The sequence below is a fragment of the Marinobacter sp. S6332 genome (assembly GCF_023016045.1).
Taxonomy (GTDB): domain Bacteria; phylum Pseudomonadota; class Gammaproteobacteria; order Pseudomonadales; family Oleiphilaceae; genus Marinobacter.
Genome location: NZ_JALKAP010000001.1, coordinates 113281 through 170818, shown reverse-complemented (window position 1 = coordinate 170818; position 57538 = coordinate 113281). Strand labels below are relative to the sequence as shown.

At 53.0% G+C, this 57538-nt stretch carries 52 protein-coding genes (3 of these 52 only partly in view); 23 read left to right on the top strand and 29 right to left on the bottom strand.

What is annotated here, in order from left to right; genetic code table 11:
- The 10 genes from paaE to paaG all read right to left on the bottom strand — a co-directional run.
- Positions 1-305, bottom strand: the 5' end (the start) of a protein-coding gene (gene paaE, locus MWU62_RS00815; protein WP_247112973.1) for a 1,2-phenylacetyl-CoA epoxidase subunit PaaE. The gene continues 772 nt to the left of window position 1, outside the view; the window shows 305 of its 1077 coding nt (coding positions 1-305); it begins with the start codon at positions 303-305; its stop codon lies off the left edge, out of view.
- 13 nt (positions 306-318) lie between these two features.
- Positions 319-840 (bottom strand): 1,2-phenylacetyl-CoA epoxidase subunit PaaD, encoded by a 522-nt coding sequence (paaD, locus tag MWU62_RS00810; protein WP_348645620.1) that lies wholly within the window; start codon positions 838-840, stop codon positions 319-321.
- A gap of 63 nt (positions 841-903) precedes the next feature.
- The gene (gene paaC / locus MWU62_RS00805) at positions 904-1668 is read right to left on the bottom strand and encodes a 1,2-phenylacetyl-CoA epoxidase subunit PaaC (protein ID WP_247112972.1); all 765 of its coding nucleotides are present in this window, start codon (positions 1666-1668) and stop codon (positions 904-906) included.
- A gap of 10 nt (positions 1669-1678) precedes the next feature.
- Positions 1679-1960, bottom strand: a complete 282-nt coding sequence (gene paaB / locus MWU62_RS00800; RefSeq protein ID WP_200363108.1) for a 1,2-phenylacetyl-CoA epoxidase subunit PaaB — start codon at positions 1958-1960, stop codon at positions 1679-1681.
- 15 nt (positions 1961-1975) lie between these two features.
- Complete coding sequence (gene paaA / locus MWU62_RS00795) at positions 1976-2971, bottom strand: 1,2-phenylacetyl-CoA epoxidase subunit PaaA (RefSeq protein WP_247112971.1); 996 nt, start codon at positions 2969-2971, stop codon at positions 1976-1978.
- Between the two features lie 274 nt (positions 2972-3245).
- Positions 3246-4553 carry a phenylacetate--CoA ligase PaaK gene (gene paaK / locus MWU62_RS00790; protein WP_247112970.1) on the bottom strand — a complete coding sequence of 436 codons (1308 nt, stop codon included), beginning with the start codon at positions 4551-4553 and terminating at the stop codon, positions 3246-3248.
- Positions 4554-4643: 90 nt separating this feature from the next.
- A complete protein-coding gene (gene pcaF, locus MWU62_RS00785) occupies positions 4644-5891 on the bottom strand; it encodes a 3-oxoadipyl-CoA thiolase (RefSeq protein WP_281494724.1) in 1248 nt (415 codons plus the stop codon).
- Positions 5891-6346: a hydroxyphenylacetyl-CoA thioesterase PaaI gene (paaI, locus tag MWU62_RS00780; protein WP_247112969.1), complete on the bottom strand. Its 456-nt coding sequence runs from the start codon at positions 6344-6346 to the stop codon at positions 5891-5893. The genes pcaF and paaI overlap by 1 nt, the downstream gene beginning before the upstream one ends.
- Positions 6343-7863, bottom strand: coding sequence for a 3-hydroxyacyl-CoA dehydrogenase PaaH (gene paaH / locus MWU62_RS00775; protein WP_247112968.1), 1521 nt, complete (start codon positions 7861-7863; stop codon positions 6343-6345). Before paaH ends, paaI begins: the two co-directional genes overlap by 4 nt.
- 3 nt (positions 7864-7866) lie before the next feature.
- Positions 7867-8658: a 2-(1,2-epoxy-1,2-dihydrophenyl)acetyl-CoA isomerase PaaG gene (gene paaG, locus MWU62_RS00770; protein WP_247112967.1), complete on the bottom strand. Its 792-nt coding sequence runs from the start codon at positions 8656-8658 to the stop codon at positions 7867-7869.
- 464 nt (positions 8659-9122) lie between these two features.
- On the opposite strand from paaG, the gene MWU62_RS00765 reads away from it, so the two are divergent.
- Complete coding sequence (locus tag MWU62_RS00765) at positions 9123-9713, top strand: phenylacetic acid degradation protein PaaY (RefSeq protein WP_247112966.1); 591 nt, start codon at positions 9123-9125, stop codon at positions 9711-9713.
- Positions 9714-9744: 31 nt separating this feature from the next.
- On the opposite strand, the gene MWU62_RS00760 is transcribed toward MWU62_RS00765, so the two are convergent.
- Genes MWU62_RS00760 through MWU62_RS00750 form a run of 3 tightly spaced genes read right to left on the bottom strand, consistent with a single transcriptional unit; the run spans position 9745 to position 16058 of the window.
- On the bottom strand, positions 9745-11955 hold the full coding sequence (locus MWU62_RS00760; protein ID WP_247112965.1) for an EAL domain-containing protein: 2211 nt from the start codon (positions 11953-11955) through the stop codon (positions 9745-9747).
- Complete coding sequence (locus tag MWU62_RS00755) at positions 11906-12817, bottom strand: diguanylate cyclase (RefSeq protein WP_247112964.1); 912 nt, start codon at positions 12815-12817, stop codon at positions 11906-11908. Before MWU62_RS00755 ends, MWU62_RS00760 begins: the two co-directional genes overlap by 50 nt.
- Positions 12818-12821: 4 nt before the next feature.
- The gene (locus tag MWU62_RS00750; RefSeq protein WP_247112963.1) at positions 12822-16058 is read right to left on the bottom strand and encodes a CHASE domain-containing protein; all 3237 of its coding nucleotides are present in this window, start codon (positions 16056-16058) and stop codon (positions 12822-12824) included.
- Between the two features lie 132 nt (positions 16059-16190).
- Here MWU62_RS00750 and MWU62_RS00745 point away from each other — a divergent pair, with 132 nt between their 5' ends.
- Positions 16191-16424, top strand: coding sequence for a hypothetical protein (locus tag MWU62_RS00745; protein WP_247112962.1), 234 nt, complete (start codon positions 16191-16193; stop codon positions 16422-16424).
- Between the two features lie 15 nt (positions 16425-16439).
- On the opposite strand, the gene MWU62_RS00740 is transcribed toward MWU62_RS00745, so the two are convergent.
- Complete coding sequence (locus tag MWU62_RS00740; protein WP_247112961.1) at positions 16440-17624, bottom strand: CynX/NimT family MFS transporter; 1185 nt, start codon at positions 17622-17624, stop codon at positions 16440-16442.
- 233 nt (positions 17625-17857) lie between these two features.
- On the opposite strand from MWU62_RS00740, the gene MWU62_RS00735 reads away from it, so the two are divergent.
- Positions 17858-18247 carry a DUF6858 family protein gene (locus tag MWU62_RS00735; RefSeq protein WP_247112960.1) on the top strand — a complete coding sequence of 130 codons (390 nt, stop codon included), beginning with the start codon at positions 17858-17860 and terminating at the stop codon, positions 18245-18247.
- A 28-nt stretch (positions 18248-18275) separates the two neighbouring features.
- Complete coding sequence (locus tag MWU62_RS00730; protein ID WP_247112959.1) at positions 18276-19241, top strand: bile acid:sodium symporter; 966 nt, start codon at positions 18276-18278, stop codon at positions 19239-19241.
- A gap of 4 nt (positions 19242-19245) precedes the next feature.
- Here the strand turns inward: MWU62_RS00730 and MWU62_RS00725 are convergent, their stop codons facing one another.
- The 3 genes from MWU62_RS00725 to dctP all read right to left on the bottom strand — a co-directional run bounded on the left by MWU62_RS00725 (position 19246) and on the right by dctP (position 22236).
- Entirely contained in the window at positions 19246-20556 is a 1311-nt protein-coding gene (locus tag MWU62_RS00725) for a TRAP transporter large permease subunit (protein WP_247112958.1), read from the bottom strand.
- A complete protein-coding gene (locus MWU62_RS00720; RefSeq protein ID WP_200363081.1) occupies positions 20553-21098 on the bottom strand; it encodes a TRAP transporter small permease subunit in 546 nt (181 codons plus the stop codon). Before MWU62_RS00720 ends, MWU62_RS00725 begins: the two co-directional genes overlap by 4 nt.
- A 91-nt stretch (positions 21099-21189) precedes the next feature.
- Positions 21190-22236, bottom strand: a complete 1047-nt coding sequence (dctP, locus tag MWU62_RS00715; protein WP_247112957.1) for a TRAP transporter substrate-binding protein DctP — start codon at positions 22234-22236, stop codon at positions 21190-21192.
- 163 nt (positions 22237-22399) lie between these two features.
- Here dctP and MWU62_RS00710 point away from each other — a divergent pair, with 163 nt between their 5' ends.
- Positions 22400-23140 (top strand): enoyl-CoA hydratase-related protein, encoded by a 741-nt coding sequence (locus tag MWU62_RS00710; RefSeq protein ID WP_247112956.1) that lies wholly within the window; start codon positions 22400-22402, stop codon positions 23138-23140.
- Positions 23141-23146: 6 nt separating this feature from the next.
- On the opposite strand, the gene MWU62_RS00705 is transcribed toward MWU62_RS00710, so the two are convergent.
- Positions 23147-24748: a class I adenylate-forming enzyme family protein gene (locus tag MWU62_RS00705; protein WP_247112955.1), complete on the bottom strand. Its 1602-nt coding sequence runs from the start codon at positions 24746-24748 to the stop codon at positions 23147-23149.
- A 145-nt stretch (positions 24749-24893) separates the two neighbouring features.
- Here MWU62_RS00705 and MWU62_RS00700 point away from each other — a divergent pair, with 145 nt between their 5' ends.
- From MWU62_RS00700 to MWU62_RS00665, 8 genes are all read left to right on the top strand, one after another.
- Positions 24894-25688: an SDR family NAD(P)-dependent oxidoreductase gene (locus MWU62_RS00700; protein WP_247112954.1), complete on the top strand. Its 795-nt coding sequence runs from the start codon at positions 24894-24896 to the stop codon at positions 25686-25688.
- A complete protein-coding gene (locus MWU62_RS00695) occupies positions 25688-26143 on the top strand; it encodes a PaaI family thioesterase (RefSeq protein WP_247112953.1) in 456 nt (151 codons plus the stop codon). Before MWU62_RS00700 ends, MWU62_RS00695 begins: the two co-directional genes overlap by 1 nt.
- Before the next feature lie 75 nt (positions 26144-26218).
- Positions 26219-27421, top strand: coding sequence for an acyl-CoA dehydrogenase family protein (locus tag MWU62_RS00690; RefSeq protein ID WP_247112952.1), 1203 nt, complete (start codon positions 26219-26221; stop codon positions 27419-27421).
- A gap of 156 nt (positions 27422-27577) precedes the next feature.
- Positions 27578-28345, top strand: a complete 768-nt coding sequence (locus MWU62_RS00685; RefSeq protein WP_247112951.1) for an SDR family oxidoreductase — start codon at positions 27578-27580, stop codon at positions 28343-28345.
- A gap of 66 nt (positions 28346-28411) precedes the next feature.
- Entirely contained in the window at positions 28412-29476 is a 1065-nt protein-coding gene (locus tag MWU62_RS00680; protein WP_247112950.1) for a phosphotransferase, read from the top strand.
- Positions 29473-30252: a 5'/3'-nucleotidase SurE gene (gene surE, locus MWU62_RS00675; protein WP_247112949.1), complete on the top strand. Its 780-nt coding sequence runs from the start codon at positions 29473-29475 to the stop codon at positions 30250-30252. Before MWU62_RS00680 ends, surE begins: the two co-directional genes overlap by 4 nt.
- A 25-nt stretch (positions 30253-30277) precedes the next feature.
- Positions 30278-31948 (top strand): long-chain fatty acid--CoA ligase, encoded by a 1671-nt coding sequence (locus MWU62_RS00670; protein ID WP_247112948.1) that lies wholly within the window; start codon positions 30278-30280, stop codon positions 31946-31948.
- Positions 31945-32880: a 2-dehydropantoate 2-reductase gene (locus MWU62_RS00665; RefSeq protein ID WP_247112947.1), complete on the top strand. Its 936-nt coding sequence runs from the start codon at positions 31945-31947 to the stop codon at positions 32878-32880. The genes MWU62_RS00670 and MWU62_RS00665 overlap by 4 nt, the downstream gene beginning before the upstream one ends.
- 30 nt (positions 32881-32910) lie before the next feature.
- Here the strand turns inward: MWU62_RS00665 and MWU62_RS00660 are convergent, their stop codons facing one another.
- From MWU62_RS00660 to MWU62_RS00640, 5 genes are read right to left on the bottom strand one after another with little or no spacing between them, the layout of a single operon-like run.
- Entirely contained in the window at positions 32911-33363 is a 453-nt protein-coding gene (locus MWU62_RS00660; protein ID WP_247112946.1) for a MaoC family dehydratase, read from the bottom strand.
- Positions 33364-33376: 13 nt separating this feature from the next.
- Entirely contained in the window at positions 33377-34129 is a 753-nt protein-coding gene (locus MWU62_RS00655) for a class II aldolase/adducin family protein (protein WP_247112945.1), read from the bottom strand.
- A gap of 5 nt (positions 34130-34134) precedes the next feature.
- Positions 34135-35277 carry an acyl-CoA dehydrogenase gene (locus MWU62_RS00650; protein WP_247112944.1) on the bottom strand — a complete coding sequence of 381 codons (1143 nt, stop codon included), beginning with the start codon at positions 35275-35277 and terminating at the stop codon, positions 34135-34137.
- A 10-nt stretch (positions 35278-35287) separates the two neighbouring features.
- Complete coding sequence (locus MWU62_RS00645) at positions 35288-36484, bottom strand: acyl-CoA dehydrogenase family protein (RefSeq protein ID WP_247112943.1); 1197 nt, start codon at positions 36482-36484, stop codon at positions 35288-35290.
- Positions 36485-36516: 32 nt separating this feature from the next.
- Positions 36517-37686, bottom strand: coding sequence for an acyl-CoA dehydrogenase (locus MWU62_RS00640; RefSeq protein ID WP_247112942.1), 1170 nt, complete (start codon positions 37684-37686; stop codon positions 36517-36519).
- 330 nt (positions 37687-38016) lie between these two features.
- Here MWU62_RS00640 and MWU62_RS00635 point away from each other — a divergent pair, with 330 nt between their 5' ends.
- The 6 genes from MWU62_RS00635 (at position 38017) to MWU62_RS00610 (ending at position 46105) form a co-directional block, all read left to right on the top strand.
- Complete coding sequence (locus MWU62_RS00635) at positions 38017-39384, top strand: hypothetical protein (protein WP_247112941.1); 1368 nt, start codon at positions 38017-38019, stop codon at positions 39382-39384.
- 127 nt (positions 39385-39511) lie between these two features.
- On the top strand, positions 39512-40306 hold the full coding sequence (locus MWU62_RS00630; RefSeq protein WP_247113284.1) for an IclR family transcriptional regulator: 795 nt from the start codon (positions 39512-39514) through the stop codon (positions 40304-40306).
- Between the two features lie 151 nt (positions 40307-40457).
- On the top strand, positions 40458-42551 hold the full coding sequence (locus tag MWU62_RS00625) for a 3-hydroxyacyl-CoA dehydrogenase NAD-binding domain-containing protein (RefSeq protein ID WP_247112940.1): 2094 nt from the start codon (positions 40458-40460) through the stop codon (positions 42549-42551).
- Between the two features lie 81 nt (positions 42552-42632).
- On the top strand, positions 42633-43817 hold the full coding sequence (locus MWU62_RS00620; protein WP_247112939.1) for an acetyl-CoA C-acyltransferase: 1185 nt from the start codon (positions 42633-42635) through the stop codon (positions 43815-43817).
- 196 nt (positions 43818-44013) lie between these two features.
- Positions 44014-45123: a Zn-dependent alcohol dehydrogenase gene (locus tag MWU62_RS00615; protein ID WP_247112938.1), complete on the top strand. Its 1110-nt coding sequence runs from the start codon at positions 44014-44016 to the stop codon at positions 45121-45123.
- Position 45124: 1 nt separating this feature from the next.
- On the top strand, positions 45125-46105 hold the full coding sequence (locus MWU62_RS00610; RefSeq protein ID WP_247112937.1) for a nitronate monooxygenase family protein: 981 nt from the start codon (positions 45125-45127) through the stop codon (positions 46103-46105).
- Positions 46106-46214: 109 nt separating this feature from the next.
- Here the strand turns inward: MWU62_RS00610 and MWU62_RS00605 are convergent, their stop codons facing one another.
- Together MWU62_RS00605 and MWU62_RS00600 are read right to left on the bottom strand one after the other, a co-directional pair.
- Positions 46215-47300: a DcaP family trimeric outer membrane transporter gene (locus tag MWU62_RS00605; RefSeq protein WP_247112936.1), complete on the bottom strand. Its 1086-nt coding sequence runs from the start codon at positions 47298-47300 to the stop codon at positions 46215-46217.
- Between the two features lie 209 nt (positions 47301-47509).
- Positions 47510-47851 (bottom strand): DUF805 domain-containing protein, encoded by a 342-nt coding sequence (locus MWU62_RS00600; protein ID WP_247112935.1) that lies wholly within the window; start codon positions 47849-47851, stop codon positions 47510-47512.
- A 246-nt stretch (positions 47852-48097) separates the two neighbouring features.
- Between MWU62_RS00600 and MWU62_RS00595 the strand changes: the two genes are divergently transcribed.
- Positions 48098-48709, top strand: a complete 612-nt coding sequence (locus MWU62_RS00595) for a hypothetical protein (protein WP_247112934.1) — start codon at positions 48098-48100, stop codon at positions 48707-48709.
- Between the two features lie 202 nt (positions 48710-48911).
- On the opposite strand, the gene MWU62_RS00590 is transcribed toward MWU62_RS00595, so the two are convergent.
- A complete protein-coding gene (locus tag MWU62_RS00590; protein ID WP_247112933.1) occupies positions 48912-50594 on the bottom strand; it encodes a fibronectin type III domain-containing protein in 1683 nt (560 codons plus the stop codon).
- Positions 50595-50732: 138 nt separating this feature from the next.
- Positions 50733-51362 (bottom strand): HPP family protein, encoded by a 630-nt coding sequence (locus MWU62_RS00585; protein ID WP_247112932.1) that lies wholly within the window; start codon positions 51360-51362, stop codon positions 50733-50735.
- 438 nt (positions 51363-51800) lie between these two features.
- Here MWU62_RS00585 and MWU62_RS00580 point away from each other — a divergent pair, with 438 nt between their 5' ends.
- The 3 genes from MWU62_RS00580 to MWU62_RS00570 all read left to right on the top strand — a co-directional run bounded on the left by MWU62_RS00580 (position 51801) and on the right by MWU62_RS00570 (position 56978).
- Positions 51801-52301: a hypothetical protein gene (locus MWU62_RS00580; protein ID WP_247112931.1), complete on the top strand. Its 501-nt coding sequence runs from the start codon at positions 51801-51803 to the stop codon at positions 52299-52301.
- Positions 52302-52310: 9 nt separating this feature from the next.
- Positions 52311-53330, top strand: coding sequence for a phage regulatory CII family protein (locus MWU62_RS00575; protein WP_247112930.1), 1020 nt, complete (start codon positions 52311-52313; stop codon positions 53328-53330).
- Positions 53331-53393: 63 nt separating this feature from the next.
- Positions 53394-56978 carry an AAA family ATPase gene (locus tag MWU62_RS00570; protein WP_247112929.1) on the top strand — a complete coding sequence of 1195 codons (3585 nt, stop codon included), beginning with the start codon at positions 53394-53396 and terminating at the stop codon, positions 56976-56978.
- Positions 56979-57013: 35 nt separating this feature from the next.
- On the opposite strand, the gene MWU62_RS00565 is transcribed toward MWU62_RS00570, so the two are convergent.
- Positions 57014-57538: the 3' portion of a hypothetical protein gene (locus MWU62_RS00565; protein WP_247112928.1), read on the bottom strand. It continues 3 nt past the right edge of the window; the window shows 525 of its 528 coding nt (coding positions 4-528); its start codon lies off the right edge, out of view; its stop codon occupies positions 57014-57016.
- On the bottom strand, position 57538 holds a 1-nt sliver of the coding sequence (locus MWU62_RS00560; protein ID WP_247112927.1) for a DUF6340 family protein. 923 nt of this gene lie beyond the right edge of the window; a 1-nt sliver of its 924-nt coding sequence is all that appears in the window; its start codon lies beyond the right edge, outside the window — the gene reads right to left on this strand; its stop codon straddles the right edge of the window (only 1 of its three bases is visible, at position 57538). The genes MWU62_RS00565 and MWU62_RS00560 overlap by 4 nt, the downstream gene beginning before the upstream one ends.

The following is a 57538-nucleotide window of genomic DNA, read 5'->3' as shown; positions in this document are numbered from 1 at the left end:
GTACCTTGGGGCGGCATGACTTCCAGAGTAGATCCAGGCTTAAATTGTTCATTGGCCAGACTGGAGAATACGCCACCGGGCACACGCTTGATGGCGATGCGCAGTTCCGCATCGTTCACGCTGGAGCAAATGGAGTAGGTGCGGCGAACTTCTGCGCCATCTACTTTGGTTCGCACCACAAGGTGTTGGCCTTGCTTGTACTTGAATTTTTCTGCCAGATCTTCCGGCAGATCAAAGCACAAGGATACGGCGTTTCTTGTTTCCGGCCTGACCTCTTTGAGGGCCAGTGAGTAGAATTTATTCATGATCGTATCGGCTCTATATGCATTTGAAGTAGTCGAAGGGTTCGCGGCAATCAAGGCAGCGGTAAAGCGCCTTGCAAGCTGTGGAGCCGAATTCGCTGAGGCGTTCAGTGTGTTCGCTGCCACATAGAGGGCAGGCAATCACATCGTCGGCGCCCAGCAGGCTCATTTTGCTGGCACTGCCCTGAGGCGGCGCTATGCCAAATGCCCGGAGTTTCTCCCGGCCTTCTTCTGTTATCCAGTCTGTGGTCCAGGCGGGTGTCAACACGCGGTTGATCTGTGGGTCACGAATGCCAGCTGCACGCATGGCTTCGGCGATCAGCTCTTCGATCAGCTCTGTTGCCGGGCAGCCAGAGTAGGTAGGCGTAACATCTACGGTCAGATGCGTGCCATCCCAGCTCAGGTCACGAACAATGCCCAGCTCTACCACGCTTACCGCGGGCACCTCCGGGTCCAGAACGTTATCCAGCAATGCCCAGATTGCGTCTTCTGTCAGCAGATCCGGGCGGGCGTTAGCCGGCACCCGGTCGCTAGCAATCAGTACGTCTACAGACGACGGTTCATGTTCGTTCACCGGTGATGCTCCCCTTATCAGACAGGCTTACCAGGTGGTTGCGTCTGGGTAGGCGCGAGGCAGGAACTGCATCACGGCCAGAATGTGCCCCAGATGTTCGGTGTGCTCACCAGTCTTTCCGCCCATGTACATCCAGGCATCTTCCTCACCGACAGCCAGAGTGGCTTGTGCTGCAACTTCACGCACCATGCCAAACCAATCTTGCTTCAGCTGCTGAGGGTCTGGGCCTATACCCGCCTCGAACATGGCATGGTCGATGTCATCCGGAGTTATCAGCTCGCCTGTGAAACGCCAAAGAAGGTTGAACGCATCCTGAATACGGCGGTGGCTTTCTTCAGTGCCGTCGCCCATACGCTTTACCCACTCTGAAGAGCGACGCAGGTGGTAGGTTGCTTCTTTAACAGCTTTGGCCGCAATGGTGGCAATGCGCTCGTCTTTTGAGTTCGACAAGGCTTTCAGCGTGAAGTAGTGCCATACGTCGAAGAAAAACTGACGTGCCATGGTGACCGCGTAATCGTCATTTGGCTGCTCAACCATCAGCAGGTTGCGGTAGTCGTGGGCATCCCGCAAAAACACCAGCTTGTCGGCATCGCGGCCGTCGTCAATTAATTCGGCGGCGTACTCGTACCAGTTGCGCGCTTGGCCGATCAAGTCGAGAGCTACGTTTGACGATGCCAACTCTTCTTCCAGAGCCGGCGCCTTGCCGACCAACTCGCTCAGGCGCTGTGCCAAAATCATTCCGGAATCTGCCATTCGCAGCAGGTATTCCTGTAAAGCTTCTTGCTGTGTCATGGGTTGCTCCTCACATGTGTCCGACTTCGTCAGGCAGCTTATAGAACGAAGCGTGCCGATAAACCTTGTCTTCAGAAGGATCGAACAACGCTTCCTTCTCGTCGGAAGCGGAGGCCGTAATGGTGGCTGAGGGCACGACCCAAATGCTGACCCCTTCGCTACGACGGGTGTAAAGCTCGCGGGCATTTTCCATGGCCATTTCATTGTCTGCAGCGTGCACGCTACCCACATGCTTGTGGTTGAGGCCGTGCTTGCTACGTACGAATACTTCGTAAAGGACCCATTCAGACATTGTTATTACTCCTGTTTACGCGGCTTTGGCTGCGCGTTGTTTTTGTTTTGCGGCGTAGGCAACGGCTGCTTCCCGTACCCAGGCACCCTCATCAATAGCTTTGCGGCGTGTGGAAATCCGCTCGTGGTTGCAAGGGCCGTTGCCCTTCAGCACGTCGTAAAACTCTTTCCAGTTGATCTCGCCGAAATCGTAGTGGCCACGCTCTTCGTTCCACTTCAGGTCGGGATCCGGCACGGTGCAACCGAGGAACTCGAGCTGTGGAATGGTTTGGTCAATGAACATCTGGCGCAGTTCGTCGTTACTCTTGCGCTTGATCTTCCAGACCATGGACTGCTGGGAATTCGGAGACTCGTCATCGTGCGGGCCGAACATCATCAGCGCTGGCCACCAAAGGCGGTTAATGGCGTCCTGCACCATATCCTTCTGCTCTTGGGTACCCTCACGCATCATATCCAACAAGATCTGGTAGCCCTGACGCTGGTGGAAGCTCTCTTCCTTACAGATGCGCACCATAGCGCGGGAGTAGGGGCCGTAGGACGTACGCTGCAAAACCACCTGATTTACGATAGCTGCGCCGTCAACCAACCAGCCTACTGCACCCATGTCAGCCCAGTTCAGAGTGGGATAGTTAAAGATGCTGGAATACTTGGCTTTGCCGTCGTGCAACTTCTGAATTTCTTCATCACGATCTGCGCCCAGAGTTTCCATGGCGCTGTACAGGTAAAGGCCGTGGCCTGCTTCGTCTTGAATCTTGGCCATTAGCTGGAGCTTGCGCTTGAGTGTAGGTGCGCGGGTTACCCAGTTGCCTTCTGGCAGCATGCCAACAATTTCTGAGTGGGCGTGCTGGGAGATCTGGCGAACCAGAGTTTTGCGATAAGCGTCTGGCATCCAGTTTTTGGCTTCAATTTTTGTTTCAGCGTCTATCTTTTCCTGAAAGTCCCTTTCTTCGGGAGACATCTCTTCCAGGGTCTTGAGGCGCTTGGTGCCGGTATCAACCATTTGTGCGTACATAGTTCTCTCTCCGAATATCACTTATATGGCCTGCTGGAAATGGCCAGCAGCGCTTGCGACAGAACGCAGGCATTGAATTCATACTATATGATACTGAATAAATATCAAGGCAGATTATTGTGTATCATGTTGGCCGTATTAGACTTTGGTGGATAACATAACCTTCTGAAAATAATGCCTTTTTATTTATCTATTAATGATTGCTTTCGCTTTCTTATTTCGGTAAGTAAAAAACAATAACCGGGATTGATCGCGTCAGCCCCGGCTAAGGTGATCAGTCCTTGCGGCGATCGAACACATGGTTCGCTTTGCCCTCTGAGCGGCTCAGAGTACCTGCGTCAAACACCTCAACAGTGGTGCTTATGCCAATGTAAGATTTGATGTGATGGCCAAGTTCCTTGGCTGCGTTTTCCTTAATATTTTCGCCTTCTGCACCTGCTTTCAGCTCAACCCGCACATCCACGCAGTCCAGATTGCCTTTTTTGTAAACCACAATTTCGTAGTGGGGCGCCAGAGCGCGGCATTTCAGTACCTGCTCTTCAATCTGAGTGGGGAATACGTTAACGCCACGGATGATCAGCATGTCGTCGCTGCGGCCGGTAATCTTGTCGATTCGGCGCATGGGGCGTGCGGTGCCGGGCAGCAGGCGCGTGAGATCGCGGGTGCGGTAACGCAATACCGGCATAGCGACTTTCGTTAGGGAGGTGAACACCAGTTCACCGTATTCACCGTCGGGCAATACTTCGCCGGTATCGGGATTGATGATTTCGGGGTAAAAGTGATCTTCCCAGATGGTTGGGCCATCTTTGGTTTCTAAACACTCCATGCCAACGCCGGGGCCCATCACTTCAGAAAGCCCGTAGATATCCAGTGCCTGAATGCCCAAGCGGTCTTCCAGCTCTGTGCGCATTTCGTTGGTCCACGGCTCGGCGCCGAAAATCCCCAAACGTAGAGGAAGTTTTCTCGGGTCGATACCTTGCCGGTCCAGTTCGTCTGCAATGTTCAGCATGTAGGACGGTGTAACCATGATGATGTCTGGCTCAAAATCCTGGATCAGCTGAACCTGCTTCTCGGTTTGCCCTCCCGACATGGGAATAACGGTACAGCCCAGACGTTCAGCACCGTAATGGGCTCCCAGACCGCCGGTAAACAGGCCGTAGCCGTAGGCCACGTGGATTTTGTCCCCGGCACTGCCACCACCGGCACGAATGGAGCGGGCAACGATGTCGGCCCAGGTTTCTATGTCACTTTGGGTGTAGCCAACAACGGTTGGCTTGCCGGTGGTGCCGCTGGAAGCATGTACCCGCACGACTTTTTTCATGGGCACTGCAAACATATTGAACGGGTAGTTATCCCGGAGGTCGTTTTTACCGGTAAACGGAATCTTGGCAATATCTTCCAGAGTGTTTATATCCATTGGCTTTAGGCCGATGGCGTCAAAAGCGTTCCGGTAGTGGGGCACATTGGTATAGGCGTGCCAAACACTCCAGCGCAGACGCTGAAGTTGCTCGTGGCGGAGTTCGTCCACACTAGCGGTTTCCATCCGGTCCAGCTTTCCGAGTTTTTGCATGGGTAGATTCATTGTTAATACCTGTCTTGTTCTTGTTGCCCCGACTTGGCGCCGGGCCACCTAAAGTTCATTGTTTTAGGCCCGTAGCCGGGGCCAGTGCAGTCACGCAGCGCTGTCTACGCGCTCGATAATCAGTGCAATACCCTGACCCACACCGATGCACATGGTGCAAAGTGCGTAACGGGCACTCTGGCCCTGTTGGTGGCGGCGCTCCAGCTCATTCAGTGCGGTGGTTACAAGGCGTGCGCCACTCATACCCAGTGGGTGGCCCAGAGAAATAGCGCCGCCGTTCGGGTTTACATGTTCGGCGTCGTCGGGCAAACCAAGATCGCGCAGTACGGCCAGCGCCTGTGCGGCAAAGGCTTCGTTAAGCTCGATAACATCCATATCTGCCAGCTCAAGGCCTGCCGTTTTCAGCACTTTGCGGGTAGCCGGTGCTGGGCCCATGCCCATAATGCGTGGTTCAACACCGGCCGTGGCCATGGCAACGACCCGGGCGCGGGGTTTGAGGTTGTGTTGTTTTAGGGCATCACCGCTGGCTAGCAGAAGCGCGCAGGCACCGTCGTTTACACCAGAGGCGTTGCCAGCGGTTACGCTGCCATCTGCACGGAAAGGTGTGCCTAAGCTAGCCAGTTTTTCCAAGGTGGTTTCACGGGGGTGCTCGTCGGTATCCACAACAAGGGGATCTTGCTTGCGGCGGGGTACGCTCACCGGAACGATTTCGTTGTCAAAGTGTCCGGCTTTCTGGGCTGCGGCTGTGCGTTGCTGGCTGCGCAGGGCGAAGGCGTCCTGATCTTCCCGGGAAATATTAAAGTCAGCCGCTACGTTCTCGGCAGTTTCGGGCATGGAGTCAATGCCGTACTGCTTTTTAAGCACTGGATTCACAAAACGCCAGCCGATGGTGGTGTCGAACATCTCGGCTTTGCGGCTGAAGGCAGAGTCTGCCTTGCCCATTACAAATGGCGCTCGGGACATGGACTCCACACCGCCGGCCAGCATCAGGCCAGCTTCGCCGGTGCGCAGAGCGCGAGCGGCACTGCCAACGGCATCCATCCCGGAACCGCATAGGCGGTTGAGAGTGCAGCCGGGAACGTCAATTGGTAGGCCCGCCAAGAGGAGAGACATGCGCGCAACATCGCGGTTGTCTTCACCGGCTTGGTTGGCACAGCCGTAGAGCACATCGTCGATTGCCGACCAGTCCAAGCCGCTGTGGCGCTCCATTAGTGCCTTCATGGGAATCGCGCCCAGATCGTCGGCGCGTACTGCAGCCAAAGCGCCGCCGTAGCGCCCGATGGGGGTGCGAACCGCGTCAACTATATAGGCATCTTGCAAGCGTTTTTCGTTACTCATTAATCATTCTCCGACTGGATAACTTCGCCGCGCACCTGATAGGACTTCCCGCGAAACAGGGCGACTACATGGCCGTTCTGGTTGGTGACAGTAATGTCGTATACACCGGTGCGGTTGCCACGGGACTGCTCGACCGCGTTGGCGGTGAGCATGTCACCCTCACGGGCCCCGAGCATGTACTCAATGGAGCAACCGGATGCCACGGTGGCTTTGTTGTAGCTGTTGCAGGCAAAGGCAAACGCGGAATCCGCCAAGGTGAATAGGTAGCCGCCATGGCAGGAACCGTGGCCCTGAATCATGATGCTGGTAACTGGCATGGTCACCGTGGCTTTGCCCGGAGCTACGTGGGTAATTTTCATGCCGAGGTTGCGGCTAGCCTGGTCTCGCTCGTACATGGATTCGGCGCAGTCCTGAGCTAGTTTTTGTGCATCGGGTGCGTGATGTTCGTTGCTCATGAGTAGAACCCCTTTTCAGCGAACCGGTTTTCCCTCAACAGCAACGCGGGGCGATAGCGGTCTTCGCCATAGCTTTGCTGGAGGTGTGTCAGCACGGTGTGCAGAAGGCTGGAGCCAAGGTTGTCGCTCCAGCGCAGCGGGCCTTCCGGGTAATTGAGGCCGGCTTTCATCGCAAGATCTATATCGCTTACAGACGCCACTCCATGCAGAGCGGCATCGGCGGCTTCGTTGGCCAGAGTTGCAAGGGTGCGCATGATCACCAAAGCCGGGCGGTCGGCGATTTGGCTCACGGCAATACCCGCCTTTTGCAATAGGGCGCAGGCGTCGGCAGTTGCTTCCGGTGTCGCCTGATCTGCAGCAGCGATCGCAAGGCGGCTGGCCTTGGCGTAGTCAAACGCAAGATCCACCAAAATCAGGTTGTTGCAGGCTTCTGCCGCAGCGCGCTCTGTTGCCATGCGGCCGTCGGTCAGCGCCAGAACTGCTTCGCCAAACCGCAAGCGGCCGGGGCCGTCCCGCTCGATGATTGTGAGACCGCTTTCACTCAGGCGTGTTACCAATGCGGCCAGTGGGCCGGAGCTGCCTTCAACAATGAGCGTGTCTGCATCGCTGCTTGCGGCTTCAACGGTTGCTGGCTCCGGCTTTTGAGAGCCTTCCGCATAGCTGTAAAAACCCTGTCCGTTCTTGCGGCCCAAACGACCTGCTTCCACCAGCTCTTTCTGCACCAGTGAAGGTAAAAAGCGGGTGTCCTGATAGTAGGAATTGAACACCGAGGAGGTTACCGCGTAGTTCACATCGTGGCCGATAAGGTCGGTCAGCTCGAAAGCCCCCATACGAAAGCCTCCGGCTTCGCGCACGATGGCGTCCAGAGTTGCGCTGTCCGTCGCCTGCTCTTGTAACAGACGCAGGCTTTCTGCGTAGAAAGGCCGTGCTACCCGGTTAACAATAAAGCCGGGGGTAGAAGTTGCGGTTACCGGTTTTTTGCCCCACTGAGCTGCTGTTGCGTAAACGCACTGTGCAACCTCGTCGCTGGTGGCCAGACCTTTGATAACCTCTACCAGAGCCATCAACGGCGCCGGATTGAAGAAGTGCATGCCCACCAAGCGCTCAGGGTGCTCCATGTTGGCACCCAAGGCGGTTACGGATATGGAGGATGTGTTGGTGGCCAGAATGGCGTTATTGCTACAGACCCCTTCAAGGTCTGCCAGTAGGCTACGCTTGATGTCGAGATCTTCAATAATAGCTTCAATCACCAAACCCGCCTCGGCCAACTCACTGAGCTTTTCGATCGGCTGAATGCGAGCCAGAAGCGCATCCAGCGCCTGCTGATCCATTTTTCCTCTATCGACTCTACGCTGCAGTTGTTTGGCGATACTCTGGCGTCCGGATTCTGCGGCACCAGCGCGCTGGTCGAGTAAAAAAACCTGATGGCCGGCTTGCGCTGCTACCTGAGCAATGCCAGACCCCATAGCGCCAGCGCCGATAACCGCAATGGGCGTGTTGGTAGTAATTGGCTGCATGGTTTATTGTCCCTTGAACTCGGGCGTACGCTTTTCCATGAAGGCGGCAACACCCTCACGGTAGTCGTCTGTGCGCCCTGCCTCGCGTTGAAGATCCCTTTCCAGCAACACCTGCTCTTCAAAACTGTTGTCTGTGCTGGCGTGCAAGGCGCGCTTGATCATCGCCAGGCCTTTGGTGGGCTGGGATGCGAAGTGGCGTGCCAGCTTCATGGCTTCATCTTGGAGTGCGTCGTCTTCCACGCACTGCCAAATCATGCCCCACTGTTCTGCTTTCTCGGCGCTGAGTTTGTCTCCCAGCATGGCCAAACCTTTTGCTCTGGCCATTCCTACTGCGCGTGGGAGTGTCCATGTGCCGCCGGAGTCTGGAATTAGGCCAATCTTGCAAAATGCCTGCACAAAGTTTGCGGAGCGGGCAGCCAGTGTGATGTCGCAGGCGAGGGCAATGTTTGCGCCTGCACCGGCTGCCACGCCGTTCACGGCACAGATAACCGGCATGGGCAGGTCCCGAATGGCTTGCAGCATCGGGTTGTAGTAAGTCTCAATGGAGTACCCCAAGTCCGGCGCCTCGGCACCGGGTTTAACATTACGATCTGACAGATCCTGTCCCGCACAAAAGCCGCGACCATTCCCGGTAAGCAACATGACCCGCACACTGTGGTCGTTACGAATGGTTTTCAGCGCCGCGCGCATTTGCTCATGCATTTCAACGTTGAAGCTGTTTAGGCTTTTAGGGCGGTTCAGGGTTACTTTGGCAATTCCCTGATCGATATCGAGAAGTACACTCTGCTCTGTCATGGAGGAGTCCTTGTTGTAGCAGTGAAACCCGTTTTGATCGCTTCGGGCGGGTGTTTAAACCAGACAACTTACCGCCTTTACCCGGTCTGTCCGGGGGCAGTATCTGTGGTGTAGCGGTTCCGGCATTGCGTTGTTCTAAGGATTTGTCGGTATGGCCTGACAGTTATCAAGGCGGCTGCCGCAGGGCGGTGATCCGCCTTATTGATTTAAGGAAAGAGTATAGGTTCGAATTGATACCGGTCAAGAATCTAAAATCGAATTTTTGTATCACGTTGTGGGTGATATAAGCTTTGGTTGTGTAGGGTTATGATTTCAAAGGTTATTTTATTTGTTAGCCTTTAGTCTTAGAAAGCCTTGAAAAGGTCTATAACCTACACCACCACTGTGTAAGCTACGCATTGTTTATTCTGATACAAAAAATGTAGCTCAGAATTCCAAAAATAAACACGTTATAAGGAGGCTTTATGCCTTGCTACCGGATTGATGGCGTAACGCCAGTGGTTCACCCCACGGCTTACATACACCCTACAGCCGTGCTTATTGGAGATGTGCATGTGGGCCCCGATTGCTATGTAGGCCCTTGTGCGTCTTTGCGCGGAGATTTTGGCCGAATTGTGATGGAGCAAGGGGCGAACCTTCAGGACACCTGTGTAGTGCATGCATTTCCCGGGCGTGATGCCATAATCCGACGCAACGGGCACATTGGGCACGGCGCCGTGTTGCATGGCTGCGTGATCGAAGAAGACGCCATGGTAGGAATGAACGCGGTTGTTATGGATGAAGCCGTCATTGCGGCTAAATCCATCGTGGGCGCTGCAGCATTTGTGAAAAGCGGTTTCACCTGCGAACCGGCCTCCCTGATTGTAGGCTCTCCAGCCAAAGTGCTGCGCCAGTTAAGCGATAAGGAAGTCAGTTGGAAGCAGCGGGGCACTGAGGAGTATCAAAGGCTAACCCGCCGGTGTCTGGAAAACATGCGGGAGTGCGCGCCGCTGGCTGAGGTGGACGCAGATAGGCCGAAGCTTCAGATTGGCGAGCATGATCTGAAGGGTCAGTAGGCACCCGCCTGCAGTTAGCCATCAGGCGCCTCTAGTGAGCGGGGGGATTAATAAACGTGTCGATTGGCTGTGGTGTGCCGAAGAAGTACCCCTGCAGGTACACTTGCGGGTGTCGGGAGGCCAGAAAGTCCGCATGGGCTTGGGTTTCCACGCCCTCAGCCACAACCCGGGCACCCATGGTTTCGCTAATTCGCACAACCATCTCAACGATGTTGGCGTTCATAGGCTCCTCCGGCGCTGATAGCACAAAGCTTCGGTCGATCTTAATCTCGGAAATAGGCAGTCGCTGTAAGCGAGATAGTGACGAGTAGCCCGTGCCAAAGTCATCCAATGAGAAGGTGCAGCCCAAGCTGCGGATGGCGTCCATCTTCTCTACAACTTTGTCCAGATCATCTGCAGATACACTTTCTGTCAGTTCAAGTATGAGTAAATTCGGTGGGAAGCCTGAGCCAGTTACTGCGCATTTTACTGTCTCCACAAAGTCATCCGCTGCGAAATGTTTTGCCGAGATATTCACTGCACATCGTAAACCGGGGTTTGTGCGGTGCAGTTCGCGCATCTTTTCAAGGCTTTTGCGTAAAACCCAACGTTCAATTTTGATGATTTGCCGGGAGTTCTCCGCATGCGGTATAAAAGCGGCCGGGCCGAGAAGACCACGTTCGGGGTGATCCCAACGGATCAGGATTTCAAGGCCGTAAAGAGCCCTGTCAGGCGAGAGTTGGGGTTGCGCGAACAGCACCAATTCGCCTTGCTCGAGAGCGCGGTTCAGTTCTGACTCAACCTGTAACTGATGGCGAATTTGGTCGCTCATCGAATCTTCAAAAATAGCGATTGGCCGGCTGGCTGCTTTGGCATTGCGGTGAGCGGTTTCGGCGTGTTGGAGTGCAGAAGATGGTGAGTTTGAGCTCTCAGTCGGGTATAGGGCAGCACCAACGGTAACCTCAAGGTGGAGGGTAGGGTTGTCGCCATTATGAATTGGCTCGGTCAGGCTGTTCTGTATGCGATCGTACAGGCCCAATACAACCCGATACGCATCATCAATGGACCATTGCTTAGGGGCCAGAACAATACCGAACTCGTCGCCAGATAGTCTGGCTATGGAGTCGTCTGTGAACAAAGCGCTACGTAGGCGTTTGGCGAACTCTCTGATCACCAGATCGCCACATTTAAAACCGAAGGTTTCGTTGATATAGCGAAAGTTATTGATATCTACGACGAGGACCGCGGTAGAAACACTGCCGCGAGTACAGAACTTCAGAACGGTACCGAGTTGATTCAGGAATAAGGCGCGGTTTGACAGGCCCGTAACCGGATCCCGCCACTTCAGTTCTTCCAGTCGCTGCTCTGTCTCCTTTACGCTGGATATGTCATTAAATACGACAGCGTAGTGCGTAACCTCGTTGTTGGTTGAGCGAATTGTGTTGATGGTTCGAAGCTCCGGGTAGAGCTCTCCGGACTTGCGACGGCTATGAAGCTCACCAGACCAGTGGTCGTGCTCCGTCAGATACTTGCGGATTCTATCCAGGCTCAGTTGCGTATCAATATCTTTACTTAGACTCGCGTAGCTTTTATTGAGCACGTCTTCTTCCGAATACCCCGTAATGCGGTTAAACGCAGAGTTCACGGCGATGATGGTGCCGGTAGCGTCCAGAAGGATAATGCCTTCCGAGGTTGCCATGAAAACTCTTTCGAAGAGGTTGTTGTCAGGCTGTCCGGAGTTGTCGAGCTTTTCAAACTGTTCTTTTAGTTCTTTGTTGAGGGCCGTGATGTGATCAAGCATGCCACTGAGGGAAATGTGCGTGCGCACCCGGGCCCTCACGGCAGGTAAGCGGATCGGCTTGTGAATATAGTCAACAGCTCCAGCTTTGTATCCCTTCTCTTCTGATCTCGAGTCGCTCAGGGCTGTGATGAATATAACCGGTATATGCTGCAAATCGCGTCTGGCTTTCAGGTCGCGACACATTTGAAGCCCATCTGTGCCAGGCATCATTATGTCCAGCAGAATCAGGTGGGGTTTATCGCCTTGCTCAAGAATGCCCATGGCTTCCGCAGCGCTGGACGCGACCACCAGATCATAATCCTGGCTGAGGGCATCTGTAAGCACGCGTATGTTGGTTGGCTCATCGTCAACGATCAGGATCTTGGGATTGTCGCTTAGCCTGAACATTTCTGATCCATCTGGCGCGTTTAACTTAAAGTAAGGGTCTGACACAGTTGCGCCCTCCATCTTCCTTGGCCTCATAAAGACTCCTGTCTGCGGCTTCGACCAATTCGGTGGCATTTGAAAAAGATGACGGCTGAATGGCCGAGCAACCTACGGATATGGTGAAAGGGGTGCAGTTTTTAGCACGTTTTGGGCAGTCCTCACATTCTGCCCGAATGGACTCGATCAGGTTGTTTGCCGCTAACACAGTGCTTTGTATATCGGCCCCAGGTATAAGTGCGACAAACTCGTCACCTCCAAGGCGCGCAACTACCTCGCCAGCCCGTGCGAAGCTGGTATTCATGGTGCCTGCAAGCTTTTGCAGGCACAAATCGCCTTGGGCGTGACCATGCTGATCATTGATCTGCTTAAAATGGTCCAGATCAACCAGCACAAGCCCAAGGCTGTTGTTCTGGCGCCAGGCTCGTCGCCACTCCAGATCAAGGTGCTGCTTGAACAAGCGCCTGTTGCCAATCCCGGTTAATGGGTCAATAAGTGCTGCTTCGGCCAACATGTCGGTTTTGCGTTTAAGGTCTATAAACGTCGACACTTTGGCGCTTAGTATTGTTTTGTTGAATGGCTTCAGCACATAGTCTGTTGCGCCATGCCGAAAAGCTTCCTCAATATCCTGAGGGCTGTCAGATGCGGAAATGCAAATAACAGGCACATAGGCATACTGTTCGGAAGCCCTGAGCTCGGTCAAAAAATCCAGCCCGGAACCGTCAGGTAGGTACAAATCGAGGAGTATGATGTCGATTTCATCAGATAAGAGTTCGTGTGCCTCAGTCAGGCTCTGGCTGATGATCAGTTCGCAGCTATCGCCCAGAATGCCAACGAGGCTGGCAATGCCTACGGGTTCATCCTCTACGATCAGCACCGTGGGTACTCTGTTTATACTCATCAGGCTAATCGCCCCGGGAGTCAGATTTGATTTTCAACAGCAAATCGGTGGCCTCGCTAAACTTGTAGGTTTCAAGTGCCCGGCACAGGCGGGACGCTAAGGCCGTTTCGCCATTCTCTCGCAGAAATTCCAGCACCTGATCAATATCACTGTCACTGGCAATACGGTTGCCACTCAGTCGCTGCATCATCCGCTCAATGATCTGGTTCACCGGGTCGCTCATCTTGTTATCGGCCAACGTCGGGGATTCTGCAGTGCTGGTTATTTCATAAAGCTGCTGAACATGCTCCACCAGAGTTGCAAGAAGTACTTCTGGGCCGGGTACTGAGTGGCCTGATTCGGCGGCCTTTTCAACCTTATCAGCAACCCTCGCCAGCTCTGTATCGGCGATATTGGCAGCAGCCCCTTTTACCTTGTGAGCAATGGCCTTGGTTGCTGCCGGATCGTTTTGCTTCACGCAGTGCTCCAGGGCAGTGATCATCTCTGTGGAGCTGGCCAGAAAGCTGCGTAGGCACCGATTGAACAGGCCGGGAGTGGCTTCGAACATGGTTTGGTACGTAGAATGGGATATAAAATCGGGCAACTCAACTTCGGAAGTTTGATTCGGCGGGTTTGTTGCGTCAGCCGGAGGTGACAGTTGGTTGCTGGCTGCATGCCCTTTGAAAAAGGCTTGCAGCAACCTTTGGATGTCGCCGGGAAGAACCGGCTTGGTTAGGTAGTCGTTCATGCCCGAGCTTTGTGCACTGCTGCGATCATGTTCGGATATTGACGCGGAAAGAGCCGCTATGATCGGTTGTTTGATATCTTTGTGGCCTCGAATCTGGCGGGTAATATCCTGCCCGGTTTCTCCGTCCAGATGCAGGTCCATCAGAACAAGATCAAAGGAGCTGCTTACCAGGTGTTGTATGGCATCGGCTCCGTTGTTGACAGATTCAGACTGCACACCAAAAGAGTTCAGGTAGCTTTCGACGATCTCGCAGTTGAGCTGCACATCATCAACAATTAATACCCTGAGGTTTTGGAACAAGGGGCGTGGTGACGACGTAAGGGTATGTTCTTCCAACTGCTTTGGCGCCAGGTGCTCGAAAAGCTTGGAAGGGGTTAAAGGCTCGTAGGCGGCGCGCCCGCCTGCTTCCTGAAACTCGATCATCCAGCTATTTTTGAATCCAGCTGGCGCGACCACCAGAAGCTCCTTCATTTGATATTGCGCCGGTGCTGCCAATAGATCCTGCACAAACTCTTTGGCAGTCTCTGTTTCTACGTCCTCCATATCGACAATCACCATAGCGGGTTTGATGCTTCCTTCGGCAGGACTCTCTGCTAATACAGATTTGATCTCATTAAGAGTTGCGGCTTTCGTCAGCTGTAAAGACCAGTGTTCGCGGTAGGTTTCCAGTAGGGAAAGGTTGTGATTCATGCCGTAGTGATAAACCTGGATCGGGCTTGTCGTGTGGCGTGTGCCAATGTTTTTCACATCCTCGGCCATAACAACAGGGATTTTAAGGGTAAATTTTGACCCCTGATTTTCAGAGCTTTCCAGGGAAAGCGTGGCCCCCATAAGCTTGGCGAGATGGTTGCTGATTGCCAAGCCAAGTCCTGAGCCGCCGAATACGCGGCTGGTGGACTCATCGGCCTGACGAAAGTTCTCGAAAACCCGCTGCTGATCCACTTCTTTGATTCCAATACCGGTATCTTTTACGGTGATTTTGAGAACCCCGTGAGTCTCGTCAATGCTGCTAAATCCGATGCTCACACTCACGCTGCCTTCCTGAGTGAACTTGATGGCGTTCCCGACCAGATTGGTACATATCTGAGAGATTCGCAGGAGATCGCCGGTAACACATTTGGGCGTGGACGGTGCAATGTTCACCCGCAGTTTCAGCCCTTTGTCTTCGGCAGTGATGGCGAACAACTCAACGCTGCGTTGAACCAGGGTTTCTATTTCAAACGGCTGATAATCCAGTTCGATATGGTCTGCTTCAATTCTGGACAGGTCCAGAATGTCATTCAAAAGCTGCAACAATACCTCAGAGGCCAAAAACGCTTTGCTGACCAATCGGCGGGAGTAGTCGTTGAGGCGGGCCTCTTTCAAAAGCACCAACATGCCGATAATAGCGTTCATTGGGGTACGTATTTCGTGGCTCATGTTGGCCAAAAATGCTGTTTTTACCTTCACAGCAGACTCAGCTTCCAGCTTTTGCATATTCAACTCAGCCGTCTTCTCAATAACCTCTTGTTCGGCCCGCCGTTTGGCGTTGGAAAGCAAGAGAAAGGCCGCCAGTATGAGCCCGTTGATGATTAGACCACCCACCAGAATGGCTGCTGGCTGCCTGCTGACGTTATATTTTTCGAAAAGTTGTGTTGTCTGAACCTCAAACTGCCATTCCCGTCCATAGATATCGAGAGAGTAGGAGGTCTGGAACATGGGTGAGGTATCGTAGTTATTCTCCGCTGTTTCATTGAACTCGCTGTAAAGCTGGTGATCGCCATCACTGATCTGAAAGTGCAGCAGCCGGTTTGTATTTGCCAGAGTGCCTTCCATTAGCCGTGAAACAAGAAAAGGCGCGTACACCAGACCAAGGAAGTCAGCCTCCTTGCTATCTTGATGTTGCGCTTCCTGATTACGATAGAAGGGATGGAAAAATAGAAAACCGGGCTTCTTCTCATCGTCCTGAACCAGTGCTATAGGGCCGGTAATTTGGGTTTGGCCTGTGCGCATTGCTTTCTGAGCTGCAGTGAAACGGTTTGATTCGTGTGCCATATCAAGACCAATGGCGGCCTCGTTTCCGGCGAGAGGCTCCAGATAGGTGATGGGCCAAAAATCCGAGCCTGTGTGAGGCGGGTGAATACGAAAGCCCGGGCGCTCTTTTCGTTCTTCAGAAAGAAAGGCTTTAAGGTCACTTTCTGGCACCCTTTTGATCACACCAATGCCGCGAACGCCTGGTAATCGGTCTTGAACGGCAAGAACTTCTGCAAATTTTCGCCATTGGGTGAGCGACAGAACATTGTTGTTTGCGTGGATGGCGCCTACCCCGGATATCAAAGCAAACTCGTATTTTTGCATCCTGTCCATTAACAGTTCATTGAGTTGCTCAACCCTTTGCTCAAACTGGTCCCCGGCTCTGGCGTCGGCAATCCGTGAAGAGATCTGCCAGGCTACCACGGTGAGCAGAAAGGAAAGGCAGATGACTATCCAGTGAAGTTTGGTTATTTGAGCTACGGCGCCCCGGGTCTTTCCCATATACTGATCTATTAAATGGTGAGTTTCAGTACCAAGACTCAGGTTAGCTGAGGGTTCTGGAAAGTACCAGTAAGACAAACAGTTAGGGGAGCTGGGCGTGAGTCTGTATCGGCGTGTAATAAAAGGAAGCTTATGAGCCCTGAAGAGTGGCAGGAGGTTCTGGAAGTCATCCCGGATGTGCGTGATGGTCTCACGCGTACCGAGCGGCTGATTCTGTACCTGATCCATGAGACCCAAAAAGAGCGGAACGGGCGTAATGTGCCCACAGTGATGCTATATGGAAGGGTATTGGAATATGTGGATATGAGCGAAGCTGAACTGCATGTGTACCTCGACCGACTGGGCGTTCGAGGTGATGGCAGGTAATCGCTCCGCTATTTTTTAGTCGAGCACGTAACGCTGTCGACCGGCACCCAGCCCGGCAATGAGTGCACCCAGGGCAATCAGGCCAAGCACGCTACCGGCAACATTCCAGCTGTCGAATTGTTCGTGCAATATCCCCATCAACAAGGGGCCTATCGCAGCCATTGTGTAGCCCAGACTCTGGGCCATTCCTGAAAGCCGCGCGGCAGTTTGGGCATCTCGTGCTCTGATAGCTAGGAGGGTAAGGGCAATGCTGAAGGAGCCGCCCTGGCCCAGCCCCAGCACCGCAACCCATAGCCAAGCGCTCTCAATGGGTGCGTAAATACTGCCGCCAAGGCCAAGTGTCGTCGCAAGCATAACCAGCACAATCATAAAGCGCTGATCACGCATTTTGCTGGCAATCCAGGGCGCGGCAATGGCTGCGGGTACTTGCACCATAATGGAAATCGATAGAGCCAGCCCTGCCTGAACCGGTTCTATGCCCCGATCTTGCAGTATTGTTGGTAGCCAGCCGAATACCGTATAAGCGAGGGAGGACTGCAGACCCATGAAGAGTGCTATTTGCCAGGCCAACTTGTCCTTGAAAAGCGATTTTTGAGCGGCGGGTAACTCGGTGGGCACGTACTTGCCGCCGAGTTGTAACCACCAGACACATACCGCAACGATGGCAGGTATTGCCCAAATGGACAGAGCTGGCTGCCAGTTGCCATCAAACATCATGCGCAGTGGCTCGGTAGAGCCAGCGGCGACAGCGGCACCGGCGCACAGCATGGCGGTGTATATACCGGTCATCAGGCTAGCGGATTCGGGAAAATCCCGCTTCACGATCCCCGGGAGCAGAACACTCATAATACCAATGCAGCCACCGGCCACCGCGGTGCCCAGAAACAAACCGCTCACCCCAAAATAGGGGCGTGCAACTATGGCCAGCCCCAGAATAATGAGAAACAGTAACACCGAGCGCTCCATTCCTAGCTTACGTGCTGCACGGGGCGCAATGGGTGCGGCTAGGCCCAGCAGCAATACAGGGAGGGTTGTGAGCACGCCCTGGCCGACAGACGACAATGGCAACTGATCGCCAATCGTCTTCAAAATCGGCCCAACGCTGGTCAGTGCCGGGCGCAAGTTAAGGGCGACCAGCATCATTCCTGCGAACATCATTATGGTGCTCTGGGTTTGCCGGGTAGGGATGCGGTTACTCACGGGGGTTGGCTCCAGCCGATTTAAGGCTCGTCTGAATTTGGAGATGCCATGGTAGCTGAGGAAGGCCACAATGGCATCCACCGCTGTCAGCTTGGTGACTTTGTCACTGTGCTTTTTGTAAGGCTCATTTAGCCTTGTTGATAGAGCTTGGAGACCTTGGCGGCATATCAGGCCATGGTCCTCTGGCAATGCGTATTGAATTCGCATTCCGCTGGCAGATTTTTGAGGTAGATATGAAACAGCTGAATTTTCAGGAAAAGTATCCCATTACTGTTTTAGATGTTAAGAAGTCTGAAACGCAATACACGTCTGCGGAGCACATCGCGGACTACTTTAAAACCTGCATAGAAGAGACGCCTAAGGTGTCTTATATCACTACCTTTGACCACCTGTCTCATAGCAGGGAAATTGGAGGAGATGTCGCTCCTGATATTCAGGCCGCGATAAATGTGGTGTTCTGCTTCGGGCGCAAGCTTCCGAACCCCTATGTACTTGCGGTTAGGCCCCGTTCAATTGGCATTGCTGATATGGGTGATCGCTTTGTTGTGAGTTTTATGGATGCCCCGCAGGCACCCGCCAACGAAGCCATGCGTGCCTGGGTACTAGCACTCCGTAATAGTTAATAACCTGAGATTGGTGGGAGGAAGGCGTATGTGGCCACTATTGTTCTGGATGCAGAAGCATCTGGTTTGGAGTATTCCGCTTGCCATGATTGCTGGCTTTATTGCAGGGCAAATCACAGATCCGGATCCGTTGCGCATGGCCATACTTCCGCTGACCTTTTTAATGGTTTACCCCATGATGGTCACCATGAACCTACGCCAGTTGTTGCAACCCGGGGGCGGCAAACTGATGTGGGTAACCCAGTTGCTCAACTTTGTTCTGGTTCCTGCCATAGGATATGGCGCAGGCTTGCTCTTCTTCCCGGATGAGCCCTTCGCCAGGCTGGCGCTTCTCTTAACGTCGTTGCTTCCAACCTCCGGCATGACCATATCCTGGACAGGCTTCGCCAAAGGCAACGTACCTGCAGCGGTGAGGATGACTGTGGTGGGTCTGATTGCAGGGTCCTTGCTTGCGCCGCTTTACCTTAAGGGTTTATTAGGAGCGGTCATTGAAATTCCGGTTTCGCAGGTATTTGTGCAGATCGCGTTAATTGTTTTTCTGCCGCTGGTATTGGGTTATGCAACTCAGCGTATGCTTATCTCAAAACACGGCCAGGACAGTTTTCAGAAAAATATCAAACCAAAATTCCCGCCGTTTTCAACGCTTGGAGTTCTCGGAGTAGTGTTTGTGTCCATGGCGCTGAAGTCGCAGGACATTCTGAATAATCCTGAATCGCTGCTGGCGTACCTGGTACCTCTGATACTTATTTACGCGCTGAACTTCGTTATCAGTACTCTCGTTGGAAAGGCGCTGTTCCCACGGGGTGATTCGATTGCGCTGGTGTACGGCACGGTCATGCGGAACCTATCCATAGCTCTTGCTATTGCCATGGGTGTATTTGGCGAGGAGGGTGCGGATGCCGCATTGTTGATTGCACTGGCATACATTGTTCAGGTGCAGGCGGCAGCTTGGTATGTGAAATTCACTGACCGCCTTTTTGGTGCACCTGAGTGATGGCTCAGAAGAATACTCCCGGTAGCCAGGTGGCGATTTCGGGGAACACCATAATGATACCTATGGCGATGATCTCGATGATTACAAACGGAATCACAGAGGTATAGATGTCTTTCATGGTGATGTTCGGTGGTACCACGCCCTTCAAATAGAAGAGGTTGAAGCCGAACGGTGGTGTCTTGTAGCCAATTTCCATGTTGATCACGAAAAGAATGCCGAACCAGATTGGGTCGAAGCCAAGGGATTTCACGATTGGCATGAATACCGGCAAAGTGATCAGCATGATGCCAACCGGGTCAAGCACCATGGCCAGGAAGAATATGATCACCATCATCGCAATAATGATGCCCCAGGGGCCTCCGGGGATATACTGCATCATGCCTTCGATGAGTTCCTGCGCACCCATGCTCTGATACGCCGCGCTGAAAGCGTGGGCGGCAAACAGAATCCACATGATCATACCCGTGAGCTTGAACGTGCGGATAGCCGCTTCGTGCAAAATGCTCCACTTGAGCTGGCGATACACGGCAGCTGAAATTAGCGAGCCAAGAACACCCATGGCAGCAGCTTCAGTCGGCGTAGTTATGCCGCCAATGATGGAGCCCAGCACCATGAACACAACGCCAATGGGCAGTAGAACGGCTCTCAATGCCCGCAATTTTTCAGGCCAGGTACCACGTTCCTCCGGCGGCAGTGCAGGCGCCAGATGCGGCTGAAGGGTAGAGCGTACAAGGATGTAAATAACGGTCATAACCATCAGCAGAACGCCAGGCATGATACCGGCAGCAAACATTTGGCCTACGGACACACCGGTAATCAGGGCGTAGAGAATCATCAATATGCTGGGTGGTATCAGAATGCCCCAGCCGCCGCCTGTGTTGATGACCCCCAACGCCATCTTGCGGTCATAGCCGCGCTCCAGCATGGAGGGCAGTGCGATGGTGCCCATGGCGACCACTGCTGCGCCGCTGATGCCGACCATTGCCGCAAATACTGCACAAATAACCAAAGTTCCTATGGCCAGACCGCCACGAAGGCCGCCGAACCACAAATGCATCATCCGGTACAGGTCTCGCGCAACACCGGTTCGTTCCAGCACCATGGCCATGAAGACAAATAGCGGTATGGCAACCAGTGTAAAACTGCCCATGGTGCCCCAGATCTGCGAGGCCACCATATAGAAGGAATCAAATCCCCAAGTGAAATATAGAAAGATCACCGAAACACCGCCGAGAACAAACGCCAGCGGTAAGCCCAGTATCAGGAAGAACAGCAACGAGCCGAAAAACAGCAGGGTCAGGATTTCAATACTCACGACTGCTCTCCTTCGGTAGTGTTCTGATCGGGGCGGTAATAGTCCAGATTGAAGGCAATGGCGATGTCTTCAAGTAGTTTGGCCAAGCCCTGAAGTACCAAAAGCCCTGTACCGACAGGAATGGCTAGCTTTACTGGCCAGATTGGGGGATTCCAGGCGGAGTAAGAGGATTCCCAACTTGATATGGACTCGTTCGCCATATCGATGCCGAACCACAGCAAGGCTAGGGTGAAAATAAAAAATATCAGCGAAGTGAAGATGTCCATGGCTGCCCGTTTGCGGGGGGGCAGTTGTGAGTGCAGAAGATCGACATTGACATGCCCCCGGTGAGCCATGATGTAGCCTCCGGACATGACTGCATAAACGCCAAACAGCATCTGGGTAAGTTCGTTGGTCCAGACCGTGGGCGCGTTCAGCAGGTAACGGAATCCTACCTCCAGTAGCAGGAACGCGAACATGGCGAAAACGAGCAAGGCGATCCAGCGTCCGACAAAATCATTAAGACGGGTAACCCCGCTTATGAATGCGGTCAGCACACTCATGGCATTCTCCGGAAGGATGTTGGGTTGCTTCGGGGATGAAAAGGCCGGGCGCCAAAGGCGCCAGCCTTTATCAATTAGCTAATCTCTCAGCTTAGAGGTAGCCGAGTTCCTTCAGGTAATCTTTAAGCATAGTCAGCGCCTTCTTGGCATTTGCGCTGCGCTCGCCTTCCTCGTTCCACATTGCCTGTGCTGCCTTAACCAGCTTGTCCTGAACCTCATCGGGCATAACGTTTACCTGCACGCCCTGTTCAGCGATGACCTTAGCCAAAGTTATGCGCTCTTTGTAAAGGTATTCGTTGGTACGAACCCAAAATTGCTCATCAAGAGCATCTTTGACGATTTGCTGCATGTCTTCCGGCAACTTTTTTAGTGCCTTCATGCTGACAATGATGACGTCTGTGCCTGCAATGTTCAGGGCGGGTTGCACGTGGTACTTGGCCACTTCATACAGAGCCATGCTGGCAGCGCCCTGAGCAGCACCCCAATGGGCGCCGTCAACAATGCCAGAGTCCAGAGCCGAGTATAGCTCGCTACCCGGAATGTAAGATGCGGCAGCACCCGCTTCGGTCAAGAATTTTTGCAGAGCGCCAGAGGAGCGGATTTTCAGGCGGGTAAAATCTTCCCAACTATTGATTGGCTTTTTAATCACCATCTCGGTGGGGTACACCTTGTCGGTCGCCCAGTAAACACCGTGTTCCGCAGCTTCGTCACGAAGCATCTGCTCAAAGCCCATGCCCTGATGAAAATAAGTGGCTTCCCAGACATTACGGAACGCAAAAGGTAAGCCGGAAGCAATGCCAGCGAGTGAAATCTTATCCTGAGCGTAGCCCGGAGAGATTGTACCCATTTCGAGAATGCCGCGACTTACGGCATTGAATGTTTCCTGAGCCTTGAAAAGCGCGCCCGCTTCATAAAGCTTGAGTTTAAGACGTCCGTCGGTGCGCTCGTCCAGAACACGTTGCAGTCTTACCAGACTGTCTGTGTAGGAGCTGCTGGCACCCGGCCAGTGGGACTGTACTTTCCATGTGTAGGTTTCCTGTGCGGCTGCAGGTGCAGCGGCCAGAGCGGCGGAAACCCCTAGGGTAAGGGCTGACGCGTAAACGGTCAGAGTTTTGCGTGCATTGGCGAAGAGATTCATGACGTGCCTCGTTCGTTGTTGTAATGATATTTGTTGTTGTTTCACTGTGCAGAACTGGCGACTGCAGGGTGAACTATTGTTTAGTGAATCTATCACAAGAGCTGGCTTTTGCAATAGGATGTTTTAGGCGTATACAGCAGAATCTTTTTAAAAGGATAGTTCAATGATCGATAGTCAGCAGTCTCAGGGTGTGCTCCAGCTAGTCATTAATCGAACTGAGAAGAAAAATGCCCTTACGCGAGATATGTATCAGCAGCTCAGTAATGCGGTGAGTCTTGCAAATGAGGACGAGACAGTAATTGCCATTGTTATCTCTGGCGCTGGCGGTGTGTTTACTGCCGGAAACGATTTGGATGACTTTCGAGCTCGCGCTACGGACGAGAACCCTAAGCCGTCTGCCGGGCTAGCGTTTATTGAGGCGCTGATGAATTGTGATACGCCGGTCATAGTTGCCGTTGAAGGTCTGGCAGTCGGGATTGGAACCACGTTGTTATTGCATGTGGATGTTGTCGTGGCGGCAGAAAGCGCAAAATTCAAAACAGCCTTTGTGGATCTCGGACTTGTGCCCGAGGCTGGCTCGACAGTGACCATGCCTTTGCACCTGGGAGGGCGCAAAGCCACCGATCTTTTATTGTTGGGTGAGGTGATCAGCGGCAGCGATGCAAGAGACTGTGGGCTGGCAAGCCGCCTTGTGAGTGATGGGCAGGCCGTGTCTGAAGCCTTGAGAATTGCCAGAAGCTTAGCAAGCAAGCCGCGTGAGGCACTGCGGGCCAGCAAGCGACTGCTCCGGGCGCCTTGGCGAGAGCAGGTAGAGCAAGCTCTGGAGCGGGAGAGAGCGGTGTTTACTCAGCGGCTGCGCTCCGAAGACTGCCGGGCCGCACTCGACAAGTTGGCCCGGCGCTGAGCGGAATTAGCGTGCAGTATCCTGCCAGTAGGGCTCACGCAGCTCCCGTTTGAGAATTTTTCCGATGGTGGAGCGGGGCAGCTCTGTTCGGAATTCGATCGCAGAGATGCGCTGGCTCCTGCCCAGTTTTTCGTTGGCCCATTCGAGTATTTCTGGCCCGGAATCTTTGAGTCCGGGCTTGAGTACAACCAGCCCTAACGGTGTTTCACCCCACTGATCGCTGGGAACACCGATAACCGCTGCATCATCCACCGCAGGGTGAGCCAGCAGCGCCTTTTCAAGATCCACGGCGTAAATGTTGAATCCGCCGGAAATAATCATGTCTTTACGGCGATCGAGTATATGAATGAAGCCATCTTTATCGATTCGCCCCATGTCTCCGCTGCGGTAAAACACATCACCCTCTGGGCTTTCCCAAACGATTTCCTCGGTCTGCTCTGGCCGGTTCACATAGCCTCGCATCATTGAAATAGCCCGACCAACGAGCTCTCCGATTTCGCCTTTTGGCAATTCGTGGCCCTCTTCGTTGATTACGCGCACTTCCGCGCCCTCCGTCGGAACGCCTACAGAATTCCACTTGTCCGGGTAGGCTGCACAGTCAAGGCTGGTGGAAATACCGCCTTCAGTAAGGCCGTAAAGCTCTCGTATATTACCGGGCCAGCGGGCCATGGCATCGGCTATTACCTCTGGCCTCAAGGGTGCGCTGGTGCAAAGTTTTAACTTGAAGCTGGAGAGATCAAAGCGATCGAACTCGGTGTCAGCCAGAATTCTCTGGTATTGCACCGGCACTAACATCGCATGGGTCACCTGGTGCGCTTCTGCCAGCTCCAGAAACCGGCGAGCGTCGAACTTCGCCATAATCACCAGAGTGCCGCCATGGAATAGTGTGGGTAACACCGAAACAAGTGTGGTGTTGGAGTAAAGCGGCGTTGAGACCAGATTAACGGCATCGGCATCCAGCCCGAAGCGGCTCATGCGTACCATCTGTCTTTGCCTGAACCGGTAGTCATGAAGTATGCCTTTTGGCGTGCCGGTGGTGCCAGAGCTGTAAATGATGTTGAAGGCATCATTTATGGTTACATCCGCCGGTGCGGCTTCGGTTGACGTATTGCCAAGCCAGCTTGTAAGTGGCTCTCCAATACCGTCGCCATTTTCATCCAGAGCAATAATGCGATCGGCTGACAACGCCTTTAGCTCGGGTGGGACGCCATGAAGCAGATCCCGATTTGTTTGCGATACGAATAGGAATTGCGCGCTGCAATCTGACAGCATCAATCCCAGTGATTCGGCGCTGGCCATGCCTGATAGCGGAACCATACAGCCGCCTGCCGTGAGCACGCCAAGATACAAGGCAATATAGTCCGCACTGTTCTCCGATAACGCAGCAACAGAATCGCCGGTCTGCAGACCTGCCTCTCTCAGTCGGTTTGCAATCTGGTTTGTCCTCTCCAGAAACGCCCGCCAACCCACAGTGCCTTGCTCAGTGATCAATGCTGGATGGTTGGCACGGGTGGATGTGAACGATTGTATCCGGTGGCCAATGGCCTCCATGGGCTCATTGTCGGTTATGGGGGCATACACCGGCATTTTTCTCAGGTTACTTTTCATTTTTGTGCCTTATGCTGCTATGGTGTTTTGACTAGTGAAATTTACTTCCGATTATATTGACTCAAAAGCGGAAGGCATGACAAATTAATGCGAGAGCAAAACCGTTAGCGCAATAATAAAATCAGAGTCACGAAGGGGCAGCGGAATGGAGCGTTTTGAGAATCGGGTAGCACTTGTTACCGGTGCTGGCAGTGGTATAGGGCGCGCAACTGCTTTGAGGCTGGCCCGCGAAGGTGCCCGAGTCGTCATGGCGGATACGTCCGAATCGGGTCTGGTGGAAACCGGGAACCAGATGCCAGAAAGTGCTGAGCACCGCAGGCGCATCGTCAACGTTGCCGATGAAACTCAGGTAAAGGATCTGGTAAGCGAGACGATCAAGGCTTTCGGGAAAATTGACATTTTGTGCAACATCGCAGGTATTGCTAGTACAGGGAAGGGTCATCCGCCGGTCACTGAAAACGAGTTCGACGAATGGGACAGCGTGCTGTCCGTGAATCTCATTGGCACCATGTTGCTCATAAAGCATGTTGCACCTCACATGCAGGCTCGCAAACTCGGTTCCATTATTAATACAGCGTCGGTTGCCGGTATCCGTTCCGGCGCAGGAGGCAACGCTTACAGCGCCTCCAAGGCTGGCGTGATAAACCTCACCATGACCGCTGCGTGTGATCTTGGTGCCGACAATGTTCGCGTGAACGCCGTTTGCCCGGGTCTGGTCGAGACCGGCATGACAAAACCGATATTTGATTATGCCCGCGCTCATGAAAAAGCCCACAAACTGGGCGCTCGCTGCGAACTCCGCCGCTACGGCGACCCGGAAGAAATTGCGGCGGCCATTCTGTTTTTTGCCAGTGATGATGCCAGCTATATCACCGGGCAGGCGCTGCCTGTGGATGGTGGCAACACGGCCTCTTTAAACCTGCCGGGAATGAAAGTGTAATGAGTAAGCACGAGCTTCCTTCTGTTGATCGAACCTATGTTGATGGCACGGAGTTGCCGGGCTTCCACAACTTGCTGGGCTACCGTCAGGCCAGCTGGGAAGAAAATGAAGCGGTTATTGAACTCGAGTTGCAACCCCGGCACCTGAATCTGGGTGGAGTCATTCACGGTGGCGTGCTTACCTCGCTACTTGATATTGCCATGGCTCAGGCTGGCACACATTGCCCCTTCCCGGGGCGGATGCGTAAAGCCATTACCTTGTCTCTGACTACGACGTTCACCGGCCAATGCTCCAGCGGCACCATTCGGGTGACCGGGCGGAAGCGTGCTGGGGGAACCCGGATTTTCAACAGCACCGGCGAAGTCCTTGACGACCAAGGCAACCTGCTCGCCATTGCCGAGGGCACATTCCGAATCCGGTCTGGCAGTGACAAGCCGGAAGGCGTCCCAATCTGATTTTCAGTCTACAAAACAAAAACCCGATCGGCTGTGAAGGCTGGTCAATGAGTCTGTATCAAAGAGGAATAAGCTATGTTTGAGTTATCAGATAGAGTGAAAAAGCTGCAGGCGCAGTTGACTGAGTTCATGGATGCTCATATTTACCCCAACGAACATAAGCATCATGAGCAGATAGAAAAGGCAGAGAACCGCTGGGCGCCGGTTCCGATCATCGAGGAGCTGAAGGCAAAGGCGAAGGCTCAGGGTCTCTGGAACCTGTTCCTGCCTGAGAGCGATCTGGGGGCCGGGCTGACCAACTTTGAATACGCCCACCTTTGCGAAATTATGGGCCGTTCTGAAATGGCTCCGGAGGTATTCAACTGCTCCGCGCCGGACACCGGCAATATGGAAACCATTGCCCGATACGGTAATGAAGAGCAGCAGGAGCAGTGGCTGAAGCCCTTGCTGGCGGGTGAAATCCGTTCCTGTTTTTCTATGACCGAGCCGGATGTGGCTTCTTCAGATGCGACCAATATTGCTTGTGAAATTCGTCGCGAAGGCGATGAGTATGTGATCAATGGCAAAAAATGGTGGTCCTCTGGTGCCATGACGACGTCGGCAAAAATTGCCATCGTGATGGGAAAAACCGATCCGGCGGCGCCTAAGCATCAGCAGCAATCCATGATTCTGGTACCTCTGGATGCGCCCGGTGTAAAACTGATTCGCCCCTTAACTGTGTTTGGTTACGATCACGCACCCCATGGCCACGCAGAAGTGCATTATGAAAATGTGCGGGTTCCTGCTAGCAATATTTTGCTGGGTGAGGGGCGTGGCTTTGAAATTGCTCAGGGTCGCCTTGGGCCTGGTCGTATTCACCATTGCATGCGCACTATTGGTGTTGCTGAGCGAGCGCTGGAATTGATGTGCAAGCGTGCCAATGAGCGCGAGGCATTTGGCAAGCCTCTGTCTAGCTTTGACTCTATCCGTAAGGATATTGCCCGCAGTCGTATTGAAATCGAGCAGGCGCGACTGCTGACGCTGAAGGCTGCGCATATGATGGATACCGTAGGTAATAAGGTAGCCCGTCAGGAGATTGCCATGATTAAGGTGATTGCTCCGAGCATGGCTTTGAAGGTGCTTGATCGCGCTATTCAGGTGCATGGCGGTGCAGGTGTGAGTCAGGACACTTTCCTTGCGTCAGCTTGGGCGAAGGTTCGGACATTGCGTTTGGCCGATGGCCCGGATGAGGTACATCTGGATTCTGTGGCCAAGATTGAATTGCGCCAGTACCGGTAATCAGACCGAAACCTTTGAGGAGGCGCGAGCGGGAAGAGCGTTCAGGGGCACGCTGTGAATACGTCCCTGTACGCTTGTCAAAAACATCCCTGTTTTTGGCATCCCCTGAACGCTCTTCCCGCCCGCGCTCCAAGCACCGTGCATGAGGATCGAGTTATGAACAACCCGCTTTTTGATATGACCGGAAAGGTAGCCCTGATTACAGGCTCAACCAAAGGCATCGGCCGTTCAATTGCCGAAGAAATGGCCCGGCTGGGCGCGAAAGTTGTTATCTCCAGTCGCAAAGCCGACGCCTGTGAGCAGGTAGCGAATGAGCTGAAGTCGCAAGGTTTCGAGGCAATGGCCATACCCTGCCACGTAGGTAAAAAAGACGATCTACAGAATTTGGTAAACAAAACCAACGAAGCTTGGGGCACGATCGACGTGCTGGTTTGCAACGCGGCTACTAACCCCGTTTATGGCCCAACCTCGGAAATGACCGACGAGGCCTGGGACAAGATCATGGACACCAATGTTAAAGGTAGCTTCTGGCTTACCAACATGGTGCTGCCTCAGATGGCAGAGCAAGGCGAGGGCGCTGTTGTGATGCTGTCCAGCATTGCCGGAATCCGTGGTAACACCACCATTGGTACTTATGGAGTGTCCAAGGCAGCAGAAGCCGCACTGGCGAGAAATCTGGCTGTGGAGTGGGGGCCGAAAGGCGTGCGTATAAATAGTATAGCCCCCGGCCTGATCAAAACCGACTTCGCCAAAGCGCTCTGGGAAGACCCTGTTCGCGTGAAGCGCGCAGAAGATAAAACACCCTTAAGAAGAATTGGCGATCCGGTTGATATCGCTGGTCTGGCGGTATTTTTGTCAACCAAAGCCAGTGCTTACATAACCGGCCAAACCATTGTAGCCGACGGCGGCGAAACTATTTGTTGAAACAGGGCCTCGCGAGTGGCGGTGAGGCCGGCGGCACATAAAGATTAAAGAAGGCTGAGGCGAGCAATGAGTATGAAGCCGGAATTGGTGGACGTTTTACCAGCACATAAATTCGATCAGTCCAGACTTCTGGTCTGGCTGCAAAAGGAGTTGCCAGAGATTGGTAGTCGACTGTCGGTGAAACAGTTTCAGGGCGGTCAGTCGAACCCAACGTTTTTACTGGAAACCGACAGCGGCCGCTATGTTTTGCGCAAAAAACCACCGGGAAAAACCCTACCTTCCGCCCACATGGTGGAGCGCGAATACAAAGTGATGCGTGCCTTGTCCGAGCAAACCAGCGTGCCAGTCCCTGCCGTTAGGATGCTCTGTGAGGACAGTGAGATTATTGGTACACCATTCTACGTGATGGACTTTTTGGAAGGCCGTATTGTCAGCCATTCTGCTCTACGAGAGCTGGATCGCGAGGAGCGATTGCGAGCTCATCACTCTGCCATCGATACGCTCGCTGGGCTGCATTCCGTGGACGTAAATGCTGTTGGCCTTGGCGACTATGGGCGGCCGGAGGGTTATGTGGCACGTCAGGTTTCGCGCTGGAGCAAACAGTATCTGGCGGCAAAAACTGGCGACATGCCTGCCATGGATAAATTGATGGCTTGGTTACCGGAAAATCTGCCGTCGACCGATGAATGTGCCATTGCCCATGGCGATTACCGTTTTGGAAATCTGATGCTGGCGCCGGACACACCGGAGGTTATTGCTATTCTGGATTGGGAGCTTTCCACTCTGGGGCACCCGCTGGCGGATCTGGCCTATTACTGTCTGCCTTACCACCTGCCCTCAGACCTGCCGGGTATGCGCGGGCTTCTTGGAGAGGATTTGGAGGCACTGGGTATACCGGATGAGCAGGCAACCATCGCTCGCTACTGCGCTAAAACTGGGCGTGACAGCATTGCAGACTGGCACGTGTATCTCGCGTTTTCATTGTTTCGGTTGGCTTCTATCCTTCAAGGGGTCTACAAGCGCGCGCTCGACGGTAATGCTGCCAACGCCAACGCTTTGGAAGTGGGCGAGCGAGCGAGCCTGTTGGCTGAAACAGGCTGGGCAATTGCGAGTGCAGGTGAACGAGTATGACAACCCCCATGGTACGGCGAATTCTGATCACCAACGACGACGGCATTAATGCCCCGGGGCTGGCGAGGCTGGAACAGATTGCCCGCAATCTGGCGGAAGAGGTTTGGGTTGTTGCTCCTGAGCATGATCGCAGTGGTGCAGGCCAGAGCATCTCCATTCATCACCCGTTGCGGGTGTACGAAACCGGGGAGAAGCGCTTTGCGATTTCTGGTACTCCGGCAGATTGCGTTCACTATTCGCTGGCACAATGGTTCAGTGAAGCGCCTCCGGATCTTGTGCTTTCTGGTGTTAATTGCGGCGCCAACATCAGTGACTCGGTACAGTATTCGGGAACAGTGGGTGCTGTGCTGAGTGCTCAGCACATGAACATTCCCGCCATTGCCTTGAGTCAGGCTTTTTTGTCCCGGGACGGTATCGACTGGGCACCTGTCGAGCATTTTGGTGAAACGTTGATCCGTAAGCTTTGGCAGCCGGGTGAAACGCGAGCCTGGAACGTTAATTTTCCCGCCTGCGCGGTTGGGGATATTGTCTCCGCGCGCTGGTGTGAACAGTCAAGCGGTTCGATACAGAAAGCCCGCTTGCAAGCCGGCCAGGACTCTCGCAGCTTGCCATATTGGTGGCTCGGGTTTGATCGCAGTTCGCGGCATATCGTAGCGCCGGACTCCGATGTGGCTGTGCTGAGAGATAGGGCGATTGCGATAACGCCATTGCGGCATGAAGCCCCCCTGCCCGGGGAAACGAAAGAATTTGATCTGTCTGCAATGCTGGCAGACTGATCTAAACCTGAAGAGAATAATAATCATGTTCACACGCCACTACGCGGTCTGGCCGAAAGAGTTGCCCAAGACCATGACTTTACCGAAAACTAGTGTGTTTACTAATCTGGATATATCGGCCCAGCGCTACCCTGATCACACCGCTATTATTTTCTATGACGCCCTTATCACATACCGCCGTCTACTGGCGGAGGTGGAAGCCATGGCAGGTTACCTGCAGGCGCAGGGTGTAAAAAAGGGTGATCGGGTGCTGCTGTATATGCAGAACTCCCCTCAGTACGTAATTTCCTACTACGCGATTCTGCGTGCGGATGCTGTTGTAATCCCGGTAAACCCAATGAATAGGGCTGCAGAGCTGGAGCACTTCATTTCTGACACTCGTTCATCGGTATGTTTGGCGGGTCAGGAATTGGTTGAACATATTGCGCCGCTGTTGCACAAAACCAATCTCGAACAGATTGTGGTGGCCTCTTACAGCACATACATCAAGCCCGACACCAATCTGGATCTGCCAGCGGAAGTCGCAAGCCCGGCATGGTCGGATGATGGTGCTGGCTTGGTAAGCTGGGAAGCAGCTATGGCAGAGGGCCACAGGCCGACTGAGCATACCGCCGGCCCGGAAGATCTGGCGGTTATTCCTTACAGTTCGGGCACAACCGGCACACCAAAAGGCTGCATGCACACGCATCGCTCGGTGATGGCCACGGCGGTACATCGAGTGTTCTGGAACTTGAGCACATCAGACAGCGTACAGTTGGCTACGCTGCCATTTTTCCATGTAACAGGGATGACAGGCTCCATGAACGGGCCGATTTTTGCCGGATCCACTTCGGTGATCATGACCCGCTGGGCTCGCACCACCGCTTCTAGGCTCATTGAGCGCTACAAGGTTACCGGCTGGACCAACATAGTCACTATGGCCGTGGACTTTCTGTCTAACCCGGATATCGGCAAATATGATCTCTCCAGTCTTAATATGATTGGTGGCGGAGGCGCGACCATGCCGGTCGCCGTAGCGGAGAAGCTGAAAAAGCTGACGGGCCTGAACTACATCGAGGGTTATGGCCTGTCAGAAACCATGGCCGCAACCCACATTAATCCCAATGCGAAGCCCAAAGCCCAGTGTTTGGGTATTCCGGTGTTTGATGTGGACAGCCGGATTGTTGACGTGGATACCTTGGAAGAGAAAGGCCCGGGTGAAACCGGTGAGATCGTTTCCTGTGGTCCGCAGGTAACCCTAGGCTACTGGAACCGACCAGCCGAAACCGAAGCAGCGTTTGTTGAAATCGACGGTAAGCGTTTCTTCCGCACTGGTGATCTGGCGTATTACGACGAAGAAGGCTACTTCTTTATGGTCGACCGCCTCAAGCGAATGATTAACGCATCCGGATTCAAGGTGTGGCCCTCGGAAGTGGAAGGGTTGATGTATCAACACCCGGCCATTCATGAGGTGTGCATTATCTCGGCGCCGGATCCCAAGCGGGGTGAAACGGTCAAGGCCTGTATAGTACTGAAGCCGGAGGCAGAAGACAGCACCAGCGTTGAGGACATTACCAGTTGGTGCAAAGACAGGATGGCGGTCTATAAAGTACCTACCCTTGTTGAGTTTGTGACTACCTTGCCGAAGTCCCCCACGGGTAAGTTGATGTGGCGAGCGCTTCAGGACGAAGAATGGAAAGGATCGGAGAAATTATGAGCGATAAACCCAGCATTCTGATTATTGGTGCCGGCGCTATCGGCAGCTTCTACGGTGCTATTCTCAAGAAAGCCGGTTGTTCGGTAAGCACCGTTTTACGTTCAGATTATGAAGCGGTCAGAACCCGGGGTATACGCATTACAAGCCCGCTTGGAGACCTGTCTTTCGAACCCGATCGTGTATACCGCGATAGTGATTTGCCAGACGAATCGCCGGACTTTCTCATTCTGTGTGTGAAGGTGTTACCCGGTGTGGACCGGGTTGCGCTGGTTGCACCTTGGATGGGTGAGAAAACCTGTTTGGTTCTGATCGAAAACGGACTGGATATTGAGAGAGAGCTGGCCGACGCTTACCCGGATAATCCGCTAATAAGCTGTCTAGCTTTTATTGCGGCAAGCCGCACAGAATCAGGCGTTGTGGAGCATAAGGCATACGGTAAGTTGGTAATGGGGCGTTATCCAGAAGGCGTTGATGACAACTGTCGGGCCTTATCCCAGCTCTTTATGGATGGCGGTATCAAGATTGATCTGACAGAGCGCGTGGTGGGTGAGCGTTGGCGCAAGTGCCTATGGAATACACCGTTCAACCCTTTATCGGTTGTTGCCAACGGAGCCGATACTTTTACTATTCTGGATACCGAGGGCGGTGAGGAGCTGATTCGGGCCATGATGCGTGAGGTGATGGCTGTGGCTGCCGCGGAAGGCTACCCAATGGATGAGGCGCTGATCGACCAGAACATTGAGAGCACCCGCAAAATGCCTGCCTATAAGAACAGTATGGCGCTGGATTATCTGAACGACCGCCCGATTGAACGGGAGGCGGTATTGGGCAATGTGGTGACGATAGCCGAGAGCCATGGTCTTGCCGTGCCCCATCTAAACACCGTGCTGGTGACTCTGAAAATGCGCGCGGCTCTGGAAGGGCGGGAATAGTGTTTAAAAAGCCTCGCCGAGATGTCTGGCTCAAACCACATACATAACGAGGTTTTCTGCTACACAGGCCGGTTTATTCTGGCCTTTTATTTCCACAGTGGTTTTGTACGTCGCCAGAGTTCTTTTGTCATCCACCGAGACAATGTCGATCAGTTCGACGTTGGTGCGGATCTCAGAGTTCACTGGCACTGCAGCTGGAAAACGCAGTTTATTCAGTCCGTAGTTAATCGTTGCCTTGGTGCCAGTTACCCGCAGTGCTTTAGGGTTGAGCATGGACATCAGGGATGCCGTCAGGTAACCATGGGCGACGGGGCTTTGCCAGGGTGACTCGCGCTTCGCCCGCTCCACATCTATGTGAATCCACTGGTGATCCCCCGTTGCATCAGCAAAGGCCCCGATCATCTCCTGAGTGATCGTAAGCCATGGGCTGTGGCAGTTCAGGCTTCCTTTATGGTCGGACAGGTGTCTAAGTTGTATTTCCATTAAGCCCCCCCTCTCACACCGCGTAACCGGGGTTTTTTCTATCGAGAAGCCGCAACAGTGCTGGCCAGGTGAGCGTCGCTGCGGTGCTCAGAGATTGCGACTGGTCCGCAGTCGTTTTGATGGCCTGCTCTGAGGGCATCCACACTGGGCCACAGCTTTGTGCTTTAACTTGTATTTCGCAAGCTTTCATCAGGAAGTACAGGTATGTGAAGGTTTCCGGTACATCTTTACCGGCGGTCAGAACCCCATGGTTGCGCAGCATCATCATGGACTTATCCCCTAAATCCCGTATCAGACGCTCACGCTCATCCAGATTAAGAGCTACACCTTCATAATCGTGGTAACTCAGGTGCGCCAGACATAGCATGGCTGTTTGGCTCAGGGGCAGTAGGCCGTCTCTGTGGGCAGAAACTGCCACGCCGTCCGGCGCATGCAGGTGCATTACGGCACCTGCATCGTCGCGCCCCATGTGCACAGCGCTGTGGATGGTAAAGCCAGCAGGGTTTACCCGGCCAAGGCCGCCGGACTCCACCACTTGCCCCTCTCTATCAACCTTCACCAGAGAGGAGGCGGTGATCTCGTGGAACAGCAAACCATAAGGGTTGATTAAAAAGTGATGTTCAGGCCCAGGTACCCGCGCGGAAAGGTGGGTAAATACCAGGTCATCCCATCCGAACAGGGCGACAAGGCGATAGGCTGCAGCCAGCTGGCTGCGTACCTGCCATTCCGCCGCTTTGAGAGCTTTTTCTTCGGTGTTGATGGTCATGTTGCTCACCCTGCCTGCAAAAGAGAGGCGTAGTGCTCCAGATGGAAGTCGTCGTCACCCAGCTGGTGGTTGATCATGACCAGACGCTTGGCGTAATGGGCAAAATTATATTCCCATGTCATGCCGATACCGCCGTGGGATTGTATGCCCTGCTCTGAAATGAACTGGCCACTGTGGCCGATAACGTTTTTAGCCGCAGCTAGCACCCGGCGGCGTTCGTCACTCTGTTCTTCGTCCGCCACGCTGGCGGCCAGAATAGCCATGGAGCGAGCCTGCTCAAGTTCAGACATCATATCGACCATGCGGTGCTGCAGTACCTGAAACTTGCCAATAGGCACGCCGAATTGTTTGCGCTGCTTGAGGTAATCCAGAGTCAGCTCGTTGGCGACTTCCATAACGCCCACGGCTTCTGCACATAATGCTGCAATAGCGCGGCCAGCCTGATACTCAATTACCTCGGCAGCTTTGCCTTCTTCACCCAGCAGGGCATCGGCATCTACCTGAACGTTGTTCAGGATAAGGTCGCAGCCTTTAGAGCCGTCAATGGTTGGGTACACCCGGCGTTCAATTCCGGCAGTGTCGGATTTCAGAGCGAATAGGCTGATTCCGCCAGAATCCCGCGCATCGCCAGACGTGCGCGCAGAAACCACAATAACGTCAGCGCAATGCCCGCCGATCACCACCGCCTTGCGGCCGTTGAGCAGATACCCGCCGTCTTTTTTCTCGGCGCGGGTTTCTACATTGTTCAGATCATAAAAGCTCTGGGGTTCCTGAAGCGCAACAGCTGCTTGCAGTTCGCCACTGGCAATTCCGCCCAGCCAGGTTTCTTTCTGGCTATCGTTGCCTGCGTGGCTGATAAGGCCGCCGCCAAAAATGACAGATTGCAGGTACGGTTCAAGGCAAAGGCCACGGCCCAGCTCGGTCATGACCGACTGCACTTCCACGCCGCCACCGCCAAAACCGCCAAGCTCTTCTGAAAAAGGAACGGCTGTCAGGCCCAGCTCACTGAGCTGCTTCCAGAAATCGACGCTGAACCCGGCTTCTGTTTCACTGAATTCAAGGCGTTTTTCAAAACTGTATTCACCGCGCACCAGACGGGCCACGGTGTCCTGCAGCATTTGCTGCTCTTCATTGAGTCGGAAATCCATGGTCGTCTCCTTAAAGCCCGAGAATCATTTTCGATACGATATTCTTCTGGATCTCGTTGGATCCGCCGAAAATCGAGAGCTTCCGGTTATTGAAATACTGAGCTGAGAGAGGGGCCGCGTTTTCGTCCGACAGGAACTCGCCGTCATAATCATGGCTCAGTTCTTCTTCCACAAACGGAATGGCGTAAGGCCCTATGGCTCTTCTTGCCAGATCATTAATAGACTGGCGGATTTCCGTGCCTTTAACCTTCAGCATGGAGCTTTCGGCGCCGGGCATGCCGCCACCTTCAACAGAAGCAATGATCCTGAGGTTGCTGATTCCAGCTGCCATCAAATCGATTTCAACCTTGGCGATGCGCTGGCTGAACGTTGTATCTTCAATCAGCGGACGACCGTTCTTGATGCGGCGAGAGGCAAGTGCTTTCAGGTGGGACAGCGCAGCTTTGGACAAGCCAATGCCGGCCAAGCCCGTGCGCTCGTAGGTTAGGAGGAACTTGGCGTAAGTCCAGCCTTTGTCTTCTTCGCCGACCAGATTTTCAACCGGAACTTTTACATCTTCAAAGAAGACTTCGTTCACTTCGTGCTCACCATCGAGAGTGATGATCGGGCGCACGGAAATGCCAGGCGTGTTCATGTCGATCAGCAAGAAGGAGATACCAGCTTGCGCTTTCACTTCGGTATTGGTGCGCACCAGACAGAAAATCATGTTGGCGTATTGGCCAAGGGTGGTCCAGGTCTTTTGGCCATTCACAATGTAATGGTCGCCCTCACGCACGGCGCGGGTTTTCAGGGAAGCCAGATCGGAACCGGCGCCCGGCTCTGAGTAACCCTGACACCACCAGTCTTCACCGCTGAGAATTCGAGGCAGGTATTTATGTTTTTGCTCGTCGTTCCCGAATTTGATGATAACCGGCGCCACCATGTTTACGCCAAAGGGCACAGAGCGGGGCACGCCATAGCGGCAGGATTCTTCATCCCAGATGTGTTTCTGGACGGGCGTCCACTCCACACCGCCATACTCTTCAGGCCAGTGTGAAGCGTACCAGCCCTGAGCGCTGAGAATCTTCTGCCAGCGCTGATGGTCCTCTTTGGACAGATGACGGAAGCCTTTCACTTTGGCGGCGATATCTGCCGGCAGTTTTTCATCCAGAAACGCTCGCACTTCGTCACGGAAAGCGAGCTCCTCAGTGGTGTAGTTCATATTCATTGGGTAGCCTCGTCGTGTTGGGCGGTTGGGCTTCAGCTAAATGCTGCAATACCGGTTTGGCCACGGCCAAGAATCAGGGCGTGGACATCATGAGTGCCTTCGTATGTGTTCACCGCTTCGAGGTTCATTACGTGACGGATTACGTGGTACTCGTCAGCTATACCATTCCCGCCATGCATATCGCGGGCAACGCGAGCGATATCCAGCGCCTTGCCACAGTTATTGCGCTTGAGTAGGGAGATTGCATCCGGCGTCGCGTCGCCGCTGTCCATCATTCGGCCCAGTTGCAAGGCGGCCTGCAGGCCCAGAGTAATTTCGGTTTGCATATCAACCAGTTTTTTCTGGATCAACTGGTTGGCAGCCAAGGGCCTGCCGAACTGCTTGCGTTCCAGAGTGTAGTTGCGGGCTGCGTGCCAGCAGAATTCGGCTGCGCCGAGTGAACCCCAACTGATGCCAAAGCGCGCTTTGTTAAGGCAGCTGAAGGGGCCCTTCAAACCTTCTACGTCGAGCTTGTTTTCTTCTGGTACAAACACCTCATCCATAAAGATAGAGCCGGTATCAGACGCGCGCAGCGAGAATTTGCCTTCAATCTTTGGCGTTTCCAGACCTTTGGCGCCTTCACGCTCGATAACAAAGCCGTTTACTTTGCCGTCCAGTTTGGCCCAAACCACGAATATATCTGCGATAGGAGAGTTGGTGATCCAGGTTTTGGAACCGCTCAGCAGGTAGCCGCCGTCGACTTTTTTGGCGCGGGTTTCCATGCCAGCCGGGTCAGATCCGTGGTTGGGCTCGGTCAGGCCAAAACAGCCCACCCATTCGCCGGAGGCAAGCTTAGGCAAAATGCGCTTTTTGAGGGCTTCCTTAGCGAAGGCGTGAATCGGGTGAATAACCAGTGAAGATTGAACGCTCAGTGCGGAGCGGTAGGCAGAATCCACACGTTCCACCTCACGAGCGATCAGTCCGTAACAGACGTGATTAAGGCCCGGGCCGCCGTACTCTTCCGGCAGGGTGGCGCCCAGCATGCCGAGATTGCCCATATCAGTGAAGATACTCCGATCAAACTTTTCGTGACGGTTGGCCTCGACAATGCCGGGCATTAGGCGCTGATCACAAAAGCCGCGAATGCTGTCCCGGATCTGGCGTTCGGTTTCATCCAGCTGTTTTTCAAGCTGCAGCAGGTCGTTCCAAGGTGCAGAAGCCATGTTTTTCTCCTCATTAAAAACAGTTTTAACCCGTTCAATCACAGTGGCAGTGCGACCTCCGTTCGGGGTCAGCCGGGCCTATCGATAGGGCTCATAGTCAGTCTAGTGGTACATCCGAGAACCTGAGCGGCAAACTTCGCATTAATCCCGTCTGAGTTAACGAAAACCCACTGCAAATAAATACCGGGTTGTCTTGTTATTTGCGCTAGTGTAGTTTCATTCAGCGAAACTTAGTTTTGTAATGGCTGAGCAAAAGACTAATCCGGGTGTGTGTGAAATGCAAGCAGAGACCTCGTCTATCCATGTGATCCTGCCAAAGGCTATGCAAGTATGAGTACAGCAGATCGCTGGCTGTTACCTTTGGCGGTATTGATCGAGCTGATTGCTATCGGCTTTTCAAGCATTCAGCTCGGTGCAATCGCGGGCGTATTGTTCATTTTTTGTTTTCTGTGGGCGGGTGGGCGCTTACAAGGTTATTCCCGCGTGTTGTTGCTGATTTCTCTGGCGGTCACAGCGTGGCTGTTTGTGCGTGGTCAGTTGGGTATAGACAAGTTGGTTAAGGCGTCGGCTGATGCGGCTTTTTACGCTGCTTTTCTTGGCAGTCTTGGGATGATGCAGTGTTTGGTTAGGCGGTTTGAGGTTCTGCGCCGGATCCACGATGTCCTGCTGGGGGGGCGCACCCTTTGGCTGTATCCCAAGTACGCAGTTGTTAGCTGTGGCATAGCATCGGTATTGAGTTTCGGCATGATGAACCTGCTGTGCGGCAGCCTTTCGGACACGCTGCGAGAGCGCGGAATTACCGGCGAATCTCGCCTGCAATGGCTGCGCAGTGTTCTGATCAGCGCGCTACGCGGTTTTGCACTGGTGCCTTTGGTGGCGCCGACCAGTGTGGCAGTAGCGATATTGACTAAAGAACTGCCCGAGTTAACCTGGCTAATGCTGCTACCTTATGGCCTTGCGGCGTCCGTGGTGCTGATAGGCGTTGGTTGGTTTCTGGAGCAGCGCCGCTTTCGGCAAGTAAGCAGCGAGCGTGTAGCTCTGGAGCGTTGGCCAGCTGGCACGTTGCAGTTGCTGGGGTTGGTCGCGACAGTTTTTTTCATAATGGCAATGATCGTCGCTTTGACCGATTTCAAAGTGTCTGTTGCCGCCATGATGACTGTTCCCTCGGTTACGCTTCTTTATATGATGTGGCAGGAAAGATCGCTTGGAGTGGTACTCAAGGAGGGTGTGACTCAGGTGTCGGCCATGAACAATGAAATGGCGATTTTTGCTGCCTCGGCGATTTTGGGGGTGTCAGTGTCCAGCGTGATTCCGGCGGATGCCCTGAGCGGGCTTGCAACCTCTTCGGGCGGAATGTGGGTACTCGCCGTTGTTGGTATGTTGAGCCTGCCACTATTATCAACCATCGGGATTATCCCGATTACGGTGCTCAGTGTTCAGGCGGGGCTGCTGCCGCAGCTGATGGCAGAAGGCATGGATCCGATTTTGATATCCGTTGCGCTGGTTATCGGCTTTTCACTGGCGATGATGCTTTCACCGTTCGGGCCATCAGTAATGCTGCTGGCCCGCTTTGGTCAGGTTCCGCGCTGGGTGGTGGCATTCCGCTGGAATGGCGTGTTTGTGTTGATTGCTGTGCCGCTGTTACTGGCGCTATTAGCTTTGGAAATGCTTGTCTTGCCCGGAGTTAGTGGTAGTTGAGTTCATCAGCGATTAAAATGCCGCTCACTTTATATACATGAAATTGATCCCCCGGAACTCGGGAGCAGGCGACGTTGTTGGAGGACGCCACACTATGCCCAAAGCAAAAACCACTTCACCGGAACTCATGGCAGCCTCCGGTGACGGCGAACCGGTGAAGCCGGAGAAGGATCGTAAGTTCGTCGAGGCGCTGTCCCGTGGTCTGGATGTGTTGCGTGCGTTCAGCCAAGGCTCTGTCATTCTTGGTAATCAGGATATTGCCCGGATTACTGGTCTACCCAAGCCGACCGTATCCCGTATGACCTACACGCTGACCAAGCTGGGGTATCTGAGTTACAACACCCAGCTGGAAAAATACCAGCTTAGCTCCGGTGTACTCGCGTTGGGTTATGCGTATGTGTCCAATCTGAAAGTTCGCCAGTTGGCCAAGCCTTACATGGATGAATTTGCGCGCCACAACAACATGTCTATAGGCCTGACTTGCCGTGATCGCCTGCACATGATCTATGTAGAAAACCGTTTACCGCCGGAAGCTTCGTTGCTGCGAATGGATATAGGTAAGAAGCTGCCATTGGCGACCACATCGGCGGGCCGGGCCTATTACTGCGCAATCTCAGACAAAGGACGAAAGGTAATTGATGACGCGATGGCGATAAAATATGGCCCGGAAGTCTGGCCCGAGAAAAAGGAAGGTTTGGATCGCGCCATGGAAGACTACAATAAGTACGGCTTCTGTCTTTCACTCGGTGAATGGGATCGCAATATTAATTCTGCAGGTGTTCCCGTTCATCTGCAGGACGGAACAACCATGGCGTTGACCTGCGCTGCTCCGTCTTACTTGGTGCCTGCGGAGAAGCTTCGCGACTCGATTGCACACCAGTTGGCCATGCTGGCGAGTGACATAGAATCGCTAGGCGTTTAAAGCGCCCACGTAAAAAAACCGCAGGATGCCCTCCTGCGGTTTTTTTGTGGGCGAGTTTAAATGGTGGTTGAAACCCTAAGTGAACTTGTATTAAATCGTACAGATATTTCGCTTGTTAAAACTAAATTCCATATAAAGCGAGGAAGAGATTATGTCTGAAGTCGTAACTTACAGTCGTGAAGGCAATGTTGGCGTGATTACAGTGGATTACCCGCCGGTCAACGCGCTCAGCCACGCGGTGCGTTCGGGCTTGATTGCCGCGCTGGAACAGGGGCAAAAGGATTCTGATGCCAAGGCACTTTTGTTGGTGTGCGAGGGTCGCACCTTTATAGCAGGTGCTGATATACGCGAATTTGGTAAGCCTATGCAGGAGCCGGGGTTGGCCTCGGTGGTTGCGCAGTATGAGAACAGCGACAAACCGCTGGTTGCTGCGATTCATGGCACAGCTCTAGGTGGTGGGCTGGAAACGGCTCTGGGTTGCCATTATCGAGTTGCGCTGAGCAGTGCCAAAATTGGTCTGCCGGAGGTAAAGCTCGGCCTCCTGCCTGGCGCTGGTGGCACCCAGCGTTTACCGCGTTTGGCGGGGGCTCAGAAAGCGCTGGAGATGATCACGACAGGCCAGTTTGTATCAGCCAAGGACGCACTGAGCTTCGGTATTGTGGACGCCGTTGATGAAGGCAAGGATGTGAAAGCGGCTGGCATGGCCTTCGCCCAAAAAGTTGCAGATGAGGGCATGCCTGTACGCCGGGTAAGGGACCTGACCGACAAGATCGCGGCGGATAAAGGCAGCGACGTATTCGAGCAATTCCGCGCGTCACTGCAAAAAACGGCCCGAGGTCAGTTTTCCCCATTCAAGTGCGTGGATGCTGTTGAGGCGGCCTTTAACCTGCCGTTCCCGGAAGGTTTAAAACGAGAGCGCGAGCTGTTTGTAGAGTGTATGAACTCGCCGCAACGGGCAGGACAAATTCATTCTTTCTTTGCGGAACGCGAAGCCTCCAAAGTGAAAGGGTTGTCGAAGGACACACCGGTACGTGACGTAAACAGCGTTGGCATTATCGGCGCAGGCACCATGGGTGGTGGCATCGCCATGAACTTTGCCAACGTCGGTATCCCCGTCACCATCGTTGAAATGAAACAGGAAGCTCTGGACAAAGGGCTGGGTATTATCCGCAAGAACTACGAGAACTCTGCCAAAAAAGGACGTATCACCCAGAAGCAGGTGGACGACCGGATGGCACTGATCACCGGCAGCCTGGATTATGACGATTTCAAAGACGTGGATTTGGTGATCGAGGCTGTGTTTGAAAACATGGCGGTGAAGAAAGAGATTTTCGCGAAGCTAGACAGCACCTGTAAGCCCGGAGCCATTCTGGCCTCCAACACGTCCACTCTGGATATTGACGAAATTGCCTCTGCCACCAAGCGCCCGGAAGACGTTGTGGGTATGCACTTCTTCAGCCCGGCCAACGTAATGAGGCTGTTGGAAAACGTTCGTGGCAGCAAGACCTCTGATGAGGTGAAGGCGACCGTGATGGCCGTTGCTAAGAAAATCAAGAAGGTAGGTGTTTTGGTTGGCAACTGTCACGGCTTTGTGGGCAACCGTATGCTGCACAAGCGCGGCACTGAAGCCATGGCGCTGGTTAACGAAGGGGCTACACCGCAGCAGGTCGACAAGGTACTAACTGATCTCGGTTACCCCATGGGACAGTTTGCCATGTCGGATCTGGCCGGTATTGATGTGGGTTACCGCATTCGTGAAGAGCTGCGTACCGCTGGCGAAAACGTCCCGCCTAGCTGGATGGATAAGCTTGCTGAGCAAGGCCGTCTGGGCCAAAAGACCATGGCGGGTGTTTACAAGTACGAAGAGGGCAGCCGTAAGCCGATTCCCGACCCTGAAGTGGAGCGGATTATTGAGGATTTCCGCAAGGAGCAGGGCATCGCTTCCCGTGAGATTACGGATCAGGAAATTCTTGAGCGTTGCATGTATGTGATGGTGAATGAGGCGGCGAAGATTCTGGAGGAGGGAATAGCTGACCGGGCTCTGGATATCGATGTGGTCTGGATTTATGGCTATGGCTTCCCGGCTTATCGTGGTGGGCCTATGTTCTGGGCAGATCAGGTTGGTTTGGACGTGATTCTGGCTGCGGTGGAGAAGTATCACGCTTCGGTAGGAGGGGAGCAGTGGAAGCCTGCTTCGTTGCTGAAGCAGTTGGTGGCTGATGGCAAGAAGTTCGGCGACTTGTAAGGCTGTTATTGGCTGGCCCCTTTTGTCTGGTGCATTGGGGGCTGGCCGGCGCTACTTCACTTTTATTTCGAGGCAATGTTTATGTCAGATGCAGTTATTGTTTCTACCGCACGCACAGGTCTTGGGAAATCCTACCGTGGTGCTTTGAACGCCACGCACAGTGTGGACCTTGCAGGGCACGTTATTAAACACGCGGTGGCTCGTGCGGGTATTGATCCGGCGATTGTTGAAGATGTGATTTTGGGAGCGACCTTCCACGAGGGTGCTCAGGGTAAGAACATCGCTCGCTTAGCGGCAATACGAGCGGGTTTGCCGGTGACGACTGCGGGGCTGTCGATTAACCGTTTTTGCAGTTCTGGTTTGCAGTCGATCGCTATTGCAGCGCAGCGGGTGGTTTCCGAGAAGGTGCCTGCAATGGTAGCGGGCGGCGTTGAGTCTATTTCTCTGGTTCAGAACGATAAACTCAACAGTTTTCATGCAACCAATGAATGGTTGATGAAGAACAAGCCTGATCTGTATATGTCGATGATCGAAACGGCGGATATTGTGGCTCAACGCTACAACGTCAGCCGTGAGTCTCAAGACGAATACGCGTTGATCTCCCAGCAGCGCACAGCCGCTGCTCAGGAGGCGGGCAAGTTTGATGATGAGATTGTGCCTTTTGACGCGACGATGATGGTGAAGAATAAGGAAACCGGAGAAGTCAGTAAAAAAGACGTCACTCTCACGCGTGATGAGTGTAACCGCCCCAACACAACGCTTGAGGGGTTGCAGGGTTTGAATGCGGTGCGTGGTGAGGGCAATTTTGTGACGGCTGGCAATGCAAGCCAGCTATCTGATGGTGCCTCTGTGTGCACGGTAATGAACAGCACTTATGCTGAAAAGCACAACATTGAGCCCATGGGTATTTTCCGTGGTTTTGCAGTGGCAGGGTGCGAGCCCGATGAAATGGGTATTGGCCCGGTGTTTGCGATTCCGCGCTTGCTGGAGCGCAACGGCTTGACCATGGATGACGTTGATCTGTGGGAACTGAATGAAGCCTTTGCGTCGCAGGTGGTTTACTGTCGTGATCGTTTGGGCATCCCCATGGAAAAGCTGAACGTTAATGGTGGTTCTATTTCTATCGGCCATCCATACGGTGTAACTGGCTCCCGCCTTGCGGGCCATGCCCTGATTGAAGGCAAGCGCCGTGGCGCCAAATTTGTTGTCGTCACCATGTGCATAGGTGGCGGCCAGGGCGCAGCTGGATTATTCGAAGTTGTGTAAATAATGAACGCCAGTAGCCTCAGCAAAGGCAGGTGAAACTAAGGTGTCAGATCGGTCCGGGGGTGGGGTGCCTTTTCTGGCGGGAAAAAGATGTCTGAGCGCAGCGAGTTGTTTTTCCCAGAAGAAAAGGCACCCCGCCTCTGGGCCAGCCCCCAAAGTTTCAGCTCCTCCAGATGACTAACAGGAAGCACTTACCATGGACAGAAAAGCCAAAGCTGTAGTCTGCCGCGAATGGGGCCAACCCGTTCAGGTAGAAACCATCACGGTTGAAGGCCCCAAGCGTGGTGAAATCACCCTGAAAATCGCCGCCTGCGGCGTATGCCACAGCGACTTGTCCGCCACCACTGGCAAAATCCCGTATCCGCCACCCCTTGTGCTCGGTCACGAAGCTGCCGGTGTCGTCATTGAAGTAGGCGAAGGTGTAACCGAGTTTCAGGAAGGCGACCACGTCGTCAGCTCCTTTATCTCCATGTGTGGCAAGTGCCGCCAGTGCGTGCGTGGTCGGCCAGTGCTGTGCGAGAACGCCCGCAAAGCCATGTTTACATTGCCCGACGGCACAGTGAGAACCAAAGACGCCAACGGCGAGCCGCTCAACGTATTCGGGGCCTGTGGTGTGATGGCGGAATACGCCACCATGCACGTGGATAACTGCGTAAAAATCGACAAAACCGTGCCCATGCAGAATGCCGCGTTGGTGGGTTGTGCGGTAATGACCGGTGTTGGCGCTGTATTCAATACCGCTCAGTTGGAGTCAGGTTCCCGTGCGGCAGTCTTCGGAATTGGAGGCGTCGGCCTTAATGCAATTCAGGGTTGCGCCACAGCTGGGGCAGAAATGATTGTTGCCGTGGACAGCAACGCTAAAAAGCTGGAAATGGCGAAAGAGTTTGGTGCGACCCATACCGTCAATATTAACGATGTAGAGGATGCTGCGAAGGCCGTTAAAAAGCTGACTGGCGGCGTGGACTATGCTTTTGAGTGTGTTGGTGCAGGCGCAGTTGTTGAACAGGCGTATAAAAGTCTAGGGCGAGGGGGCACAGCTGTTGTTGTAGGTGTCTCTGACCCGAAAGACAAAACCTCGATAACCACACTGACTTTACCTGCAGACGAACGCACCCTCAAAGGAAGCTGGCTGGGTTCGGCCCGCCCGCAATATGATTTTCCGCGCATCATCGGTTTGTACAAAGCCGGTAAGCTGAAGCTGGACGAATTGGTTACGCGCACCTATCCCATTGAAGAGGCCGCTCAGGCTTTTGACGACATGGTGGCAGGTAAAAATGCACGTGGCGTAATTGTGATGGAGCCCTAAAATGAAAACCCGAATTACTGAAATGTTTGGCATACGCCACCCGATCATTCAAGGGGGTATGCACCACGTTGGTTACGCCGAGCTGGCATCCGCCGTGTCCAACGCTGGCGGCTTGGGCATTATCACCGGGCTTACCCAGCCTACGCCTGAGGACCTTGCGCGGGAAATTGCCCGGTGTCACGAAATGACCGACAAACCTTTCGGCGTGAACCTTACCTTCCTGCCCTCGTTCAGTGCGCCGCCTTACCCCGAGTATATCGACGCGATTATTGATGGCGGAGTAAAGGCCGTTGAAACCGCGGGCCGTAGCCCTGAAAAGTATATGCCCCAGCTCAAGGCTGCCGGTATCAAGGTGATTCACAAATGCACCTCTGTACGCCATGCCCTGAAAGCGGAAAAGATTGGCTGCGATGCGGTCAGTGTTGATGGTTTTGAATGCGGCGGTCACCCCGGTGAAGACGATATACCGAACTTTATTCTGCTACCGCGAGCAGCTGACGAACTGAAGATTCCTTTTGTGGCTTCTGGAGGCATGGCCGATGGTCGAAGTTTGGTTGCAGCCATGGCTTTGGGTGCAGAAGGTATGAATATGGGCACCCGTTTCCTGGCCACCAAAGATGCGCCGATTCACGACAACGTCAAACAGGCGATTGTCGAAGCGGATGAGCTGCAGACCCGACTGATCATGCGCAACCTGCGCAATACAGAAAGGGTTCTGAAAAATGCTGCTGTAGAAGAAATTATCCGTATTGAAAAAGAAAAGGGAAAAACTGTCACCATCGATGATATTCGTCATCTGGTCACCGGCGCCAAAGGCCGTCTTGTGCTGCAGGAAGGTAAAATGGATGAGGCTGCTTGGAGCTGCGGTATGGTGGCAGGGCTGATTCATGACATCCCTACGTGCGATGAACTGATCCAGCGCATTATGCAGGAGGCCGAGTCGATTGTTCGTGAGCGCCTAACAGGGTTTTTGGGCGACTAACGCCTCCGGGAAGCAAGGCTCCTCTGCACCACAAGTAAGATAAAACAGGGCCAAAAAAATACGCCCCGGAAGATACCAGGGCGCATGGTTACTTGCTTAACAGTACGTTTTAGAAGTTGTACTGGGCTGCGAACATTACGCGATTGGCGTCTTCGCTAGCACCACTCTGCTTTTCATTCTCATGATAGCCGTACTCAACACCCATCATAACGTTCTTGACTGGGGTCCACATGTAGTTGACGAAGAGGTTTTGGTTGGCTTCTGTAGCTCCAGCGGCCAGATTTTCATCATCCAGGGTGGTCATGCCGTACGCAACGTTAATGCTGCTGCCACCGCCTAGCTTGATGGAGGTACCAAGAGTTCCGCCCATGCCTGAATTATTTTCCAGACTTGTTCCCTGCACAACCGCGTCGGAACCACCGGAAAGGTAAAGATAGCTGGTCGCGCCGTCTACGTAGTTTAAAGCACCACGGATGGTGAACATGTCTGAAATTGCGAAGCTAGCTGCGCCAAACACTCCGAAGCCAAGGGTTGAGTCGTCATTCGTGCCGTCGTCGTAAGAGTTTTGCTTAACCACTGCAGCTGCGGAGAAACCCATGCCGCCGGAGCTGTTCTCAAACCGGGCAGTGAACGCCGGAGTGCTATCGCGTCCGGAGGGGACACTAGATTTTGGATCTTCCACGGAGAAAGACATTGCCCCTGTCGTGTAACGGAGCTGTGCAGTACGTGACTGGTAACCGGCGTTGCCTACTACACCGTTGAAATCCAGCGTTGGGGTGCTGGCTACGAAGGAGTTGTAGTTTGACCAGGTCTGACCGGCGAGAACGCCATTGTATGAGCCGTAACCGTGACGCAGACGGAAGCGACCCGAGCCAAATGCGAAGTCGCCTTCGATATTCATCATTACCCCGTCGGCGTTCGTTGCTTTGATGCCGAACCTACTCTGATTTGCAGAGGCGCCAAAGTGTCCGTCAACATCGCCACCAGCGATAGTGTTGGGATCACCGGACTGAACATTGTTGGCGCTGGCGAGATTTTCATCAATATCATAACTCATGCTCAGCCGAGCGTAGCCATAAACACTCGCATCGACATCGCCTGCTTTGAAGTCAAAAGCTTGCGCTTGACCAGCCACACCCAAAACTGCCACAGCCGCGGTCGCACGAATGGCCATTCTCAATTTGTTGCTTTGCATTATTGTTGTCTCCACACATTAGACAATTATTTTTGTAGGACTCGCAGTCAAGATAGTTACCATTTCATGACAATTCAAATAAATTTGTCGATTAGTTAGACGAATGTCTATGAGGCCTTTTTCTTTTTTTATACAGGTGCCTGCGTGCGTTTGGGTAGGTGGAGAGCCCCAAACGCACGCCTGCGCCTCACAAACGGCTAGGTTAGGGTCTATTTTTGGGGCGGATACGCCTCAATCGATTCGGGCTTGGTTGGCATGCAAAACATTACCAAGAGGATGATGAACCCAAGAATAGGTATAAAGATGAGCAGCTGCCACCAGCCAGAGCGACCCATATCGTGGAGGCGGCGGGCACCATAGGAAAGGCTGGGCACAAGCATTACCAGAGAAAACACTGAAGATAGTATGGTTGGTAACCCGATGACCACTTCAAGGATAGTCAGGCCTATGATGATCAGAAAGTAGACCAGCATGAACATCCAAAATTGCGTGCGTGTTGCACGACCGCTGAAGTTGGCGAAATTGCTGAACGCTGCCGTGAAATGTTCCATATTTTATCCTTAATCCAAAGGTGCATTGTATCAAGTAGCTTGCCTGCTGCATGGGTGTTGCAGGTCGCACGGTTTGTTGAAGCGATAATGTTATAGCTTTGATGTTTGTGAGAATAGGGGCTTTAGCCTTTCGCTCAGCGATTGCTCGGCTTAAAGGTGCGTATTTGAGCTGAGTGGGTTATGGCTCATTGCTGGGCAATGCCAGTGTTTGTCGATAACCTGAACAGTTGGAGTCCTACCTCTTCTATGGAAAAAGAAACTCGACGTATGAAACACACCTTAATCGCTATTTTCTGGATCAACGCTTTGTTGCTATCCCCTCTCGCACACTCAGCTTTACCTAACCAGCCGCAATACGAAGAAATCAGCTCGGCTGCTAAGCCTGCAGCTAGCAACCGTTCGCGGGCACCAGCGCTAAGCTATTATGACGATCCGGAGCGAATCGATGTGCTGTGGGGTGCTGATCGCAACCAAAACGGTGTTCGTGATGATTACGAGAAAGCCATTGCTTCCAGCGGCTTGCCCTTGGCGGTGAAGCCATACGCCCTTGCGGCGGGTAAGGTTTATGCTGCGTTGATAGCGACAGCAAAACCTGACTTTCAGGTAACGCCCGACAACGCCCTGTTTGTATTAGAGGGGTTATTGTTAGCAAATGCGTGTAAGCGTGAAATGCAGGCATTGCACTCGGGGCAGGCTTGGCAGGAGAGCGCTTTCTTCGACACCTGGGATCGCATTGAGGCAAAGCACAAACTCCAAAGCAGGTTGGTTCGCGTTGTGGATGAGGCGAGAATTTCTTATCCGACAGAGTCGCCGTGTACCGAGCTTTTGTCTTTAGGTGCCCGGATTGGCCGCTCCTGACACGCTTTCAAGAAACTGCGCAGTCCTTTCATGATATGCAAAGCTGCTCGTATTCGCCGCCTGCAGTGCCAGCGCGGCTCAGCAGCTTGAGCAGCATGCCGATAATTCCTTCCGTAATAATTACAAATAAGCCAGCCAGTCATGATAGACGGGCTGGCTCATACGTTGGTGTTTCTAAAAAATAGAGATTGATTTCCCGGAATTACCGGGAAATCATTTTGCTAACAGAGGTAGACCAGTCACTTTCAAGGCCATTGGTATCTATGGTTTTGATGGCGAAGTACCAGGTACCTTCTGTAAGACCCGCAATCTGGTATTCCATCGCTTGGCCATCTTCCACCACTTTTTCGTTGGTTCTGTCTTCAACATTCTGCTCTTTGCCGTACTTGACTACATATTTTTGGATTTCACCCATTGTCAGCGACACGCCATTTACTCGGGTTCCAGGTGCGGTCCAGCTCATTGTCGCGGAGCCTGTCTCAGTCTCAGTCTCAGTCTCAGTCTCAGTCTCAGTCTCGGTCTCAGTCTCGGTCTCAGTCTCAGTCTCAGTCTCAGTCTCGGTCTCAGTCTCGGTCTCAGTCTCAGTCTCGGTCTCGGTCTCGGTCTCAGTCTCAGTCTCGGTCTCAGTCTCGGTCTCAGTCTCAGTCTCAGTGTCAGTCTCTGTTTCTGTCTCTGGAGTAGGCAGAGGTGTTGGCTCGGGCGTGGGCTCAGGCTCTGGAGTAGGCAGAGGTGTGGGCTCGGGTGCAGGCTCAGGCTCTGGAGTAGGCAGAGGTGTTGGCTCGGGCGTGGGCTCTGGTTCTGGAGTAGGCAGAGGTGTTGGCTCAGGCGTAGGCACTGGTTCCGGAGTGGGCACAGGGGTAGGTTCAGGGGTTGGCTGCGGTGCAGGTGCATTTCCGGTTGATATCAGGGTTTCTTCAAGGCCAGCGACCGCTGCGGCAAGAACGCCACTACGAACACCGGCAGTTTCTAGGTAATCCTGCAAATATTCAGCTTGTAGCATGCCTGCCAACGTTAACAGCTCAACGCTTAGGCCCAGATTGCTTCCCGCATTAAGGGGTAAGTCACCATTGGGGCCAGCAGTTTCCTGTGCAGCGTTAAGTACATCGCCCAATGTATTCCACTCTTGTCCATCTGCAAGGCTCAAAAAGGCAATATTCAAAAGAGCCGTTTTCAAGTCCGACGCTTGAACGTTATTCAAGTCGGGTGCTGCCAGATCGACTGGCTTTCTCCAAAGGGCGCCAGCTTCGAGGCCGTAACGGTCTTCCTGAAACCGTAGCAACTCAGCAAACTTGGAAAAGCTGCGGCTGGTAGACTTAATGAATTTCTCGAATGCTAGTGTTACAAGCGGAGTTAAAACCACGCTTTGGTTTGCATCAGCTGTATTCACGAGAGATTTCAGTTCTAAGTTGTTTCCCGGCCAAAACCACTCGCCAAAACCCACGCTAACACCCGATGGTGTGTTACATGATGGTTTGACGTCACAACGCATAAGGGTTTGCGTATCGGCTTTTAAAACCACTTTTAGCGGCTGAGTTGCATAAACCTCAGGCACTGAGATGCGGAAAGCACCATTCTGGTTGGTTCTGGTGGTTTCGCCTATTTGCTCCCAGCCATTATCCGTCCTGAAATCGGGTTTGAGGTACCAAATAGAGATCAGCCCACCGTCAATGGCTCCCTTAACCGCAAAGCCCTCTACCCAGAACTTTTGATCCGTCGATTCGGCAGGAGGGGGGTTAGTATCTGGCGCACTGGTGTTTGGCGTATTCGCCGATGTGTCGGGAGCTTCAGCTGTAGAGGATGACGAGCCACCGCCGCCACAGGCTGTAAGTAGCGCGCTAAGCGCGATGGCAAGGTAGCTTAGCCGTGTGTTGGTTGGGAAGGGCATTATGCATCTCCGGAAAAAAGTGGACAATGCAATCCTATCGGGCCAAGGTGTTAAATGGTGTAAAATATGGCGCTGTTTGGTTACTAAATGAGTCAATTTACCGTCGCTCGCGATATCTAGATACGTTCGGCTGTCGCGTTATGTCCTCTCGGGACTCAGCGATAGGGCTGGCCCAGCGGTACTGGACGACCAGAGCGGGTAAGGGATGCCTGAAAGACGGTTCATCAAAAACGCATGAACAAGTAACACCAGCACACCTGCCATCAAAATGGGCAGCTGAGAAGGGTTCGGCATAAGGCCAAGAGATACAATCAGCGCCGTTGCGCCTGCAGGAGGGTGGGCAACTTTAAGCAAGACCATTAAGCAGCTGGTTAGCCCCAAAGATAGTGCTGCAGCACCAACACGGGGTAGGTCCACATGGGTCGTAAATGCAGATGGCGAGTCTTGTAAGCCGAAAAGGTACAGTGCTAGCAGCCCCATCAAAGCGCCAATCAGGTGACCACACAATGTATTTTTAGGTGAGGCTGGCTGAGCCATAGGCACATAGAAAAGAATAAAAGCAGTCGCCCCCAGTGAGGGGAAGATGAAGGCTTCTTGAGTCACCAAGGCTATGAACGCCACCAAGGCGATGCTTAGCCCGCCGTTCACGAAATTGAAGCCTGCCATAACGGCTCTTCGGCTGTACCGGTTCGCCAAGCGCTCTAAATGGACCGCCTTCAAAACGCCGGAGGCCAGTTGCCACCGCAGTCGCTCGTTCTTGATTCCCATAGTGTTTCCGTACACGAAAAAAGCGTTGTAGCCTACGTCGAGGTGACAAGATTTACAATTGCCTAGGGAAATTAGAGAGTGGTTTTTTATAACGGGTTCAATGGTAAAGCGTCTAATGGTTAGCAAAATAAGCTATGGTTATACTGACTCCTGCATTAATGATGGGCAAGGCTGTGACCAGCTTCAGGGCTACCTGCTTAGCCGGCCCCTGCCAGTGGCGGAAATGACTCGGTTTTTGAATAATGCAAAATCAACCAACCTTCTCGCGAAGATATTGCAGGCGCAATAGGTTTTTCGGCTGAGGAACAAAGTAAGATTGGAACAATTGTAGTTTTTTGAAAAACTTACATGCGCGGGCTGTGAAAGCGCTGCTCGTTCATCTACTGTTTGAGTTGAAAAATAATCAGGACAATACAGCCTGAAAAAAGGAATGTATGAATGCCTCAATACCGTTTTGCAGCATTGCTATCCCAATACGATTTTCCATCTTCTTTGATTTACCTCGCGCCAGTGCTGCCGATAGTTCAAGTTATGTGGGCGGATGGTAAAAACCAAATGCCGGAGCGAGATAAGCTTCACGTTATTATCCAGAGCCACCGTAAGGCTCTTTCTGAGCTAGCTGGCGGCCTGCAAGTGGTCAGTCAGGAGGATATTGATTTATTTGATCAGGCTTTTATCGCCAACGAACCTGACATGAGCACATTGCAGGCTTTTACCGATCAAGCCAATGAGCTTCTGCAAAGCAAGGTTGAGAATGGTATGGAGGAGAACGAATCTCTCTATCAGCGTGACCGCCTTCTACACGCATGTATGGAGATTGCTGCTACTTGCCCCGCACACGTTGTTATTGCTGATGATGAGATGCTTGCTCAGCGCATTGTTGAGGAAGAGCAGCACTTTATAGAGAAGGTCTTTCAGCTTCTCCCCAAGTTGAACTGAGGGCCGGGCATGCTTACTTGGCCGTCGCTGGACGATTGGTGTGATCAAGTAGCTTTTCAACTGAGTGCAGCCTTAAAGGTGCAGGGTATAAAAGCTTCGGCCTTGCATCGGGACCTTTTGGCCCGAGGGGTATCCGTTAGGGACTCTGAGGGCTCCTTTCAAAATGCGCTCACGCCCACTACAAAAAGCCACCACCTCAGGTTGGATGAGTTTTGGAATGTGCTGAATTTGATTGACAGCACACGGGTAATTCACTCGATTTGCCGCCAGCTTAGCGTTTTGGTTGCACCCGAGCCCGCTTCGTCAGGCAGCTCCCAAGCCGCGTTACTTGGCGCGTTTGCGGATAGAAACGGAGAGCTGGCAGAAACCCAGCACTTACTAGTATCGGTTATCGGTACGTTGCAATCTGTCACATTTAATCGCTCCCAGTTGGATAAAGACCGAGAAGGGTTATTGAGAGAGATATATGAGGACTTCTGCTCAAGCTTGTCTTTACTATTCAAGCTTGAGCAAGTGTGTGTGGAAAATCAGGCACTGGCTAATGATGGCTCCGGCCACCAAAGCCCGGATCTTTACGAGCATTTAGAGCAGCAAATCTCAGAAGCACTTGAAGAGCTGCGGAATCAAGAAGATACCCAGAGTGGGCTTTCAAACCGAGTTCTACGGGCCGCAAGCAAACCTGACGAACCTCTACAACTCTCTCTCCCCAGCTTTCTTAAACTGATGTTCACAGATAAGAGTCGGAACGTGGCAAAAGCATTCGTCGAAAGTTTGGGCTATCGCTTAAGCCCTTTGCCAGCACTTGATTGGCGAGTCTCGGGAAATCATATCATCCACTCATATGCGGAGTTGGAACTAAAACAGGCGGACACTGCCGAGAAAATAAGCAGTGTTTTGATGGACCAACAGATAACGCAATCAGAGCTCAGTGAGATATATCAAGAGCTGGTAGATGAGCACCAAGCTCAGGTCAGCCTCGTAATGAATTCCGGTGTTTTGCCTCACCATTTGGCCCAAACCGAAGCTTAAGAGAGATCGCAGACGGGCCCAGCTAAAACAAGCCAGAAAATAAGAATCAGGACAGGAGTGGTTATGTCGGACGATAAAGATAGCGACCTTGATAACCTTGAACTGGATGATGTTTTTGACATTTCCGATGAAGATATCAGCTCGCTGGATGCGTTTTTTTCTGACAACGAACCAGAGAGCCCTGAAAACGATAGCTTAATAGGTGAGGAGGAAGTCAAAGCGTTTTTTCGCTTTGCTATAACGCCAGCTATGAGCGTTGCTGTGAAAGCAATGACACAGAAAATGGAGCTGTCAAATAAAAAGGAAGTTATTAAAGAGTTTGCTAGAGAAATCCGGTATCTCAGTGCCGCCGTCAAAGACCCTTCAAACGAGATAAGCGCGATACTCGCAGTGGCGCTTCTGCAGTTGCCGTTTATGAGGCAGGTACTCTCCGTTTGCTTCAATGATCGCCCTTTCAACCTGATAGATGAAACGCCGCCATTGTTGGCTGTCCGCTCTCAGATACACCAAGCCGTCACTAGAAAACCACCTGGCGGTCAGGATAAGCACTGTTGGTATGAGTATCAGGAAAAGAGCAGTGATGTTTCGATTGTAGACTTCTTTTCATATTTCACTGAGCAGTTTGAAAAAGCATTGTTGCAGAACGAATTGCCAGAATTCCTGCGAGGGTTTCTGTCGGGCATTACGAGTGCCGATGAGCAGAATGTGCTCATGAAATGGTGGGAAAAGAACCTCGAAGCGCTCAACTACGATGTTTTTCTAGACCGTTCCCGTAAGTTAAAGGTGGCGCTAGGCGAAGTAGTAAAGGGGCAGCCGCAAGCACTGGAAGCGTTATGTGATGGTTATGCCCAATCATTGCTGCGAGCTAGCTTAGGGCCGCGCGGCATTTTCACCCTAATGGGGGAGTCCGGAACCGGGAAAACGCTGCTTGCAGAGACCTTCGCCAAAGAACTAAGTGACATTGAGGGGCAGTCTTTTCGCTTCATACGTTTCAACATGCAGCAGTTTACTGACGAGAGGGCGGTCGCAGCATTGTTCGGGACCTCTCATTTTTATTCCGATGCAACCTTGGGTGAACTAACTGATCAGGTACGGAACTACCCAAAGACCATCATTCTATTTGATGAAATTGAAAAGGCTCACCCAGATGTAGTGCAATCACTCCTAAGCGTTCTGGATAGTGGCTGGTGCCAAGACAATACTTCGCTTAAATGGGTCGATTTTTCACAGACTTTCGTGTTGTTTACAACCAACCTTGGCAGCCGGCGGTTGGCGGACCGACGAAACGCTTCACAAGTACTCGGCACTCTGGACAACGCCACACTCGGTTCATTACTACAGCGAGATCCCGAGGGAAACCGGAATTCTGGGCTGTCTCCAGAGTTTGTAAATAGGCTAACCAAAGGGCGCTTTCTGGCATTCGAGCCACTACAGCCTGAAAAACTATTGGGAATCTACACCTCTGTTTGGAACGCTCGCCGTAAGGACCTGAAAACCAACTCTATTACTCTTCCCGAATGTACAAATGCCTTAGCGGCGCTGCAAATGATGAAGCGTTTGCCCGATTTATCAGCGCGTACCACGGCCTCTGCCGCAGAGATTGATATGGTCGAGTGCATGAAAAGTTTAATTGAGGGCTCCTCCGCCACATTTCAGGGAGACTCAGCAGAAGGTGCAAGACTTGCCACATTTCAGGGCATTGAAGAGTTATTCGAGGCTATGTTGGCGGAGGGCGGGCTCAACTCACCGGCCAGAGTTCTTTTAATTGATGATGATTTAGAAACCTTTCAGCTGCTGCAAGCCCGAATCGATGCTCACATTGAGCTTGACGCTTTAAAAGGGCGGGATGAAGGAAACCTAGAGATAGCGAGGTTGGGAGGTTCTTTTGATTTAGCACTGATCGATCTTTTTATTGAAAATGATGACAGCCAGAGAAAAACCACAGATGCATTGAACAGAATCCTGAGCATTCGGCAAGCCATGCCAGAAACACCGGTTATAGCGTTCTGTAAAAACCCCCGGAACCATACCAGCACACAGAATGCCATTAGTGCGGCTAAGGCGATCAATGGTGTTTCTCAGGTTGTTACCTTCAATACCAATGACCCCGCCTCTCTTGTTAATGCGGCTAGGGTGCAGCTGGAGCAACAGCGCAATGGAAAACTGATACGAGGGCTACTTAGAGAGCGCAAGCGGTCATTGTTCACTTGGAAGGTTACGGAGAATGGCGCATCGTTAACAGCTTCTCCAGCCATGGTTAGGCAGGAACCCATACTTTCTCCCGGATCAGAGGGACAGATGTTTGGTCTTGGTGAGATCCCTAATCTTTCACTGAGCGCTGTAGTTGGTAATGAGCGCGGCGTGAGTCAGGTCTCTCAGGCACTTGGTTGGTTGAAGCAGCCTGGACGTGTCAGGAGCTTTGGTTTTCGGCCGCCCGCTGGGTACCTGCTGGCAGGGCCGCCGGGAACAGGTAAAACCTTTTTGGCGCGCGCAGCCGCGGGCGAGTGCGGGCTTCCCTTTTTTAGTATTAATGGTGCTGAACTTTTACATCCGAAAGTGGGTGTCGCGGAGGCCCGCCTCCGGGAGCTCTTTGCGAATGCTCGGAAGCTCGCACCAGCCGTCATTTTCTTTGATGAAATCGATGCGATTGCGGCTACTCGGGGAAGTGATGCAAGTCATCAAGGATTGATTAACACGCTTTTATCAGAAATGGACGGGTTTGGCGGCCACGAAGACCCTGTTCTTGTGCTTGCTGCTACCAATTTTCCTGAGATGCTGGACCCGGCGTTAAGGCGTCCTGGCCGGCTTGACGAAATCATCGTTTGTGACCTGCCAAATGCGCCAGCTAGAGAACACTTGCTCGGAAAAGCTGCCGAGCAGCTGAAAATTAACCTTTCAGATCAAGCCATGGAGCAACTTGTACTTAGAACTCAGGGCGAATCCGCAGCGGCTATAGAGGCAGCTGCTCGGCAGGCCGTGTACATCGCCGACAATGAAGATCGAGATCCCACGGCATCTGATTTTGAGAAAGCTGTTCATCTTATGGTTTATGGAACCGTGCGCGAGGATCTCACGCTGGCCCTGAAAGAAAAATGGGCTGTCGCTTGCCATGAAGCAGGTCATGCGTTGGCTATTCACTACCTGTTTCCGGGAAGACGCATTGACTATATTTCCATCCAGCCTAGAACAAACAGTCTTGGCTTTGTGGCCCATAGGGAAGACTCCAGCAACGCGAGAGGTGGCTTGTCGATGACGCGAGCGGAAATTGAAGCAGATGTAACCGTAGCTCTTTCAGGCCGCGAAGCTGAGCGCCTAATGCTGGGTGAGAAGGGAATGTCTGCTGGAGCGGGGCACGACCTTCACCGAGCCAACCTGCTGGTTCGTAATGCAGTATTGGCTTGGGGATTGGATGACCAATTGGGCCCCATGGCAGTTACAAATACAGATCTTAGTTCCGATCCTGCATTAGCTGCTTTGTGTACGGAACGCCGTCGCGAATGGCTAAAAGGCTGCGAGCACCGAGCCAAGAGCTTGCTGCAGACTCACGAGGTGGAGTTAAAAAGCCTTGCGGAGAGGCTGTATCACCGTGAGAGTCTGGAGCAAGGGGAGATAGAAAAAATACTTCCACGGGTTAGTGAAGGTCTGTAGGCTTCTAGCACCGCGAATCGCCGTGTTATTTTCAGTCAGCCGTCGATCTCCTTTCTTTCGATAATGACCGCATCTATTAACGGGACAACTACTTTCCCGCTGCAAGTCATGCTGGTTCCTAGGTTTGTTGGGGTGCAAGTTGGTTCGCCGAGGGGTTTGCCAAACCCTACTGTTTGTGAAATGACATCGCGCCGAGTCTCCTCAAAGTGACCGCTGCCAACTTGGGTCTGGCGAACGTTAATGCTGTTTGATATCAGCTGCCCGTTTACCTGATCTGCTGCAGATTTGATCATCGCCTCAATGGCTTTCTCGCGTATTTCGCTGATACTTGAATCTTCGCTGCCATCGTAGCTGCCTTCTGCCGTTACCGTGCGGGTAGAGACACGGTTGTTTTCCTGCTTATAGGTTACAAGAACCGCGCTGGTCTCTGTCTCAACAAGGGTTTTCAAGACGGGGAGTGGAACATGCACATCGTATTCTTTGCTGCTGTCAGAAGCGCAGCCAATTAGGGCGCTTGATACTACAACAAGCGCTACCCATGAAACTCTAGTAGACATGGT

Bases quoted from the DNA above. Each gene is read 5' to 3' on its own strand.
- paaC (WP_247112972.1), bottom strand. From the start codon at position 1,668: ATGACACAGCAAGAAGCTTTACAGGAATACCTGCTGCGAATGGCAGAT.
- paaB (WP_200363108.1), bottom strand. From the start codon at position 1,960: ATGTCTGAATGGGTCCTTTACGAAGTATTCGTACGTAGCAAGCACGGC.
- paaA (WP_247112971.1), bottom strand. From the start codon at position 2,971: ATGTACGCACAAATGGTTGATACCGGCACCAAGCGCCTCAAGACCCTG.
- paaK (WP_247112970.1), bottom strand. From the start codon at position 4,553: ATGAATCTACCCATGCAAAAACTCGGAAAGCTGGACCGGATGGAAACC.
- pcaF (WP_281494724.1), bottom strand. From the start codon at position 5,891: ATGAGTAACGAAAAACGCTTGCAAGATGCCTATATAGTTGACGCGGTT.
- paaI (WP_247112969.1), bottom strand. From the start codon at position 6,346: ATGAGCAACGAACATCACGCACCCGATGCACAAAAACTAGCTCAGGAC.
- paaH (WP_247112968.1), bottom strand. From the start codon at position 7,863: ATGCAGCCAATTACTACCAACACGCCCATTGCGGTTATCGGCGCTGGC.
- paaG (WP_247112967.1), bottom strand. From the start codon at position 8,658: ATGACAGAGCAGAGTGTACTTCTCGATATCGATCAGGGAATTGCCAAA.
- MWU62_RS00765 (WP_247112966.1), top strand. From the start codon at position 9,123: ATGCCTTGCTACCGGATTGATGGCGTAACGCCAGTGGTTCACCCCACG.
- MWU62_RS00760 (WP_247112965.1), bottom strand. From the start codon at position 11,955: ATGAGGCCAAGGAAGATGGAGGGCGCAACTGTGTCAGACCCTTACTTT.
- MWU62_RS00755 (WP_247112964.1), bottom strand. From the start codon at position 12,817: ATGAGTATAAACAGAGTACCCACGGTGCTGATCGTAGAGGATGAACCC.
- MWU62_RS00750 (WP_247112963.1), bottom strand. From the start codon at position 16,058: ATGGGAAAGACCCGGGGCGCCGTAGCTCAAATAACCAAACTTCACTGG.
- MWU62_RS00745 (WP_247112962.1), top strand. From the start codon at position 16,191: ATGAGCCCTGAAGAGTGGCAGGAGGTTCTGGAAGTCATCCCGGATGTG.
- MWU62_RS00735 (WP_247112960.1), top strand. From the start codon at position 17,858: ATGAAACAGCTGAATTTTCAGGAAAAGTATCCCATTACTGTTTTAGAT.
- MWU62_RS00730 (WP_247112959.1), top strand. From the start codon at position 18,276: ATGTGGCCACTATTGTTCTGGATGCAGAAGCATCTGGTTTGGAGTATT.
- MWU62_RS00720 (WP_200363081.1), bottom strand. From the start codon at position 21,098: ATGAGTGTGCTGACCGCATTCATAAGCGGGGTTACCCGTCTTAATGAT.
- dctP (WP_247112957.1), bottom strand. From the start codon at position 22,236: ATGAATCTCTTCGCCAATGCACGCAAAACTCTGACCGTTTACGCGTCA.
- MWU62_RS00710 (WP_247112956.1), top strand. From the start codon at position 22,400: ATGATCGATAGTCAGCAGTCTCAGGGTGTGCTCCAGCTAGTCATTAAT.
- MWU62_RS00705 (WP_247112955.1), bottom strand. From the start codon at position 24,748: ATGAAAAGTAACCTGAGAAAAATGCCGGTGTATGCCCCCATAACCGAC.
- MWU62_RS00700 (WP_247112954.1), top strand. From the start codon at position 24,894: ATGGAGCGTTTTGAGAATCGGGTAGCACTTGTTACCGGTGCTGGCAGT.
- MWU62_RS00695 (WP_247112953.1), top strand. From the start codon at position 25,688: ATGAGTAAGCACGAGCTTCCTTCTGTTGATCGAACCTATGTTGATGGC.
- MWU62_RS00690 (WP_247112952.1), top strand. From the start codon at position 26,219: ATGTTTGAGTTATCAGATAGAGTGAAAAAGCTGCAGGCGCAGTTGACT.
- MWU62_RS00685 (WP_247112951.1), top strand. From the start codon at position 27,578: ATGAACAACCCGCTTTTTGATATGACCGGAAAGGTAGCCCTGATTACA.
- MWU62_RS00680 (WP_247112950.1), top strand. From the start codon at position 28,412: ATGAGTATGAAGCCGGAATTGGTGGACGTTTTACCAGCACATAAATTC.
- surE (WP_247112949.1), top strand. From the start codon at position 29,473: ATGACAACCCCCATGGTACGGCGAATTCTGATCACCAACGACGACGGC.
- MWU62_RS00670 (WP_247112948.1), top strand. From the start codon at position 30,278: ATGTTCACACGCCACTACGCGGTCTGGCCGAAAGAGTTGCCCAAGACC.
- MWU62_RS00665 (WP_247112947.1), top strand. From the start codon at position 31,945: ATGAGCGATAAACCCAGCATTCTGATTATTGGTGCCGGCGCTATCGGC.
- MWU62_RS00660 (WP_247112946.1), bottom strand. From the start codon at position 33,363: ATGGAAATACAACTTAGACACCTGTCCGACCATAAAGGAAGCCTGAAC.
- MWU62_RS00655 (WP_247112945.1), bottom strand. From the start codon at position 34,129: ATGACCATCAACACCGAAGAAAAAGCTCTCAAAGCGGCGGAATGGCAG.
- MWU62_RS00650 (WP_247112944.1), bottom strand. From the start codon at position 35,277: ATGGATTTCCGACTCAATGAAGAGCAGCAAATGCTGCAGGACACCGTG.
- MWU62_RS00645 (WP_247112943.1), bottom strand. From the start codon at position 36,484: ATGAATATGAACTACACCACTGAGGAGCTCGCTTTCCGTGACGAAGTG.
- MWU62_RS00640 (WP_247112942.1), bottom strand. From the start codon at position 37,686: ATGGCTTCTGCACCTTGGAACGACCTGCTGCAGCTTGAAAAACAGCTG.
- MWU62_RS00635 (WP_247112941.1), top strand. From the start codon at position 38,017: ATGAGTACAGCAGATCGCTGGCTGTTACCTTTGGCGGTATTGATCGAG.
- MWU62_RS00630 (WP_247113284.1), top strand. From the start codon at position 39,512: ATGGCAGCCTCCGGTGACGGCGAACCGGTGAAGCCGGAGAAGGATCGT.
- MWU62_RS00625 (WP_247112940.1), top strand. From the start codon at position 40,458: ATGTCTGAAGTCGTAACTTACAGTCGTGAAGGCAATGTTGGCGTGATT.
- MWU62_RS00620 (WP_247112939.1), top strand. From the start codon at position 42,633: ATGTCAGATGCAGTTATTGTTTCTACCGCACGCACAGGTCTTGGGAAA.
- MWU62_RS00615 (WP_247112938.1), top strand. From the start codon at position 44,014: ATGGACAGAAAAGCCAAAGCTGTAGTCTGCCGCGAATGGGGCCAACCC.
- MWU62_RS00610 (WP_247112937.1), top strand. From the start codon at position 45,125: ATGAAAACCCGAATTACTGAAATGTTTGGCATACGCCACCCGATCATT.
- MWU62_RS00605 (WP_247112936.1), bottom strand. From the start codon at position 47,300: ATGCAAAGCAACAAATTGAGAATGGCCATTCGTGCGACCGCGGCTGTG.
- MWU62_RS00600 (WP_247112935.1), bottom strand. From the start codon at position 47,851: ATGGAACATTTCACGGCAGCGTTCAGCAATTTCGCCAACTTCAGCGGT.
- MWU62_RS00595 (WP_247112934.1), top strand. From the start codon at position 48,098: ATGGAAAAAGAAACTCGACGTATGAAACACACCTTAATCGCTATTTTC.
- MWU62_RS00590 (WP_247112933.1), bottom strand. From the start codon at position 50,594: ATGCCCTTCCCAACCAACACACGGCTAAGCTACCTTGCCATCGCGCTT.
- MWU62_RS00585 (WP_247112932.1), bottom strand. From the start codon at position 51,362: ATGGGAATCAAGAACGAGCGACTGCGGTGGCAACTGGCCTCCGGCGTT.
- MWU62_RS00580 (WP_247112931.1), top strand. From the start codon at position 51,801: ATGCCTCAATACCGTTTTGCAGCATTGCTATCCCAATACGATTTTCCA.
- MWU62_RS00575 (WP_247112930.1), top strand. From the start codon at position 52,311: ATGCTTACTTGGCCGTCGCTGGACGATTGGTGTGATCAAGTAGCTTTT.
- MWU62_RS00570 (WP_247112929.1), top strand. From the start codon at position 53,394: ATGTCGGACGATAAAGATAGCGACCTTGATAACCTTGAACTGGATGAT.